This window comes from Nonomuraea sp. NPDC049684, assembly GCF_044465345.1.
GTDB lineage: Bacteria > Actinomycetota > Actinomycetes > Streptosporangiales > Streptosporangiaceae > Nonomuraea.
This window is the reverse complement of sequence record NZ_JBITLO010000001.1, coordinates 844808-902478: the sequence shown is the minus strand read 5'-3', so window position 1 is coordinate 902478 and position 57671 is coordinate 844808. Positions and strand designations below refer to the sequence as shown.

Sequence of the window (57671 nt, the reverse complement as noted above, 5' to 3'; positions counted from 1 at the left end):
CGCGGTCGAGTTCGAAGGCGGTCTGCGCCTCGACGGCCGCGCGGTGGGCGTGCCCGGCGCGCTCGTCCTCGGGCAGGCCGGACAGGTCGACGTGGCGCAGCACCCGGGCGGGCTCGGCGGCGGCGTTGTGCTGCCGCCAGCCGTCGCCGTCCCGCTCCAGCCGCAGGCGCAGCGCGTCGTGCCGCTCGATCAGGGCCGCCAGCGCCGCCTCGATGGCGTCCTCGCCTGCCTCCTCGGGCGGTTCCAGCGCGACCGCCTGGTTGAAGCGGGGCAGGCTGTCGGCCAGGTTCTCCAGGAACCAGTGCTGGATCGGCGTGAGCGGCACCTCGCCGCTCACCGGGCCGTCGTCGGCGTCCCGGTCGCCCGGCAGACCGCCCGGCAGGTCGTCGGGCAGCTCGGCGGCCAGGTCGGCGACGGTCTGGCGGAGGAACATCAGGCGCGGCGTCAGCGCCAGCCCGGCCGCCTGCGCCCCGGCGACGACCTGGAGCCCGAGGATGGAGTCGCCGCCCAGGTCGAAGAAGTTGTCGTGCACGCCCACGCGCTCGACGCCGAGGACCCGCGCCCACACCTCGGCCAGCGCGCGCTCGGCCGGGGTGCGCGGCTCGGCGTACTCCTCGCCGCTGTGGCGGGCGCCGGTCGGCGCGGGCAGGGCCCGCCGGTCCACCTTGCCGCTGTGGGTGAGCGGCAGGGCGGGCAGCAGCATGAACGCCGTCGGCACCATGTGCTCGGGCAGCCGCCGCCGCAGCGCCTCGCGCAGCCCGGCGGGGTCCGCGCCGCCCTCGGCCGGTACGACGTAGCCCACCAGCCGCCTGGTCCCGTTCGCGTCCTCCTTGACCGCGACGGCGGCGGCGACCACGGACGGCTGCCCGGCCAGCGCGGCCTCGACCTCGCCCGGCTCGATCCGGAACCCGCGCAGCTTGACCTGGTCGTCGGTGCGGCCGGCGTGCTCCAGCCGCCCGTTCGCCAGCCAGCGCGCCCGGTCCCCGGTGCGGTACATGCGGCTGCCCGGCGGCCCGTACGGGTCGGCCACGAACCGCCCGCCGGTCAGGCCGGGCCGGTTCAGGTACCCCCTGGCCAGGCGCGTGCCGCCGAGGTACAGCTCGCCCGGCACGCCGATGGGCGCGGGCCTGAGCCGCTCGTCCAGCACGTACGCCCGGATGCTCGGGAAGGGCCGCCCGATGGGGACCGGGCCCGGGTCGGCGTCCGCCGGGGTCAGCGGCTCGCTCAGCGTGGCGCCGACCATGGTCTCCGTGGGCCCGTACCCGTTGAACACGCGCCGCCCCGGCGACCAGGCGCGCACCAGCTCCGGCGGGCACGTCTCGCCCGCCACCACCACGACCGCGCCGCGCGGCACGCCGTCCTCGGGCAGCGTCGCCAGCGCGGTGGGCGGCAGCGTGAGGTGGGTGACCCGCTCGCGGGCGATCAGCCCGGCCAGCGGCGCGCCCGGCGGGCGCTCGTCGTCGGCGGCGACCACGAGCGTGCCCCCGGACAGCAGGGCGAGCACCAGCTCCCAGAAGGCGCCGTCGAAGGAGAGCGAGGCGAACTGCAGGACCCGCGCGCCCGGTCCGGCGTCCATGCGCTCGCGCTGGAGGCGCACCATGTCGTGCACGCCTTCGTGCGTGACCACCACGGCCTTGGGCCGGCCGGTGGAGCCGGAGGTGTAGATCACGTAGGCCGGGTTCTCCGGCCGCGCGGCCGGGACCGGGACGCCGGTGGGCGGCCCGGCCGGCGCGGGGTCGTCCGGCTCGACGTACGGCAGGCCGGCGGGCAGCGCGGACGCGCTCTCGCCGGTGGCCACCGCCAGCACCGGACGGGTGTCGCCGACCATGGCCGCGATCCGCGCCGCCGGCTGCCCGACGTCCACCGGCAGGTACGCGGCCCCCGCCTTGAGCACCGCCAGCACCGCCACCACCATGTCGAGCGACCGGGGCAGCGCCACCGCGACGTACCGCTCGGGCCCCGCGCCCCTGGCGGCCAGCAGCCGGGCCAGCCGGTCGGCGCGCTCGTCCAGCTCGCCGTAGCTGAGCGAGCGGCCGGCGCACACCACGGCCTCGGCTTCCGGCCGGGCCGCCACCTGCTCGGCGAACAGCCGGGTCACCGTCAGCGGTTCCGGCCCGGCGCCGGTCCCCGGCCACAACGAGGTCAGCAGCCGCTGCTCGGCGCGGCCGAGCAGCGGGACGCCGGCCAGCGGCCGTCCGGGGGCCGCCGCGATCCCGGCGAGCAGGCGCACCAGGTGGGCGGTCATCCGCTCGGCGGTGTCCGGCCCGTACAGGCTCGTGTTGTAGGCCAGGCTCCCGGCCAGGCCGCCGTCCCGCTCGGTGAAGTCGAACGACAGGTCCATGCTCGCGGCCAGCACGGGCGGCGGTAGCTCGGTGACCCGCAGGCCGGGGAAGGCGGCCGTGCCGGGCGGCAGGTTGCGCAGGTTGACCGCCACCTCCGTCAGCGGCGGGCGGCTCGGATCGCGTTCCGGGCGCAGCGCCTCCACCAGCCGCTGGAACGGCACCCGGTCGTGGGCGAACGCGTCCAGCACCGTCGTGCGGGTGCGGTCCAGCAGCTCCTCGAACGGGCGCGACTCGTCCACCTCGCCGCGCAGCACCAGCGTGTTGACGAAGAAGCCGACCAGGTTCTCCGTCTCGACCCGGTCCCGGCCGGACACGACGGTGGCCACGGCCACGTCCGGACGGCCGGTGTAGCGGGCCAGCAGCGCGTGCACGGCGGCGACCAGCGTCATGAAGAGCGTGGCGCCGGCCCGCTCGCCGATCTCCCGCAGCCGCCCGGTGACGTCCGCCGGCACCTCGAACGCGCACGCAGCCCCGGCCGAGCTCCTGACCGGCGGGCGCGGCCGGTCCGTCGGCAGGTCCATGGGGGCCAGCCGGTCCAGCCTGCGCCGCCAGTACGCGAGCTGCTCGGCGGCCTGCGGCCCCGAGGCCCGCTCCCGCTGCCAGGCGCTGACGTCGGCGTAGCTCACCGGCAGCGGCGGCAGGCCGGCGGGCGGGCCGCCGGCGGCCTCGGCGTACAGGGCGGCCAGGTCGTCGAGCAGCACCCGCGAGGACCAGCCGTCGGTGACGATGTGGTGGGCGTGGGCGGTCAGCACGTGCTCGCGCGGGCCGAGCCGGATCAGCCGGGCCCGGAACACCGGCCCCACGCGCAGGTCCACGGGCCGGCGGGCCTCCTCCTCCAGCAGGCGGTCCAGCTCGCCGGGACGCTCCGACAGGTCCGTCACCGGCAGCGGCACCGGGGCGGCGGGCATGACCCGCTGCGTGCCGCGCCCGTCCACGGACCCGAACGTGGTGCGCAGGGTCTCGTGCCGGGCCACCACCCGGGTGAGCGCGGTCCGCAGCGCGGGCACGTCCAGCTCGCCCCTCAGCCGTACGGCCAGCGGCACCAGGTAGTCCACGGCGTCCGGGTCCAGCTCGTACATGAACCAGAGCCGCTCCTGGGCGGGGGAGAGCGGGACCGGGCCGGTGGTGTCCGTGCGCGGGATCGGCTCGGCGGCCGACCGGCCGGCCAGCCTGCGCAGCATCTGGTCACGGAGGTGTTCCGGCAGTGCCGCGATCCGCTCGTCCCGCTGGGAAGAGATATGCATCGGGGTGTCTCCAAGCCCTCCGGTCGACGGTCGGCCGCCCGCGCCTGGATAACGTTTCGATGAACTGCGGTAAGCGCGCGGCCCGGCCCTCGCGGGCGTCGTCCGAGGCCGCCCGCCGCCTCACCTTGATGGTGTCAACGGCCGCCCGGACGCTCCAGAGCATTGAACCGACGGCTAAAGAACCAGGTCACAGGCGGGTGCGGGGGGCGGGTGCGGAGTTGGTTAAGCCGGCCGTCCAAGGGGCAGAGCAAGCACGACGTTGTCATGGTCGAAGCGGATGCGACACGATCGTGATCGGATGTCGATGCTGAATTGTTAGCCCTGGAGAGGTATGACTCCCGCCGGCAAGAAGTTCAGGCTCATGCGACGTCGCTGCGCGGAGATCGCCCGCCGATTACCCATGCCGCGGCCCTATCGCGTCAGAACGCTCTGCGACCTGGTCGCCGCCGAGCGGGGGCGGCCCATCAGGCTCCTGGAGCTGCCCGGCGACGACGAGATGCTGGGCGCCTGGCTGGCCACCGAGGCGACCGACCTGATCTTCTACAAGCCCGACACGACGCCGCCGCACCAGGACCACATCATCCTGCACGAGCTGAGCCACGTGATCTGCGGCCACTACCCCGAGGCCGATCCGCGGGCCCAGCGGCACGTGCTGTTCCCCAGCCTCAACCCCGCGCTCGTCCGCCGCGTGCTCAGGCGTTCGATCTACGGGTCGGAGGAGGAGCAGGAGGCCGAGCTGCTCGCCTCGCTCATCTGGCAGCGGGCCTGCCGGGAGTCGCGCCCGCGGGCGTCGGACGTCCGGCGCGTGGACGCCGTGCTCACCGGGACCGTGGACGCGCTCCGCGGCGGGGTGTCCGGCCTCGGCCGTGGGTGAGTGGCTGCGGCTCTACGGCCCCGCGGTGCTGGCCAGCGCGCTGACCGCGTACCGGCTGGCGGCCGTGCGGTCCTGGGTGCGGGACCCGGCCGGGCGGGCGGTGTTCGTCATCCTGGCCGCGATCGCCGCCTCGACGGCGGTCAACACGCCGTGGGCCTACGACGCCGTCTGGCGGCTGACCGGCGTGCCGAACCTGGCCAGGCTGGTGTCGCACGCGTTCATGCTGGCCGTCGCCTGGTCGATCGGGACGTTCGTGCGGCAGGTCGGCCCGCCGCCGGAAGGGCCGCGCCGGCGTACGTGGGGTGAGGCGGCCTGGCCGGCGCTTGTGCTGCTCGGCATGTGCCTGACCTTCGCCCTGGCCCGTACGCCGGTCAACAGCCCGCGCTTCGCCGTCCGCTACGGGGGCACGCCGGGCGTGCTCGAATACTGGCTGGTCTTCCTGTGCTACCTCGTGCCCGTGTTGTGCCACGTCACCTGGTTCGCCCTGCGGGAGGCCCGCCAGACGGGGAACCGGGCGGTGAGCGCGGGGCTGCGCCTGATCGCCGTGGGCGCGTCGCTGACCGTGCTCTACCACCTGCACAAGGCGGCCTACTTCGCCTGCCGGCGGATCGGCGCGGACTATCCCGACCTGCTGCGGGCGCCGCTGGACATGTTGCTGGTGCCGCTCGGCGTGCTGGCGGTGCTGGCCGGACTGGCCCTGCCGTCGTGGTGGCCCGCGCGGTCGCGCTGGCTCCGCGACTTCCGGCTGCACCTGCGGCTGCGTCCGCTGTGGCGGGCGCTCTACCGGGCCAGCCCGGACATCGCGCTGCTGGACCCGGCGCCGCTGCTGACCGAGCTGGTCACCTTCCGCGACCTGGACCTGCGGCTGTACCGGCGGTTCGTGGAGATCCGGGACGGCCGGATCGCGCTGGAGCCGTACCTCGACCCGCGCGTGGCGGACGCGGCCCGGCGGGAGGGCGCGCGGTCCGGCCTGCGCGGCCAGCGGCTGGAGGCGTTCGCCGAGGCCGCCGCGGTGGACGCGGCCATCCGCGCCCGCGCCAGCGGCCTGCCGCCCGACGGCGGCGCCGGACCGGCGGCCGTGCCCGGCGGCGTCGACCTGAGCAGCGACGCCGCCTTCCTCGGCCTCGTCTCACGCGCCTACCGGCGGCTGAGCGCGCGCTGAGCCGCCGTCACGACCCGTCAGGACCCGTCAGGACCGGTGGACGGCCTCCTCCAGGGAGTCCAGGATCCGGTCCTGCACGACCTCCGACAGCCCGGCGACGGTCGGCGTCAGGAACAGGTCGCGCGGCGACAGCTCGACGCCGAAGGCCGGTCCCACCCGCGACGTCACCCGCAGGCTGGTGATCGAGTCGCCGCCGAGCGCGAAGAAGTCGTCGTGCACGCCCACCCGGTCCAGGCCGAGCACCTGCGCCCAGATGCGGCCTAGCGCCTCCTCGGTCGGGTTGCGCGGCGCGACGTACGACCGGGCCCGCTCCCGCGGCGGGGCGGGCTCGGGCAGGGCGGCGCGGTCCACCTTGCCGTTGGCGTTCAGCGGCAGCCGGTCCAGGGACACGAACGCCGCGGGCACCATGTACGCGGGCAGCCGCGCGCCCAAACCCGCGGCCAGCTCCTCGGGCGAGGGCGCGGGCCCGCCGGCCGCCGGCACCACGTACGCCGCCAGCGTCCGGCGTCCGGCGGCGTCCTGCCGGGCCACCGCGACGGCCTCGGCGACACCGGGCTGCGCCAGGAGCGCGGCCTCCACCTCGCCCGTCTCGATCCGGAAGCCCCGGATCTTCACCTGGCCGTCCACCCGGCCGAGGAACTCCAGGTCGCCCTCGGGCGTCCAGCGGGCCCGGTCCCCGGTGCGGTAGAGCCGCCCGCCGCCGCCGAACGGGTCGGCCACGAAGCGTTCGGCGGTCAGGCCCGGCCTGCCGAGATAGCCCCTGGCCAGGCCGGCGCCCGCCAGGTACAGCTCGCCCGGCGCGCCGACGGGGACGGGCGACAGGGCGGCGTCCAGCACGTAGGCGCGGGTGTTGTCCATGGGCCGGCCGATCGGCGCCCGTCCCGCCCGGACGAGCTCGGCGGTCATCTGCCGGGTCGTGGCGAACGTGGTGGTCTCGGTGGGGCCGTACCCGTTGTGGAACGTGGTTCCGGGGCACCGGCCGATCACCCGGGCGAGCGCCTGCGGCGAGGCCGCCTCGCCGCCCGTCCACACCTCGCGCAGCCCGGCGAAGCACTCGGGCAGCTCCTCGGCGAACAGGTTGAACAGCGCGGACGTGACGAACATCCCCGTGACGCCGTGCTCGGCCGTCAGCGCCCGCAGCCGCCGCGCGTCCAGGTCGCCGGGCGCGACCACCACCTCGCCGCCGGCCAGCAGCGGCACCCACATCTCGTAGGTGGCCGCGTCGAAGGCGTGCGGGGAGTGGAACAGCACCCGGTCGTGGCCGCCGCCGCGCCAGCGGTGGTCCCAGGCCAGGCTCACCACGTCCTCGTGGGTGACCGCGACGCCCTTGGGCGACCCGGTCGAGCCCGAGGTGTACATGACGTACGCCAGCGACCCGGGCGGCACGGTCGGCAGGGGGCCGGGCACGGGGGCGGGGGCGGGCAGGTCGCCGTCCACCTCGACGGCGGGCAGGCCCAGGCCGGCGGCGCGCCCGGCCAGCGACCGGTCGGTGAGCACCGCGACCGCGCCGGTGTCCCGCAGGATCCACCGCATGCGCCCGGCCGGGAAGTCCGGATGGAGCGGGACGTACGCGCCGCCCGCCCTGAGCACGGCCAGCATCGAGACCAGCGCGTCCGGCGAGCGTCCCTGCAACACCGCCACCCGGGACTCGGCGCGCACGCCGAGCGCGGCCAGCACCTCGGCCAGCTCCCCGGAACGGCGGTCGAGCTCCCCGTACGTCAGCTCCGCCCCGCCGCCGCGCACCGCCACCGCGCCGGGCCTCTCCCGCGCCCGCTCGGCGAACAGCTCGTGGACGGTCCGGCGCGGGTAGGCGCGGGCGGTGTCGTTCCACTCCGTCAGCGTCAGCCGCCGCTCCCGCGCGCTCACCGCGCTGAGCGACCCCACGGTCCCGCCGGGGTCGGCGGCGAGCTGCCCGAGCAGCGCCGACAGGCCCTCGCCGAGCCGCCGCACGGTCGCCGCGTCGAAGAGCTCCTCGTCGTGGAGCAGCACGAACGACAGCTCCTCGCCCGGGTAGACGACCAGGCCGAGCGGGTAGCCGTTCGCCTCGGCGGCGTCCACCTCGCGCAGGCGCGGGCCGGGTGCGGCGTAGTCGATGGGGTAGTTCTCGAAGACCACGATGCTGTCGAACAGCGCCGTCCCCGGCGGCACGTCGCTCCACGCGCGGATCCTGGTGAGCGAGGCCGCCTCGTGCTCCCGGGCCCCGGCCTGCGACTCCTGGAGCTCGCGCAGCCAGGGCAGCAGCGGGCGGGCGCCGTCCACGTGGACGTGGACGGGCAGCGTCTGGATGAAGATGCCGATCATGGACTCGGCGCCGTCCAGGTCCTCGGGGCGGCCCGACACCGTGGCGCCGAAGCACACCCGCGGCTCGCCGCTGTGCCGGGACAGCAGGACCGACCACGCGCCCTGGACCATCGTGTTGAGCGTCAGGCCGGCCGCCGCGGCCCGGTCGGCCAGCCGCCGGGTCAGGCCGGGCGGCAGGGCGGCGCGGACCCGTCCGGCGGCCTTGGGCCGGTGCTCCCTGCCGGGCGGCCGGTCGTAGGGCAGCGGCGTGGGGGCGGTGAGCCCGGCCAGCGCCTGCCGCCAGTAGGTCTCGTCGGCGCCGAGGTCGCGGCCCGCCAGCCACTCCACGTAGTCGCGGAAGGGGCGGCGCGGCTCGGGCGCGCCGCCGTCGCCCTCCCCGGACAGGTGGGCGTACGCGGCCAGGACGTCGCGCAGCAGCCGGTGGACGCTCCAGCCGTCCAGCAGGATGTGGTGCAGGGTCCACACGACGCGGACGGTGTCGTCGTCCAGCCGGATGACCGCCAGCCTGGACGGCGGCGCGGCCGTCAGGTCCAGGCCCGCGGCCCGGTCCGCGGCGAGCAGGGCGGCCAGCGCGGCCCGCCGCTCGTCCTCGGGCAGGCGGCGCCAGTCGTGCCGGACGACCGGCAGGCGGGCCCGCTCGTGCACGATCTGCACGGGATGATCCAGGCCGTCCCAGGCCAGGGACGTGCGCAGCACGGGCGTCCGGTCCACGACCGACTGCCACGCCCGCGCCAGCCTCCCGGGGTCGCCGACGCCGTCGAGCAGCATGCCGAACTGGGCGACGTACAGGTCGTCGCCGGCCGCCAGGCACTCGTAGAGCATGCCGGCCTGGCCTGGGGTGAGCGGGTAGACGTCGGCCACGTCGCGTCCGTCGCCGACCAGCCGGTCCAGGCTCGCCTGGTCCAGGCCGGCCAGCGGGAAGTCCGACGGGGTGCGGCCGCCCGCGCCCGGCCCGGCGCAGTGGCGCACCAGCCGGGTCACGTCGGCGGCGAACCCGTCCGCGAGCCGGGCGACGGTGGCCTCGTCGTGCAGGTCGGCCGAGTACTCCCAGGTCATCTCCAGCCGGCCGGCGCGGACCGCGGCGACGACGTCGAGCAGGTGCGGCCGGACGTCGCCGGGGTCCTGGAACAGGCCGATGGGCGCGACGTCCCGGTAGAGGCCGCCCAGCGGGGGGTCGAACCGGCCGAGGTAGTTGAAGCAGACGGCGGGGTGGCATTCGGGCGCGGTGCCGCGCAGGTACCGCAGCACGCCGTACCCGAAGCCGCGGCCCGGGACGGCCCTGACCTGCTCCTTGACGCTCTTCAGCAGCTCGCCCCAGCCGCCGCCGGGCAGGCGCAGGGCCAGCGGGAAGTAGGTGGTGAACCAGCCGGCCGTGCGGGACAGGTCGGCGCCGGGGAAGATCTCCTCGCGGCCGTGGCCCTCGGTGGCCAGCAGCAGGTCCGTACGCCCGGTCCAGTCACCCAGGGTGCGGGCCAGCGCGGCCAGCAGCACCTCGTTGACCTCCGTGCGGTAGACGCCGGGGACGTCGCGCAGCAGGGCGCGGGTGGTCTCCTCGTCCAGCGCCACCGTCGTACGCCGCCCCGACGCCACCAGGTTGGCCCCTTCGCGGTCCAGCGGGACGTCCGCCGCGCCCGGGGCGTCGGCCGTCCGGGTCCAGTGGGGGAGCTCGCCGTCGAACGCGCCGGCGGCGGCGTGCGCGGCCAGGTCGCGGGCCCAGCTCGCGAAGGAGGCGGTCTCCGCGCCCAGGTCGACGGGCTCGCCGCGGACGGCCTGACCGTACGCGGTGTGCAGGTCCTCCAGCAGCACCCGCCAGGACACGCCGTCCACGACGAGATGGTGCGCGGTGAGCAGCAGGCGCGGCGCGCCGGCGCCGGTGAACAGCACCGCCGCGAACACGGGCCCGCGCTCGGCGTCGATGCCGCGCTGCACGGCCTCGCCCGCGCGCGCGATCGCGTCCCCCGCGTCCCCCGCGTCCCCCTCAGCGGTCTCGCCGTCGAGGCGGACGTGGCGCAGGACGTCCCCGGCCGGTGGCGGGGTGACGTGCTGGGATCGTCCGCCGTCGTGCCGGGGGAACCGGGTGCGCAGCGCGGCGTGCCGGGTGACCAGGGCGGACACCGCCACGCCCAGCGCCCGTGCGTCCACGTCGTGCGCCAGCTCGGCCTCGACGTACTGGTGGAACGTCCCGGGCACGGTGAACCGGTCGAACAGGAAACGCTGGATCGGCGTCAGGGGAGCGGGCCCGCCGTCGTCGGCTCGTTCGCCGGCGGCGGCCGCGGGCTGCCCGGCCCGCAGCACGTACGGCGCCAGGGCCGCCACGGTCTGCCGCCGGAACAGGTCGCGCGCGGTGAGCCGCAGCCCGGCGCGCTGCGCCCTGGACACGACCTGGATGGCCAGGATCGAGTCGCCGCCCAGCGCGAAGAAGGAGTCCTCGGCCCCCACGCGCTCGACGCCCAGCACCTCGCCCCAGATCGCGGCCAGCTCCCGCTGCACGGGCCCCGAGGGCGCGACGTAGGCCGCCGCCCCCGCCCGCGCGCCGGGCACCGGCAGCGCCGCCCGGTCCACCTTGCCCCGCTCGGTCAGCGGGAACGCGGGCAGCACCATGATCACCGCGGGGATCATGTGGCCGGGCAGCGATCCGGCCAGGAAGGCGCGCAGCGCGGCGGGGTCGGGTTCGGCGCCGCCCGCCGGGGTGACGTACCCGTGGAGGCGGTCGCGTCCCGGGGAGGCCAGCACGACCGCGCCACCCACCGAGGGATGGCGCTGGAGTGCGGCCTCGATCTCGCCGGGCTCCACCCGGAAGCCGCGGATCTTCACCTGGTCGTCGCCGCGGCCCAGGTACTCCAGCTCGCCGCCGGGCAGCAGGCGGACCAGGTCGCCGGTCCGGTACATCCGCCCGCCGGGCGGGCCGAACGGGTCGGCGACGAAGCGCTCGGCGGTCAGGCCGGGCCGGTTCAGGTACCCCCGGGCCAGGCCGGGCCCCGACAGGTACAGCTCGCCGGGCACGCCCGCCGGGACCGGGTTGGCGTAGGCGTCCAGGACGTACCCGGCGCTGCCGGTCACCGGGCGGCCGATCGGCGGCAGCCCGTCGCCCTCCCTGTTCACGTCCCCGGCGGTGGCCACGACGGTGGCCTCGGTGGGCCCGTAGTTGTTGACCAGCCGGAACGGGACGCCGGGCCGCGGCCGGCGGCGCAGCACGTCGCCGCCCGTCAGGACGGTGCGCAGCGCCGTCCCGTCGATCGCGGGCAGGTCGAGGACGGTCTCCAGCCGGGGCGTCGGCAGGAAGCAGATCGTGGTGCCCATGGCGGTGAACCAGGCCACCAGCTCCTCCGGGTCGTCCAGCGCGTCCTGGCCGGGGAAGGCGACGCGGGCGCCCGCGCACAGGTACGGCCAGACCTCCCACACGGCGGCGTCGAACCCGAGCGAGGCCACCTGGGACGCCCGGTCCCGGGGCACCACCCCGAACGCCGCCACGTGCCAGGCGCACAGGTCGGCCAGGCCGCGGTGCTCGATCATGACGCCCTTGGGACGGCCCGTGGAGCCGGAGGTGTAGATGACGTACGCCAGGTCGCCCGGCTCGGTCGCGCACTCGGCTCCGGCGCCGGGACGGTCGGCCGTCTCCGTGCCGCCGGGACGGTCGCCCGTCCAGGCGTCGCCGGGGCGCACGACGGGCAGCCCCTCGTGGTCGTCGTCGGCCAGCAGGATCGGCGCGCCGGTGTCGGCCATCACGTACGCCAGCCGCTCGGCCGGGATGCCGGGGTCGAGCGGCACGTACGCGCCCCCCGCCTTGAGCACGCCGAGGGCGGCGGTGACCATGTCCGGGCCGCGTTCCATGCACACCGCCACGGGGACGCCCCGGCCCACGCCGAGGCCGCGCAGCCGGTGCGCCAGCCGGTCGGCGCGCCGGTCGAGGTCGGCGTAGGTGCGGGTGCCGCCGTCCCACTCCAGCGCGACGGCGTCGGGCGCGACCCGGGCCCATTCGCTCACCTGCACATGCACGGGCCGCTCGCCCCGCTCGCCCCGCGCAGCCCGCACGGCGCCGGTCGGCACGGCGTCGGCCGGTGTGGTGTCAGCGGGGGCGGTCCGGGGGGCGGCGGGCAGGGGAAGGCGGGCCAGGGGGCGATCCGGGGCCGCGGTCACCGCTTCCAGCAGCGCGATCAGGTGCGCGGCCATCCGCTCGGCGGTCGCGGCCTCGAACAGGTCCGTGCTGTACTCGATCATCGCGTCGAGCGCGCCGCCGTCCTCGCGCTCGACGAACTCCAGCGTGAGGTCGAAGATCGAGGACACGTGCGGCAGCCGGTACGGCCCGGTGCGCGCCCCGGCGAAGCGCGGCGTCTTCGGCGGCGCGTTCTGCAGCGCCACCATGGCCTGCACCAGGGGCGTCCTGCTGGGGTCGCGCTCGGCGTCCAGCTCGCGCACCAGGCGGTCGAAGGGCACGTCCCGGTTGGCGAAGGCGTTCAGCACGGTCTCCCGCACCGCGTCCAGGAACTCGGCGAACGTGGCGCGCTCGTCCACGGTGGAGCGCAGCACCAGGGTGTTGACGAAGCAGCCGATGAGCGGTTCGAGCTCGGGCAGGTCGCGTCCGGAGACGGGGGTGCCGACCGAGACGTCCCGCTGGCCGGCGTACCTGGACAGGAGCACCTGGCAGGCCGCGACCAGCACCATGAACGGCGTCGCCCCGGTGCGCGCGGCGAGGTCCCCGAGCGCGGAGGCCAGCTCCGCCGGGACGGTGAAGCGGTGCGCGGCCCCCGCCGAGCCGCGTACGGCCGGACGCGGGCGGTCGGTGGGCAGGTCGAGCGGGGTGATCCCGTCGAGCCGGCGACGCCAGTGATCGAGCTGGTCCGCCAGGCTGTCGTCGGTCCAGCGGCGGCGCTGCCAGGCGGCGTAGTCGGCGTACCGGACGGGCAACGGCGCGAGCGACGCCCGGTGGCCGTGGCGGGCGGCGTCGTAGAGCAGGCCCAGCTCGTCGGCCAGGACGCGCATCGACACGGCGTCGATCACCGAGTGGTGCAGGCTCAGCACCAGCAGGTGGTCCTCGGCCGAGCGGCGCAGCACGGCCAGGCGCAGCACTGGGCCGCGGGCCAGGTCGAAGGGCCGGGTCACCTCCTGCCGCACCAGGCGGTCCAGCTCCTCGCCGGGCAGTCCGGCGACGTCGGTGACGGTCAGCGGGACCTCGACGGCCGCGTGCACCTTCTGCACGGGTTCGGCCCCCGCGACGCCGTCCTCGATCGTCGTGCGCAGCGGCTCGTGCCGGGCGATGAGCTCGCCGAGCGCGGTGCGCAGCGCCTCGGGGTCGAACGGCCCGCTCACCCGGTAGCCGAACCGCACGTTGTACTCGGTGCCGCCGGGGTCGTGGGCGTGGAAGAACCAGAAGCGCCGCTGGGCGTAGGACAGCGGCGCGTCGCGTCCGGGCGGGAGCGGGGTGACGACGTCCACGCCCGCCTCGGGCGATTCGTCCTGGTTCCTGGTGCTGGTCCCGTCCGGTTTCAGGGACGCGGCCAGGGCGGCGACCGTGCGCTCGCGGAAGATCGCCCGGGGGGACAGGCTCGTGCCGAGCGCGGCCCGGATGCGCGGCGCCACGCGGAAGGCCAGCAGGGAGTTGCCGCCGATGGCGAAGAAGTCGTCGGTCACGCCCACCCGGTCCAGGCCCAGCACCTCGGCCCACAGCTCGGCGATCACCCGTTCCTCGTGGCCGCCGGGAGGCGTGTAGCCGGTGACGCCCTGGGGGCCCGCGGCGGGCAGGGCGGCGCGGTCCACCTTGCCGCTGGCCGCGAGGGGGAGCCGGTCGAGCTGCTGGAACACCGAAGGGATCAGGTAGTCGGGCAGGTCCCGCGCGAGGAAGGCCCGCAACTGCTCGGGCGACGGCCCGGCGGACGCGTGGTCCGGGCCGCCGGGACGGGCGACGGGGACGACGTGGGCCACCAGGCGGTCGCCGTCGGCGACGACCGCGGCGGCGGCGACCCGCGGATGCCGGGACAGGGCGGCCTCGATCTCGCCGGGCTCGATCCGGTGCCCGCCCACCTTGACCTGGTCGTCCGCCCGGCCGAGGTATTCGAGCTCCCCGTCCGGCAGGAGGCGCACCACGTCCCCGGTGCGGTACATGCGCTCGCCGTCCGTCCCGTACGGGTCGGCGACGAACCGTTCCGCGGTGCCGCCGGGCCGCCCCCGGTACCCGCGGGCCACCCCGGCGCCCGCGACGTACAACTCGCCCCGCTCGCCCGGCGGGACGGGCCGCAGCCGGGCGTCGAGGACGTAGGCCCGCGACCCGGACATCGGCCGGCCGATCGGCACCGCGCCGCCGGGCGTGCCGTCGCCGGGTCCGAGGCGGAAGGCCACGCAGCCGACCGTCGTCTCCGTGGGGCCGTACTCGTTGACCACCGTCACGCCGGGATGGGCCGCGCGCCAGCGGCCGAGCGCGTCGCCGTGCAGCGCCTCGCCGCCGATCACCAGCTCGCCGCGCTCCGGGCAGGCGTCCGGCGCCCCGCCCTCCAGCAGCGGCAGGTGGCTCGGGGTGATCTTCAGGAAGGACGGCCGGACGCCGCCCGGCTCGTCGAGCGTCCCCGCGTGGACGCGCCCGCCCGCGACCAGCGGCCCCCACAGCGTGGTGACCGACAGGTCGAACGAGACCGACGAGTGCAGCAGCGCCGTGCCCGCCAGCCCCGGGTAGTCCCGCAGGCAGCAGGCCAGGTACGCGGCGAGCTGCCGGCGCTCGACGAGCACCCCCTTGGGACGGCCGGTGGAGCCGGAGGTGTAGATCGCGTACGCCAGGTCCGCCGGACGGCCCGGCGCGGCGGGCGGCGCGTCGGCGACCGGCGCGGGATCGTCGTCCACGCACACCACCCGCGCCGCCGTCACCGGCAGCCGCCCGCGCAGCGCCCGCTGGGTGACGACGACGGGCGCGCCCGCGTCGTCGATCACGACGGCCAGGCGGCTCGCCGGCACGCCGGGATCCAGCGGCAGGTACGCCGCGCCCGCCTTGAGCACGCCGAGCAGCGCCACGACCAGGTCGAGGCCGCGTTCGGCGTAGACGGCGACCAGCGTGTCCGGGCCCGCCCCGAGCCCGCGCAGGCGATGGGCGAACCCGTTCGCGCGCGCGTCGAGCTCCCGGTAGGCGAGCGAGCCCGCGGCCGAGGACACGGCGGTCGCGCCGGGAGCCAGCCGGACCCGCTCGGCGAACAGATCGAGGACGTCACGTGTCGAGTTGTCCATCACCCGGTGCTCCTAGCCTCAGTAGATGACGCGGGACCGCGCGTCCAGCCGGAACTCGCGCGACTTGCGAAGATCCCTGGCCACGTTCAGCCGGCGCAGCCACCGGTCCGTCCCGTCGAAGCGGGCGCGGAAGGGCTTGCGCCCGTGCACGGCCTTGTAGTTGTCGATGACGCAGATGTCGCCGGGTTCGAGCACGATCCCGGTCATGGCCGCGTCCACGGTCGCGGCGAGGACGGCGAGCGCTTTCTCCTCGTCCTCTCCCTGTATTCCTTGCATATAGTGCGGATCGACGCAGAGATACGGGTCGTCCGGGGCGCCGAAAAGCACCGGCATCGGCTCCGGATCGGTCAGCGCCCTTTCGACCTGGCGATAACTGCGGCGTTTCAGGTCGGCCACCCTCGGGTCGTCGTCGCGATCCGGGGCGCGATTCTCCGGGCGGTGCGAGTCGTCCGGGAGAATGAGAAATCGGTGCTCCCGGAGCAAGGCTTCCGTGGCCTCGTCGAGATGTATCGAACCGACCTCGGCGAAGGTCGTCTCCACCTTGTCGGGATTACGCAGGCAGAACAGCCCGAGATAATCCGTGCGGAGCGGGTGGAAGGCGTCCTCGGTGTGCCAGACCAGCGTTTCGGCGCTGCTCCAGCCGATTTGCTCGCGTTCGAAGCCGGGCATCGGGAAAACGTCGTGCATGATACGCCCGTCCTGCTGCGTGACCCAGCCGATCGGCTCCCCCAACAGGCTCATGACCAGGTAGAACGCGATGTCCAGCGACAGTGTCGGCGACGGTTCTGGACGTGATTTCCAGTCCTTCGGAGTGGGGCCGAGCGCGGCGTCGTCCACCGGCAGCCCGGAGATCACCAGCAGGCCCGACGGCTCGGCCAGCCGGAAATCGTGCAACTCCGCGCGGAGGCGTCTCGGCAGCTCGTCGGCATAAACCCGGCCGATTTTCTGGAATTGCGCGGACTCGACCCCCGGATGCTGCCGGGCGAGCTCGTCCGCCAGCTCCGTGATCGCCGTCGCCTCGTCTTTCCGCAGTTCGAAAGTCGACACAACTCGCTCCCTTCCTCGGCGACACCCGTCCGGTCAAGGTTCGGTCGCCGGGGGGCCGGTGCTCAATGTGTTTGAGCCTCAAGCTAAACAGGGCAGTCACGAAGCCGGTGTGCTAGCGTCGAAAAGGTGTCAGCGAGCGTCCCGCGCCGGTGTCGATCCCCGGGCGGAAGCGCCGCGCAAGTGAAATTCGCCGACGACCCGGCTCCTGGTCGGCGCTTCCCACGACGTCATTGACAGCGGAGGAGGACCCGGTGCGCCGATCACGACTGGCAAGGATCACCAGTGCGGCGGCTCATCTGCAGGTGTTCGCCATCGCGGGGATCAGCGCGGTGCTGCTGATCAGGACCTGGCTGGCGAGCACGGGATACCCGAAGCTCGGCGGCGGCGACCTGCACATCGCGCACGTCCTGTGGGGCGGCCTGCTGATGGCGGCCGGGCTCGGCCTCACCCTCGCCTTCCTCGGCGAGCGGGCCAGGACCTGGGGCGCGCTGCTCGGCGGCGCCGGTTTCGGCACGTTCCTCGACGAGGTCGGCAAGTTCGTCACCGAGCGCAACGACTACTTCTACCGGCCCGCCGCCGGCATCATCTACCTGGTCTTCGCCGCCCTCGTCGTGCTGGCCCAGTGGCTGAAGGGCCGCACCGGCTACACCTGCGCCGAGCGGACCGCCAACGCGCTGCACGCCGCCCTCGTCGGCGTCACCTCCGGGCTGACGGTCGAGCAGCGGCGCGGCGCGATCCGCCTGGTCCAGGACTCCGGCGACCCGCTCGACGCGGCCGCGGTCCGGCTGCTCGGCATGGTGCCCTCCAGCGAGCCGCCGCGCCTTCCCGCCGTGCGCGCCGCCCTGGCCTGGCTGGAGCGGCTGTGCCGGCGGCCGGTCGTGGTGGTGCTCGCGGTGGCCTGCCTCGTCGTACGGGCCCCGCTGCCCCTGGTCGGCCTGGCCCTGGAGAGCTCCTACGACTCCCTCGGCCAGGAACGGGAGTGGGGGGCGGTGATCGGCCTGGCGGCGTCCGCGGCGGTGACGGTGCTGCTCAGCCTGTGGGGCGCGGCCCGGTTACGGTGGAACCGGCCGGCCGCCTTCCAGGCGCTCTACCTCGCGCTCCTGGTCGACATCCTGTTCGGGCAGGTGTTCGCGTTCATCGTGAACCAGTTCTCGGCGGTGCCGGGGCTGGTCGCGGACCTGCTGCTGCTGGCCGTGCTCGGCACGACGAACCGGCGCCTGCGCGCAACCGCCCCGGCCCGCGACCCCGGCGACGAGCCGGGGGCGCGGGCCGGGAACGAGGACCGGGACGGCTGAGGCACCGCCGAGCTACGCCCGCGACGGCTCGGCCATGGCGACCGCGATCCTCCGCGGCCCCGTGTACGGCTCGCGCCCGTGCGAGGTGAGCATGTTGTCGATGACGAGCAGGTCGTCGGCCGCGTAGTCGAAGCGGCGCGAGGCCGCCCGGTAGCACTTGCGCAGGTGGTCGGTGACCTCGTCGGGGATGGCGCCGCCGTCGCCGTAGTAGGTGTTGCTCGGCAGCCCCTCCTCCCCGCACATCTCCAGCAGCCCCTCGCGCACGGCCTCGGGCAGCGTCGTGACGTGGAAGAACGTGGCGTGGTTGAACCAGACCGGCTCGCCGGTCACCGGATGCCGGTGCACCGCCGCGCGTACGGCCTCGGTGCGCAGCCGCCCGTCGCCGAGCCAGGTCGCCCGTACGCCGTTGCGCTCGCAGTACGCGGTGACCTCGTCCCGGTCGGTGGTGCCGAACGCCTCCGACCACGGCATGCCGAGCTCGTCGTCGTAGGTGCGCCGGACCATCCAGCCGCGCCGCTCGAACTCCTCGCGCACCGCCGGGTCGATGGTGTCGTGCACCTCCCGCGTGGAGGCCAGCGGCGTGGCCCCCTGCGACTGCGGCGGCCGCAGGCAGTGGAAGAACAGCACCATGGGCCAGACGGCCTGGTAGGAGTTCTCGTTGTGGAGGAAGATCTCCTCCTCGGGCGGGTAGTCGGTCGAGGTGTAGACGTTGCCCTTGATCACGCTGCGCGGCGAGGACCGTTCGGTGTAGGCCAGCGGCGTCCCGGAGAACGCGCGCACGGCGGCGTCGAACCCCTCGACGCCGCCCACCTCGAAGCCGCGGAACAGCAGCGCCCCGTGGCTGGTCAGGCTCTCGCGCAGCGCCCGCTGCCCGGCCCTGATCCGCTCCTGGACGGGCTCGCCGCCGCCCTCGATGATCAGCACGGCTCACTCCTCCATCGCCGCGATGAGGCTCTTGGGCCGCATGTCGGTCCAGTTCTCCTCGATGTAGCCGAGCGCGCGCTCCCGGTCGGTCTCGGGCAGCGCGACCGCCCATCCGGCGGGCACGTCCACGAAGGCCGGCCACAGCGAGTGCTGTCCCTCGTCGTTGACGAGCACCAGGTACACGCCGTCGGGGTCCTCGAAGGGGTTCGTGCTCATGGTTCGTCCTCCAGGGAAGGTCAGTTGCGTTGTGAGATGAGGTGGCCGCCGCCGCGCAGCAGCGCCATGCCCAGCGACGTCAGCGTGTGCAGGGCCGTGTTGCGGTTGCGGGCGGTGGTGATGAGCCCGGCCTTGCGCAGCACGGTGGCGTGCTTGCTGGCGCCGGCCAGGGAGATGCCGAGGCGCTCGGACAGCGCGCCGGTGGTGCAGCTGTCCATGAGCGCCTGCATGGCCGCCGCCCGGGTGTGCCCGACGAGCGCGCCGAGGGCCTCGTCGTCGGCCGTCGGTTCGGCCACCAGGTCCGACAGCACGGCCGGCGTCCAGGGGACCGAGACCACCAGCGCGGGCAGTCCCGTCTCGTGCTCCCTGTCCAGGAACAGGCAGTGCCTGACCTGGAGGAAGAACGAGGGGCTGAGCAGCAGGCCGTTGCCGTCGAGGTACACGTCGCGGTCCTCGTCGTGCGGGACCTCCAGGACCGGCGGGTTCCAGACCAGCTTCGGGTGCAGGGTGTCCAGCAGGCATTCGACGCCGTTGGTGATCGTGATGCGGCCGAACGTCTCCCGTTCCAGCTCCAGGTAGGCGCGCACCCGCCCCCAGTACGGCAGCACCGCCGCCCGGCAGAACGCCAGCACGGTGGCGGTCGCCCACGGGTCCGCGGCGTCCCCGGCACGGAAGCCGGATTCGCCGGGGGAGCGGTCGAGCAGTCCGAGCAGCTCGCCGAGCGGCCGGCGCTGGCGGGCCAGCCGATCCACCTGGCCGGCCGCGCCGTTCATGCGCTCGCGCACGTCCCTGCGCCATTCGCCGTGGACGGCGCCGCCGCTCCTGGCGAACAGGTCGAGGGCGAACACGCTCTCCGTCACCGGGCCGAGGGTCGCCGCCATGCGCAGGCGTGCCAGGTCTTCGACCGTGAAATGAATCCGCAGCACCGCGGCTCCCATTTCGCATTTTGCGGGTTCGTCGATCACGCCGCGGCGCGGGGAAAAATGCGCACGACGCGGTGGCCGCGTGGATCAGGGCGGCCCGGGCGATGAGGGCGTCCGTGGTGGGAGCCCCCAGTTTTGCTCAAGCTAACTCGGCGGCAGTTGGGAAGTCAACTGGTGTTGGTGGATCAAGAATTTGTCATCTACGCCAGTTGATGACGGCCTGTGGGCGGCCGTGAACGCCCTGCACAGGGGCGCTTGCCCGGCCGCCCGCGCCACCCCACCACCGCCCGTCTGACCGCCCTGTTTAGCTCCGGCGTCAATGAGCTGGAAAACGTCCGGGGCCGTCCGGCACGCTCGAAATAGGGCGGCCGGAGCACTGCCCCGTCCTATTCCCGGTTCTTCCGACGCGCGTTTCCCGACGCATGGACAAGGGCTCAAGAATGGTAAAGAACGTCGTCATCGTGGGCGGCGGCACCTCGGGCTGGATGACCGCCGCATATCTCCGCGCGGCATTCGGCGACCGAATCGCCGTCACTCTGGTGGAATCGAAGAACATCGCGACCATCGGCGTGGGAGAGGCCACGTTCAGCACGATCCGCCACTTCTTCGACTATCTCGGGCTGGACGAGCGGGAGTGGATGCCCGAGTGTCACGCCACGTACAAGCTGGGGATCCGCTTCGAGAACTGGCGCGCCCCCGGCCACCACTTCTACCACCCGTTCGAGCGCCTGCGCGTCGTGGACGGCTTCCCGCTCACCGACTGGTGGCTCGACGCCCGCCCCGGCGGCAGCTTCGACCGCGACTGCTTCGTCATCAGCTGGCTGTGCGAGGCCAAGCGCTCGCCCCGCTACCTGTCGGGCGAGCTGTTCGAGCAGGACTTCAGCGAGAACCCCGACGAGCGCGCCTACCGCACCACCCTGACCGAGCAGAACACCCAGTTCCCCTACGCCTACCACTTCGACGCCGCGCTGCTGGCCTCCTACCTCACCCGGTTCGGCACCGAACGCGGCGTCCGGCACGTCCTGGACGACGTCGTGGACGTCCGCCTGGACGAGCGCGGCTGGATCGACCACGTCCTCACCAAGGAGCACGGCGAGCTGGCCGGCGACCTGTTCATCGACTGCACCGGCTTCCGCGGCATGCTGCTGAACAAGGCGCTGTCCGTCCCGTTCGTCTCCTACCAGGAGAGCCTGCCCAACGACCGGGCGGTGGCGCTGCGCGTGCCCGCGGACATGGCCGCGCGCGGCCTGCGTCCCTGCACCACCGCCACCGCCATGGACGCCGGCTGGATCTGGACCATCCCCCTGTACGGCCGCATCGGCACCGGCTACGTCTACGCCGGCGACTACTGCACCCCCGAGGAGGCCGAGCGCACCCTGCGCGAGTTCGTCGGCCCCGAGGCGGACGAGCTGGAGGCCAACCACATCCGCATGCGGATCGGCCGCAGCGAGCGCTCCTGGGTGAACAACTGCGTGGCCGTCGGCCTGTCCAGCGGCTTCGTCGAGCCCCTGGAGTCGACCGGGCTGTTCTTCATCCAGAACGCCATCGAGCAACTGGTCAAGCACTTCCCCGGCGAGCGCTGGGACGAGCGGCTGCGCGAGTCCTACAACCGGCAGGTCGCCAACGTCATGGACGGCGTCCGCGAGTTCCTCGCGCTGCACTACCACGCCGCCGCCCGCTCCGACAACGACTACTGGAAGGACGCGGCCACCCGGCCCGTCCCCGACGGGCTGGCCGAGCGCCTGGAGCTGTGGCAGGCGCGCCTGCCCGACAACGAGACGGTCTTCCCGCACTACCACGGCTTCGAGTCCTACTCCTACATCGCCATGCTGCTCGGGCTCGGCGGCGTCCCGGTGCAGGCCCCGCCCGCCCTGCGGTACTTCGACCACGGGCGCGCGGAGCGCGAGCTGGGGCTCGTCCGCCGGCAGGCCGAGACGCTGGTCGCCGGACTGCCCAGCCAGTACGAGTACATCGCCGCGCTCAACGGCGACGCGCTGCCCGGACGGCGACCCGAGCCGAGCCGGACACGATGATTGCGGCCGAGGAACCGGCGCGGGCCGCCCTGTTCGGCGTCGTGCTCGCGGCGGTCCTCCTCCTCGCCTGGGCCGGGCGGCTGCTGGCCGGGGCGCTGCGCCAGCCGGCCGTGATCGGCGAGGTGGCGCTCGGGATGGCGGCGGGCCCGCTGGCGGTGGCCGTGGCCGGTCCCGGCGCCGCGCGGGCGCTGCCCCTGGACTGGCTGAGCTGGTGCGGGCACGCCGGTCTGGTGCTCTACCTGGTCGGCGTGCTCCACGAGCTGCGCCGTGCCGCGCCGCTCGTGCGCGGCCGGGCCGTGGGCTGGACCGCGGCGGGCGCGCTCGCCGTCCCGATGCTGGCCGGGGCCGGCGTGGCCGCGTGGGCGCTGGCCGGGGACGAACCGGGCCTGCGCGGCACGGCCCCCGCTCCCGCGCTGGTCGTCTTCCTGGCCGTGGCGCTGTCGGTCACCGCCGTCCCCGTCCTGGCGCGGATCCTGACCGAACGCGGCCTGGTCGGCACCCGGCCGGGCGTGCTGTCGATGACGGTCGCCACGGTCACCGACGCGGTCGCGTGGCTGCTGGTCGCGCTGGCGGTGAGCCTGGCGAGCGGCGGCCTCGGGAACGTGGCCGTGCTCACCGGCGTCACCGCCGCCGCCCTGGCCGGAGCGCTCGCGGTACGGCGGGTGCTCGGCACGGTCCCGCTGCTGCGCCTGCCGGCGCGCGGCCCGCGGGCCGCGGCGCTGCTCCTCGCCGTCTGGGCGCTGGCCGCCGCGGCGGCGATGCGCTCCTGGGGGCTGACCGAGATCCTGGCCGCGGCCCTCGCCGCCCTCGCCCTGCCCCTCGCGGCCCCGGCCCCCTCCCGGACGCCCGCGGCCGCCGCGTCCGCGGCGCCGGGCGGCGGCGAGGATCCCTGGGAGCGGCCCGTGCGGCTCGTCTCGGCCGCCGGACGGCTGCTCGTCCCGGTGTTCTTCGTGGTCACCGGCTTCACCGTGTTCGCCGAGCCGTTCGCGGCGGCCCCGTGGACCGCGATCGTCCTGGTCACGCTGCTCGGCACGGCGGGCAAGGTCGGCGGCGCGTACGCGGGGGCCCGCCTGGGCGGCGAGCCGCGTGGGACGGCGCTGCGCCTGGGCGTGCTGCTCAACACCCGGGGCCTGACCGAGCTGGTCGTGCTGCAGATCGGCCACGAGGCCGGGATCCTCACCCCGGCCATGTTCCTCGCGCTCGCCGTCATGGCGCTGGTGACCACGGCGGCGACCGGCCCGTCCTACGCCCTGCTCCAGCGGCCGCCGCGGCCGCGCGGGACGGCCCCGGTACCCGTCGCACAGAACGGAGGCTTGCGATGACGGATCTCCCCCTGGTGGAGGCCCTGCCCATGACGCCGACGGTCGATCCCGACCGCTTCCGGTCGCTGATGTCCACCTTCCCGAGCGGCGTCGCCGTCGTGACCGTGACCGGCCCCGACGGCCGCCCGCGCGGTATGACCTGCTCGTCGGTGTGCAGCGTCACCCTCGACCCGCCGACGCTGCTGGTGTGCGCCCGCAGCCTCAGCCCCACGCTGCACGCCATGCTCAAGACGGCGCAGTTCACCGTGAACCTGCTGCACGCCCGCGCCCGCGACACCGCCGAACTGTTCGCCTCCGGCGCCGACGACCGCTTCGACCGGGTCCGCTGGTCCGCCCGCCCCGCCTACGGCGGGCCGCACCTGGTGGAGCAGTCCCACTCCGTCGCCGACTGCCGGGTGGCCAGGACCGTCGAGGCCGGCGACCACGTCGTGGTCTTCGGCGAGGTGTACGGCATCGAGCGGTGCGCGCCGGCCGTACCCCTGCTGTACGGCCTGCGCGCCTACTCGTCCTGGCGTACGGGGACCGAGCCGTCATGAGCGGCTCAGAAGGTGCCCGTCCAGCGCAACCGCTCCCACATCGCCGCCCACGGCAGCCGCGGCCCCCGGCACACCAGCACCTCCTTGCCCTCCTCGAAGTGCGGGACGGCGAAGGCCAGCCGCCCGCGCGCCTCGCACCGGCCGAACAGCGCCGAGAACGACGCCCGCTCCACCCCGACCGCGACGACCACGTCCGCCCCGTCGGCCGGACGCCCGAAGTCGGCGTAGGAGTTGTGGGCGCTGTAGGGCGCGGGCAGCCCGTACGCGCCGCCGTACCGGGCCAGCGCGCCGGCCTCGCCGTAGTTCTGGGCGTACACGACGGCCCGGCGCCGCTCGTCCGCCGGCAGCGCGCGATGGACGGCCGACACCTGCGCGGCCAGGTCCGGCCAGCCGGTCTCCCCGAACTGCTCCTCGCCGAGCACGGCCAGCACCGGGTTCCCGGCGTACGTCACGACGGGCAGGACGGGCAGCACCATGAGCGCGGCGAGCACGCCGTTGAGCACCGCCGCCGCGCCCAGCCACAGGCGGCGGCCGAGCGTCGCCGCCCGCACGCAGCCGGCCGCCAGCAGCACGGTCAGCAGCCCCTCGGTGTAGCGGGGCTCGGCCCCGAGCAGCATCAGCAGCGGCGCCACGACGAGGTAGGCCGCCGCGATCAGCCGGTAGGGCCGCCACTCGGCCCGCCGGAGCAGGGCCACCAGCCCGATCACCCAGACCGGGGTCAGGAAGGGCCCGATCATGAGCACCTGGCCCACCAGGAAGTTGACGGCGCCCGCCGGCCCGGCCGACATCTCACCGGCCATCGTGAACTGCGGCCAGCCGTGCGCGGCCTGCCAGAGGAGTCCGGGCGAGGCGATCAGCAGCGCCACCCCGGCGCCGCCCAGGAGCCATCGGCTCCCCAGCACGCGCCTCGGCCCGGCGACGAGCACCCCCGCCGCGAGGGCCACGACCAGCAGCACGACCAGGTACTTGGCCAGCAGCCCCACGCCGACGACCGCGCCCACGGCGAGCCACAGCCGCTCGTCGCCGGTCCGCAGGATCCGGATCACCAGCCAGCACGCCGTGACCCACACCAGGTGGTCGACGGCCGTGGGGTGCAGCACGTGGCCGGCGGCGAGCGTGGCCAGACCGGCGGCGCAGACGCACGCGGTCAGCACCTGGAGCCGGCGTCCCGCGCCGAGCTCGCCCGCGATCAGCCCGGCGACCAGCACCGACCCGGCGGTCAGCAGCGCCGGCACGACCCGGATCGCGGTCAGCGAGTCGCCGAACAGCGCGATCTGCAGCCGCGCCAGCAGGGGGACGAGGAGCGGCTGATCGACGTACCCCCACGCGAGATGCTCGCCGGCGACCCGGAAATACAGCTCGTCGACGTAGTAGCCGGGGCCGCCGGAGAACGCCAGGAAAACCGCCAGAACGGCGACGGCGACCACGGACAGGCCGATCACGGCCCTTTTCTGCGGCGTTTCCGCGAGCGGTGGAACAATGGTTGCGACGGTATCCACGAAGACCCCTTCCAGCGATTGTGTGGAGGTGTAACCGCTGGTCGCAGCCTCTCATCGGGCCCATGAAGACACAACGGAATTGACTCGTCCGGAAAACACACAGCTCGTCGGCGGAGTCGTCCGCCATGCATTGACGGAAACGAATTGCGCGACTTATTTTGCGTCCGGGTATTCCACTCCAAAACGCACGTGAGGTGAAAGTGATGCAGGAACTCCAGACGATCAATCTCACCGAATTCGAATGTCTGGCGCTGAACAGCCCGCTGAACCTCGCCGACGGGCACGCCCGGCAGGCGCTCACCGCGAGCCAGGCGCGGATCATCGACGACCTGCCCAACCTGTTCGCCAAGGCCGCGGCGCGGGCCCCCGAGGAGGTGGAACTGGACGCCTGCCGCGCCTACCTGGGCCTGCTCGGCCAGCACAGCCACCCGGTCGGCGACGGCCGCGTGTTCGCCTGCTACTCCTCCTCGGTCGCCATGGAGATCTTCGCCAGGGCCCTGGCCCAGAAGGGCGAGGCGGTCGCGCTGATCCACCCGACGTTCGACAACATCCCCGACATCCTGCGCGGCGTGGGCCTGAACCTGCTGCCCCTGGAGGAGGACGTCCTGCACGGCGGCGACCTGCCCCGAGCCCTGCTCGACGCGGTGAGCTGCGTCTTCGTCACCACGCCCAACAACCCCACCGGGCGCGTGCTGCCGGAGGAGCGGCTGCGCGCCCTGGCCGCCCAGTGCGCCGAGCACGACGTCGTCCTGACGCTGGACACCTCGTTCCGCGGCTTCGACCCGCGGGCCCACTACGACCACTACCGGGTGCTGGAGGACAGCGGCTGCCGCTGGATCGTCATCGAGGACACCGGCAAGCTGTGGCCCACGCTGGAGCTGAAGATCGGCTGGCTGGTGACCTCGGCCGAGCCCGGGCTGCCCGTCGCCAAGGTCTACTCCGACATCCTGCTCGGCGCGTCCCCGCTCGTGCTGGCGCTGGTGCAGCGCTTCGCCGAGGACGCCGCCGACGGCGGCCTGCCCGACCTGCACCGCTTCATCGCCGGCAACCGCGCGCTGGTGCGGCGGTCACTCGCCGGCCTGCCGGACGTGGACTTCCCCGACCCCGGCAGCCGGGCCAGCGTCGAACGGGTCCGCCTCGGGCGGCGCTCGGCGCTGGAGGTGTGGTCGGCGCTGCGCGAGCACAACGTCTACATGCTGCCCTGCCAGAAGTTCCACTGGGCCGACCCGTCCGAGGGCGACCACATGCTCCGGGTGGCGCTCGCCCGTCCGGCCGCCTCACTCAGCGAAGCCGCCCGAGCCCTCCGCCTCGTCCTGTCCCCCCGATGACCCCCACCCCCACCACCCCCGGCCCCCGCCCACCCGGCACCCCCGCCCCGGCACATTCGGTCGGCGGCCCGGCCTCGGGATCCGCAGTCGGCGGCCCCGCGTCGGCGCACGCGGTCGGAGGCCCCGCCGCCTGGCTGGTGCGCACGGCTGGTTCCGGTGCCTCGCGGGCGGGCGCGGACGTCGCGGCCGTCGCGTCTCCGGCGGGTGGCCGGGCCGGGCCGGGGTCGCACGGGCTGCGGTGGGAGGCGGGCGTCGTGCAGTCGGTCGTGCCGCCCGGCACGACCGACCTCGGGCCCGGTTACCTCGGCCCCGGCCTGCTGCCCGTGGACCTGCTGGCGGAGGCGTACGCCGAGGCCATGGCCACCTACGGCGCGGCCGCCCTCGCGTACGGCGACGACCGCGGCGCCCTGGCCCTCCGCACAACGCTCGCCCGCCGCGCATGCGGTGCCCCGGAGCCTCGCGGTAGCTACGCACCTCGCGGTTCCTCTGCACCTGGCGGCTTCCCCGAGCCCGGCGGCTTCTCGGCACCTGGCGGCTTCCCCGCACCTGGCCGCTTCCCCGAGCAGGGCGGTTCCTCTGGGGGGAGCGGTTCTGCCGCAACCGTCGGCTCTTCGGGGCTCGGCGACAACCCGGGGCCCGGCGGTTCGTCCGGGGCCGGGGGATCTTGCGGGCCGGACGGCGTGCTGATCACCGCGGGCACCTCGCAGGCGCTTCACCTGCTCGCCACCACCCTGGCCCGGCCGGGTGACGCGGTGCTCGTCGAGGACTCCTGCTACGACCTGGGCAGGCTCATCCTCACCGACTGCGGCCTGCGCACGTACGGCGTGCCCGGGGACGCCTCCGGCATGGATCCGCAGGCCCTCGACGCGGCCCTGACCCGCACCCGTCCGGCCTTCGTCTACCTCAACCCCACCTTCCACAACCCGACCGGCCGGGTGGTGCCGCTCGCCCGCCGCCGCGAGCTGCTGGCCGTCGCCCGCCGCCACGCGACGACGATCGTCGAGGACGACGCCTACGCCGACCTGCGCCTCGACGGCGGCGCCGGACCGCCCGCCCTGGCCTGCCTGGACGGGCACCAGGGCGTGATCAGACTGGGCACCTTCTCCAAGTCGCTGGCGCCCGGGCTGCGCCTGGGCTGGCTGACGGCCGAGCCCGCCATGGCCGACCGGCTGGCCGTCCATGGCGTGTTGCAGAGCGGCGGCTGCCCGAACCACACCACCTCCCTCGCCGTGGCCACCCTCCTGGAGCGGGGCCACTACGACCGCCACCTGCTCTGGCTGCGCGAACGCCTGCGCGAACGGCGCGACGCCCTGGTGGACGCCTTCACGGCGCGGCTGGACGGCGGCTTCGCCCTCGACCGGCCCGCCGGCGGCCTGTTCGTGTGGGTGCGCGCCGACCGCCCGGAAGCCGGCCTGCTCGCCGCCGCCCGCCGCGCGGGCGTCCTGGTCGCCGCCGGCTCCCGCTTCACCTCCGCCTCCGGCTCGACGGCGTCCCGGGGGAGGGGAACGGCGGGCGCCGTACGGCTCGCGTACGGCCTCAACACCCCCGACCAGCTCGCCGCCGCCGCGAAACGGCTGGCCGCGGCCTGGAACGCGATCCCCCCGGAAACCTGAGAACCGGCCCCCAGATGATCCGAAACCGATCCCCTCACAGAAGAGGACCCGCCCGATGACCGCCCTCCCGCACACCGCACCCGAGCCGCCACCCACCGAGCCGCCACCCACCGAGCCCCCGCCCACCGAGCCCCCGCCCACCGAGCCCCCACCCACCGAGCCCCCACCCACCGAGCCCCCGCTCGCCCGGCCCCCGCACGGGTACACGCTTCCGCTCTCGCCCTCGGGCCGGGCGGCGATGGTCACGCCGCCGCCCTGGCACTTCTCGGGCGACGTCATCATGGCCGACTACCGCGTGGACCCCGAGGCCGCGGCCCGTTTCCTGCCGCCGGAGCTCACCCTCGGCCCCGATCCGGGAGCGGCCGCCGCGGTGTTCGCCGAGTGGCAGTGGTGCTCCGCCGACGGCGCCGAGCTGGCCGACCCCGCCCGCTGCCGGTTCACCGAGTTCCTGATCCTGCTCGCCTGCGAGTACCGCGGCCGCCCGCTGGCCCGCTGCCCGTACGCCTGGGTCGACGAGCCGGTGCCGCTGGTGCGCGGCTGGATCCAGGGCATGCCCAAGCAGTTCGGGCAGGTGCACCAGATCAGGCCGGCCCGGGTCGGCAGGGCGGGACCGAGGCTCGCGCCCGGAGGCCGCTTCGACGCCGCGCTGTCGGCGGGCGGCAGGCGCGTCGCCGAGGCGGCCGTGACCATCGAGGGCCGCGCCGAGGGGCCGCCCCGCCTGCACACCGTCCCGCTGGTGCACACGCGGCTGTTCCCGGCCTGGCTGCCGGGGGAGGAGCCGGTGACGCGGCTGGTGACCTCGCAGGTGAGCGACGTGGAGTTCTCGGACGTCTGGACGGGACGCGCCGAGCTGCGCTTCCCCGACGTGCCGGACGCCGACCTCGCCCAACTGGCGCCGGTCGAGGTGGGCCGGGGGTACGTGTTCTCGTACGCCGAGACGCTGCACCACGGCCGGGCGCTGGAGCCCGCGTAGACTGTCGTTAACGGAACGCCATTCGGTCGTCAACTGAAGTTAATTCCTCTGGTATGCTGGCGGCAGCATCCCCTTCTCCACCCAGCCGCCTGCGTCCATCCGGCAGAGGAAGCATGCCCGACACCCCATCCGATGGACGCCGTACTCTGGCGGCCAAGCTGGACCACCTGTTCCGCACGGTCCACCCGCGAGAGGGCGGCGAATACAGTTTCGAGGACGTCGCCGACGCGCTGCGGGCGGCGGGCGGGCCCACCATCTCGGGCACGTACATCTGGCAGCTCCGCAAGGGGCTGCGCGACAACCCCACCAAACGCCACCTCGAAGCGCTCGCGGGGTTCTTCGGCGTCCCGCCCGCCTACTTCTTCGACGACGAGGCCGCCGAGCGCATCGACGCCGAGCTGTCGCTGCTCGCCGCCATGCGCGACGCCTCCGTACGGGGCATCGCGCTGCGGGCGGCCGGCCTCTCGCCGAAGAGCCTGACCGCGATCAGGGAGATGATCGAGCGCGTACGCGAGCTCGAAGGACTGCCCAACGCCGCCGAGGGCGACACCCCGGACAAGTGACCCCTCCCTAGGAACGGCACCGGACCGGGCGTCGGCCTCCGATGACGGGGCACAGGCCGGTTCCGCCCGGCGGCGAGGGGTCAGAAGGACGGGTGCGTGTGCACCCGTCGTCCCTCCACGTAGGTGGCCAGGACGGTGATGCCGCCCAGGTCGCCGGGGGAGACGGCGAACGGGTCGGCGTCGGTGACGATGAGGTCGGCGAGCTTGCCCGGCTCGATGGTTCCCGTCCGGGTGTCGAGGTGGTTGATCCGGGCGGTGCCGATCGTGTACGCCGACAGGGCCGCCGCCACCGTGAGGCGCTGCGCGGGCAGGAACGGCTGTCCCGATCCGTCGGGCAGCATCCGGTTGACGGCGACGTGGATGCCGAGGAACGGATCCGGGCTGCTGACCGGCCAGTCGCTGCCCGCGGCCAGGGCGGCGCCCGAGCGCAGGAGGTCGCCGAAGGGGTACTGCCAGGCGGCGCGCCGGTCGCCGAGGAAGGGAATGGTCAGCTGGTCCATCTGCGGCTCGTGGGCCGCCCACAACGGCTGGATGTTGGCGGTGACCTCCAGGGCCGCGAAGCGCGGCACGTCGTCGGGATGGACCACCTGCAGGTGGGCGATGTGATGCCGGTTGCCCTTGCGCCCGTTGACCTTGAGCGCCGCATCGAACGCGTCCAGTGCCTCCCGGGCGGCCCGGTCGCCGACCGCGTGCACGTGGACCTGGACCCCGACGGCGTCCAGCCGGGTGACGTGGGCGCGCAGGTCCTCGGGGGCGACGAAGCTGATGCCGCTGTTGCCGGTCCGGCATCCGCAGCCGTCCAGGTAGGGGGAGGTCATGGCGGCGGTGTAGTTCTCCGCCACGCCGTCCTGCATGATCTTCACGCTGGTGGCCCTGAACCGCCCGGTGGTGGTACGGCGGGCCAGCAGTTCGGGGATCTGCTCCTCGCCCCGGTCCCGGTCCCACCACAGGGCGCCGACCACGCGCCCGGTGAGCAGCAAGGCTTCGGCGGCGGCCGCGTAGGCGCGCTGGACCTCCGGGCTGACCATCGCGTCCTGCCAGGCCGTCACTCCGGCCTGGTGCAGGCGTCGCTGGCCCGCCTGGAGGCCGCGGAGCAGGTCCTCGTCCGTGGGTTCCGGCACGTGCCTGCCCACCAGGGAGGCGGCGCCCTCGTGCAGGGTTCCCTGGGGGGTTCCGTCCGGTTCGCGCTCGATGCGCCCGTCGTTCGGGTCGGGGGTGCCGTCGTGGACGCCGCACAGCCGCAGGGCCTCGGTGTTGACCCACGCGCCGTGCCCGTCCCTGTTGGTGAGGTAGACCGGCCGGTCGGGGACGATCTCGTCGAGGGCGATCCGGCTCGGCGTGCCGCCGGGGAACCATTCCATCGACCATCCGCCGCCGGAGATCCAGCGCGCCTCGGGATTGGCCGCGGCGTACGCGCGGACCGCGGCGAGGGCGTCGGCGGCGTCGCCCGCCTCGTGCAGGTCGCACCGGGTCATGGTGAGCCCGGCCAGCACCGGGTGCACGTGGGCGTCCTGGAACCCGGGGAGCAGGGTCCGTCCGGCCAGGTCGACGACCTCGGTCCGCGGGCCCGCGAGGTCGCGGATCTCCTCGTCGTCGCCGAGGGCCAGGATCAGCCCCTCGCGCACGGCCACCGCACGGCTCGGAGCGCCGGCCATGGGACGCACCCGGCCGTTGACGAACAGGATGTCGGCAGAAGTCATGGAACTCTCCTCAGAGCTGCGGGCGGGTGGGCCACGGCAGGACGCGTTCGACGGCGGCGCCGATGTGGAAGACGGTCGCGTCGTCGTAGCTGCGGCCGACGATCTGCACCCCGGTCGGCACGCCGTACGACGACAGGCCGGACGGGACATTGAGCACCGGGCAGCGGCTGGCGACGTTGAACACGGTCGTCAGCGAATACTCCAGGTAGTGGTCGAGCTGGACGCCGTTGACCGTCAGCCCGGTGTGCACGTAGTCCTCGCCCGCGGGCAGGGCGGCGGCGCCGGCGGTGGGGCAGATCAGCGCGTCGTACCGGTCGAGCAGGTCGCCGATCACGGCGTAGATGCGGCCCTCCAGCTCCAGCCCGGCCAGGAAGCCGTCCCGGGCCAGCGCGGCGCGGGCGTCCTCGGCGAAGGCGAGGGCGTAGGGCGTGAGCTGGTCGCGGTGCTCGTCGGCCACGCCGGCGACCATGGGGCCGAAGATGGCGCCGAAGTGGATGAAGGCCGCGCGCATGACGTCGGCGCGGCGCAGCGGCACCTCCACCTGCTCCACGACGGCCCCGGCGGCGGCCAGCGCGTCGGCGACCGTGCGGGTGTTGGCCGCGACGTCCGGCTCGATCTCCCAGTTCCCCAGGTCGGGCGAGTACGCGATGCGCAGCCCCGCGACGTCGCCGAGGCGCTCGGGGACGTACACGGCCGGGCGGATGGAGACGACGTCGGCCGGGTGCGGCCCGACGATGACGTTCTGCAGGAGCGCGCAGTCGGCGACGGTGCGGGCCATCGGCCCGTCATGGCAGTAGTGGTCCAGGTTGTACGGGGGCATCGCGGGCACCCGCCCGTACGGGGGCTTGTACCCGACCGTGCCGGTGGCCGCGGCGGGCAGGCGGATCGAGCCGCCGATGTCGGAGCCCGTGGCGAGCGTCGCGGTCCCCGACGCCAGGGCCGCGCCCGAGCCGCCGGAGGAGCCGCCGGGCGAGTAGTCCAGGTTCCAGGGGTTGCGGGTGACGCCCCACAGCCGGGAGTGGGTGAAGGCGGCGCAGCAGAACTCCGGCGTGGTGGTGCGGGCGTGGACGATCCCGCCGGCGGCGACGACGCGCTCCACGACCGGATGGGTGGCGTCGGCGACGCGGCCGGCATGGGCCAGGGAGCCGTCGCTGGCCCGCCTTCCCGCGATCGGCTGCTCGTCCTTGGTGGCGACCGGCAGCCCTTCGAGCGGCCGCGGCGACCCGTGGAGGTAGGCGTGCTCGGCCTTCCTGGCCTGGTCGAGCGCCTCCTCGAACATCGTCTCGCTGAGCGCGTTGACCCGGGGCTCGACGGCCTCGGCCCGCTCGACGACCGCGGTCATGAGCTCGACGGGCGACAGGGCCCGGGTCCTGAACAGTTCCAGGGCCTGCGTGGCGGGCAGGTGCGCGAGGTCGCTCACATGAACTCCTGAAGGGCGCGCCGGTCGGCGGCGATCTGTACGGGGTCCCAGCCGGGCCGCGGCACGGAGTGCAGCAGCAGGCGGGTGTAGGGGTGCCGGGGGGCGGCCAGGACCTGCTCGGTCGGCCCGGCCTCGACGACCCTGCCGCGGTACAGCACGACGATGTCGTCGGCCGCGTGCCGTACCAGGGCCAGGTCGTGGGTGATGAACAGGTAGGCGATGTCGAGGTCGCGGCGGATCCGCGTCAGCAGGTCGAGGATCTGCGCCTGGATGGACACGTCGAGCGCAGAGGTGGCCTCGTCCAGGATGAGCACCTTCGGCTCGGTGGCGAGCGCGCGGGCGATGGCGACCCGCTGGCGCTGCCCGCCGGACAGCCGCCTGGGCAGCGCGGCCGCCTCGCGCTCGCCGAGCCCGACGCGTTCCAGCAGCTCGTCGCGGCGGGCTCGGCGGGCCTGCCGGTCCATGGCGAAATGCAGCCGCAGCGACTCCTCCACGCATTCGCTGACGCTGACGCGCGGATCCAGGGAGAGGTAGGGGTCCTGGAAGACCATCTGGATCTCCCGCGCCCGTGCCAGCCTGGCCCGGCGCCCCCTCGGGACGCGCGAGCGGTCGCGGCCCTCGACGCCGATCCGTCCCGCGTCGGGGATCTCCAGGCCGACGAGCATGCGCGCGGTCGTCGTCTTGCCCGATCCCGACTCGCCCACGACGGCGAGCGAGCCGCCCGCCCGCAGCGAGAAGGAGACGCCGTCCACGGCGGTCTTTCCGCCGAACGCCTTGCGCAGCCCCTCGACCTCCAGCACGTTCTCAGTCATGGACCGGCTCTCCCGCTCTCAGGCACGCCACCTGGGCGTGCTCCAGGGTCTCCAGCTCGGGCCGCCGCTCCCGGCACCGCTCGACGGCCAGGTGGCAGCGGGCCGCGAACGCGCACCCGTCCGGCGACTCGGCGAGCGACAGGGGCCTGCCCGGCACGCCGCGCGGGGGCTCGGGCGACTCCAGCCGGGGCGTGGCCGCCAGCAGCCCGGCCGTGTACGGGTGGCGGGGCCGGGCGAAGAGCTCGCCGGTGGCCTGCTCCTCGACGATGCGGCCCGCGTACATCACGTAGATGCGGTCGCAGATGGCCGCGGCCAGCTCCAGGTCGTGGGTGACGAACAGCATGCCCATCCCGCGCGTGCTTCGCAGATGCGACAGGATCGCGATGACCTCGGCCTGCGTGGTGACGTCCAGGGCGGTCGTCGGTTCGTCGGCGAGCAGCAGGTCGGGCTCGGCGGCGAGCGCCCCGGCGATCATCACCCGTTGCAGCATCCCGCCGGAGAACTCGTGCGGGTGGCGGCGCAGCGCGCCGCGCGGGTCCTCGATGCCCACCGCCTCCAGCAGCCCCTCCGCGCGATCGAGGGCCCGCCGGTACGGCAGGCCGCCCGCCCGCAGCCCCTCGGTGACGAAGTCGCCGATCCGCCGGACGGGATTGATCGACGCCCGCGGATCCTGGAAGATCATCGCCACTCGGCGGCGGCGCAGGACACGCAGCCCCGCGGCGTTCTGCGACAGCACGTCCTGGCCGTCGACCAGGACGCGCCCGCTCACGGCGGCCCGCGCGGGCAGCAGGCCGAGCACGGCCCGGCAGGTGACGGACTTGCCCGACCCGGACTCGCCGACGAGCCCGACGGCCTCGCCCTGGGCGACGCGCAGCGACACCGCGTCCAGGATGGGCCGTGCGGCCTGGCCGGGCGCCGGCCGTACGGTCAGGTCGTCGATCCGGAGCATCAGCGCTCCCTCCCGGAGACGCGGTCGGCGATGCCCTCGCCGACGATGCTGAAGGCGACCACCGTGACCACGACGGCGGCGCCGGGGACCAGCGCGGGCAGCATGGCGCCCTGGAGCAGCGCGGACGCGCCCTCGTTGATCATGGCGCCCCAGTCCGGGACGGGCGGCTGCGTGCCGAACCCGAGGAAGGAGAGCGCCGCGAGGTCCATGAGCGCGTAGCCGAAGTTGATCGCCGACTGCGCGAGGATCAGCGGCACGACGTTCGGGACCAGGTGTTTCAGGCAGATGACCCAGCCGGACCAGCCCTGCACCCGGTAGGCGTGGATGTAGGGACGCGACATCTCCCGCAGGGCGACGCCGCGCGCCAGCCGTCCGACGTAGGGGGTGTACGCGATGCTCATCGCCACGACGGGCGCGGTCAGGCCGGGCCCGAACATGGCCACCAGGCTGATCGCCAGCAGCAGCGCGGGGAAGGCGAAGACGAAGTCCATCGCGCGCGACAGGACCGCGTCGGCGACCCCGCCGGTCCAGGCGGCGAGGACGCCGAGCAGGGTGCCCGCCACCGTCGACAGGGTCACCACCAGGAGCGGGCCGAGCAGCCCCGCCCGCGCGCCGAAGATCAGGCGGGACAGGACGTCGCGGCCGGACTGGTCGGCCCCGAGCAGGTGATCGGCGCTCGGGCCGCTCAGCGCGGCGGAGAAGTCGACGGCGAGCGGGTCGTGCGGCGCCACGACCGGCGCGAGGATCGCCACCGCCACCAGGACGGCCAGGACGGCGAGGCCGGCGACGGTCGTCCTGTCCGCCGGGAGCCGGTATCGGCGGTGGAGGGTCACGGCTGTCAAGGGGACTCCTTCGCTACGCCCTGCGCAGGCGCGGATCAATGGCCGGTTGGACCAGGTCGACCAGCAGGTTGGCGCCCGCGAAGACGACGACGATCAAGGTGGTGACGGCCTGCACGACCGGGAAGTCCTTGACGGTGACCGAGCTGACCAGCAGTTGCCCGATCCCGGACAGGCCGAAGGCGGTCTCCACGATCGAGGTGGCGACGAGCAGCCCGGCGATCACCGTGCCGGTGACCGTGCTGATCGGCCCGAGCGAGTTGCGCAGGACGTGCCGCCGGATCACCGCGCTCTCCTGGACGCCCCGCGAACGCGCCACCTCGACGTGCTCGCGGGCCAGCTCCTCCAGCATGGACGCGCGGGTGACGCGGGCCAGCAGGCCGGCGAACGTCAGGGCGAGCGCGGCAGCGGGCAGGGTCAGATGCCAGAGCCGGTCGGCCGGCCCGTCCCCGTTGCCGAAGGCGGGGAACCAGCCGAGCTGGACGGAGAACAGCGAGATCAGGCCGATCGCCGCGACGAACGAGGGGGTCGCGGTGGCCACCCCGGTGCCGATGAGGACGACCCTGTCGAGCGGGCCCGGCCGCAGCGCGGCCAGGGCGCCGAGGATCAGCCCCGCGACCACGATGAGCAGCCCGGCGTAGCCGACCAGGAAGAGCGTCGTGGGCAGCCTGGCCAGCAGCAGGCCGGTCACGTCCTGCCGGAACTGCACCGAGCGGCCGAAGTCCCCGGTCACCGCGCCGCCGACCCATTTGAGGTACTGCGTGAGGAACGGGTCGTCCAGGTGGTACTGCGCCCTGATCGCCGCGATCGCCTCCGGGGACGCGGAACGCCCCTGGGTGAGGAACGAGGCCGGGTCGCCGGGAGCCAGGTAGACGGCCGAGAAGACCGCGAACGAGGCCCCCAGCAGGGTCGCGACCAGTCCGGCGAGCCTGCGGCCGAGGAAGGCGGCCATCAGCCGGCCGACCCGAGCGCCGCGGCCCAGGGGTAGACGAGCTGGGTGATGCCGGTGGGCGCGCCGGTGAGCCGCTTGTTGAGGAACATGCTGTGCGGCACCTCGTACAGCGGGATCCACACCAGGTCCCGGACGGCGATCTCCTGCAGCTCGGCGACCACGGCGGCGCGGGCCGCGGGGTCGGCCTCGGCGCTCGCCCGGTCGACGAGCCTGTCGTAGCCGGGGTTGGAGTAGCCGCCGTAGTTGGCGAAGTTGCCGGTCTGCAGGATCCCGTAGAACTCCAGCGGGTCGGGGGTGGAGTCGTACCAGATGGTCATGACCAGGTCGATGCCCTCGCGGGCCTTGGGGTCGGAGAACAGCGCGGAGTAGGCGTCGGGGGCCACCGCCTTCTGCTCGACGTCGAGCCCGATGGCCTGGCCCGCGGCCTGGACGGCGTTCGCGATGACGCCGATGTCGGGGGCCATCGTGCTCGTGGCGATCACGATCTTCCGGCCCGTGCCGCCGGCCTCCTTGACCAGCTTCCTGGCCGCTTCGAGGTCGGTGTCCAGCTCGGGGAGCTCGGCGTAGTACCGCTCGGCGGCCTCGGGGGCGATGCCCCACGCGCCGCGCGCCGCCGGCGCCTTGGCCGGGGTGGCCACCCCGGCCACGCTGGCCTTCAGGATGGCCTTGCGGTCGAGCGCCATGGACAGCGCCTTGCGCAGCCTCAGGTCGCCGAGGGTGCCCTTGAGGTCGAGCGGGATGAGGCTGACGGCGGCGGTGTTGGGGCCGAAGTACAGCTTGCCGCTGGAGGCGGCGCCCAGGCGGGTGAAGCCGGTGGTGGGGACCAGGTAGCTGCCGTCCGCCTCGCCCGAGAGCAGGGCGTTGACGCGGGCCACCGGGTCGGGGATGAAGACGTTCCGCACGGTCGCGGCCCTGGCCTTGAGCGCGGCGTCCCAGTAGCCGTCGAAGCGCTTGAGGGTGATCGCCTGGCCCTTGTCCCACTTGTCGAGCGAGTACGGCCCGGTGCAGTTCACGCCCTTGTCCGGGGTGCCGTACCCGGTGCCCTGGCGGGCCAGGAACGCGGCGCTCTCGATGGTCCCGGCCGACGTGCCCATCTGCTCGTTGAAGAGCTGGTCGGGCTTCTTCATGTGGACGGTGACCTCCATGGGGCCCGTCTTCTCCACCGACTTGACGTTCTGGTAGGACGAGACCCAGTACGACCCCACCTTCGGATCCATGTGCCGGCGCATGCTGGCGACCACGTCGTCGGCGGTGAGCGGCGAGCCGTCGTGGAAGCGGACGCCCTCGCGGATCGTGTACACCCAGCGCCCGGGGTCGGGGGACTCGGCCTTGCTCGCGAGCCCCGGCTGCACCTGGAAGCCGGGCGTGATCCGCATGAGCTGCTCGCACACGTTGGCGAGCACGGTGTTGGGCGGGTAATCGAAGGCGTAGGCGTAGTCGAGCGACTGCGGCTCCGCGTAGAGCGCCCAGGTCACGGCGTCCACCGGGCCCTTGGCCGGCGGGAGGTCCGCCGTGACGGTGAAGGCGCCGGCTCCGGCCGCCTTCGGCGCGGCCGGGCCGCCGCCGCAGGCAGCGGCCGCCAGCACGGTCAGCGCCGCGGCGGCGAGACGAGCGGTACGCATCGGACCACCTCTTCCTCGTGCGGGAAAGTGCCACGAGTATTGGTGAAGGAACGTTCCTGCACAAGACACTGAAGGAACGATTCAGCAACGGTGGGCGAGGTGGCGGAACGGCTGACATGCTGCAAAGATCGCACCCATGGAACAGCCAGAGCGTAAGGTCGGCGCGCGCGTGCGCCTGGTCGACGTCGCCCGCGCGGCGGGGGTGTCCAAGACCACCGTCTCGGACGCGCTCAACGGCGCGGGCCGCCTCCCCGACGCCACCCGCGAGCACGTCCGGCAGGTGGCGCGCCGGCTCGGATACCGGCCCAACGCCACGGCGCGGCGGCTGCGCGCCGGGCACTCACGCCTGCTCGGCCTCGCCGCCCGCGAGTTCGTCGAGCATCCGTGGTTCTACACCGAGCTCGCCTACTTCGCCCGGCTGACCGCCGCCACGACCCGCGCGGGCATGACCCACGGATACGGCGTGGTGCTGCTTCCCACCACCGGCCCCGACGACTACTGGACCGACCTGCCGCTCGACGGCGTGTTCGTGGTGGATCCGGTCGAGGGGGATCCGCTGGTCGGGGACTTCCTGGCCGCGGGGGTGGCCGTGGTCTCCGACCGCAGGGCCGTGGCGGGGACGCCGTGGCCATGGGTCGACTTCGACTACGGCGCGGCCCTGCGCGGCGTGCTCGACCACCTGGCGGCGGCGGGCGCCCGGCGGATCGCCGCGGTCGGCGCCCCGACCACGGCCTGCTACCACCGCGACTCCGTCCGGGCCTACCTCGACTGGAGTGCGGAGCGGGGCCGCGTCCCGTTGCTGGCCCAGCTCGCCGGGCCCGGCTTCGAGCCGACGCTGGCCGCGGTGGAGAGGCTGCTGAGCGATCCCGAGCCGCCGGACGCGCTGGTCGTGCTGGTCGAGGTCAGCCCGTCCCTGCTCCTGGACAGGATCCGCAAGCTCGGCAGGTCGGTGCCCGGCGACCTGCTGCTGGTCTGCGCGACGGAGGACCCCACGGCGCCGTTCACGGACCCGCCCGTCAGCACGCTCAGCTTCCTGCCGGTCGAGACGGCCGACATCGCGGTCGGGATGCTCGTCGACCTCATCGAGGGCCGCGAGGTCGCGGGCGGCCGGCTGCTCCAGGCGAGGTTCGACGTCCGCGCCTCCTCCGCTCCCCGCTCCCTGGCGGGAGGCTGATCACTTGCGGGCCGGGCGCAGGGTCGTCCAGGCCTGGGTGAGGGCGGCGCGGAAGGCGTCGGCCTGGTCGGGCGACAGGCCCGAGACCATGTGGTCCTCAAGGCCGGCGGCGGCCTCGGCGTAGGCGTCGAGGAGCGCCCGGCCCTCGTCGGTGAGGTAGAGCAGCAGTTCGCGCTTGTTGCCCGGGTTGGGGGAGCGGCGGATGAGGTGACGCCGGTCGAGCGCGCCGATCAGGTCGGCCATGGCCTGCGGGGTGACGAAGGAGTCGCGGGCGAGCTGGGCGGCGGTGATCCCGTCCTTGTGCTGCAGAACGGTGAGCGCCGTGTACTGCGGCGTGGTCACGCCCGAGTCGCGCAGCATCTCGTCCAGGCGCGACTTGATCGCCAGTTCGAGCCGTTTGACGGCGTACAGCAGCGACGGGGTGGGGCGGGGCGGGGCGCTGGCCATGGCGAACAGTATCCCAGCCAGGCATTGACAGGAAACCTGATGATACTTCAGCCTTCTTCATCAGGATTCCTGTCAATTGGAGAGCCTGTGACCCCTCCCTGCCCTGACCTGCCCCCATCACTGGCGCTGGAGCGCCGCGGGGACGTCGCGGTGCTGTCGCTGAACCGGCCGGCCAAACGCAACGCGCTGGACGAGGCCACGATCGCCGGGCTCGGCGCCTTCTTCGCCGCCCCGCCCGCGTGGGCCAAGGCCGCGGTGCTCGCCGCCGAGGGCGCGCACTTCTCCGCCGGGCTCGACCTGGGCGAGCTCACCGTGCGGGACGCCGTCGGCGGCCTGCACCACTCGCGCGGGTGGCACGAGGCGATGAGCCGCATCGACCACGGTGTCCTGCCGGTGATCGCGGTCCTGAAGGGCGCCGTCATCGGCGGCGGCCTGGAACTGGCGGCCGCCGCGCACCTGCGCGTCGCCGAGGAGTCGGCGTTCTTCGCCTTCCCCGAGGGCAGCCGGGGGCTCTTCGTGGGCGGCGGCGCCTCGGTCCGGGTCTCCCGGCTCATCGGAACCCAGCCGATGATCGACATGATGCTCACCGGAAGGGTCCTGACGGCCGCGGAGGGCGAGGCCCGCGGCCTGGTCGACTACCGGGTGGCCGAGGGCGGCGGGGTCACCGAGGCCCTCGCCCTGGCCGGGCGGGTCATCGGGAACTCGCCGATCGCCAACTACGCCGTCCTGCACGCCCTGCCGCGCATCGCCGACGCCGATCCCGAGACGGGGCTGCTGCTGGAATCCCTCATGTCGGCCGTGGCGCAGAGCAGCACGGAGGCCAAGGCCCGGATACAGGACTTCCTCGACGGCCGGGCCGCCAAGGTCGGCCGTCCGGGAGCCGCCCGATGAGCGCCGCCCTCCCCCCGGCGGAGCCGCTGTACGTCCCCGGCCCCGAGCAGATCGCCAGGGCGCACGCCACCGGCTTCATCGGCTGGCTCGCCCGCGAGCGCGGCGTGACCGTACCCACCTGGGACGAGCTGCGGCACTGGTCGGTCACCGGCGTCGAGGACTTCTGGGCGGCGGTGTGGGACTACTTCGAGATCAAGGCCCACACGCCCTACGACACCGTCCTGGCCGAACCGGGCATGCCCGGCGCCCGCTGGTTCCCTGGAGCGACCCTGAACTACGCCGAGCACTGCCTCGGCACGCCCCAGGACGCCGGCCAGGTCGCGGTCATCGGCCATTCCCAGACGCGGCCACGCGTCGAGCTCACCTTCGCCGAGCTCGCCGAGCAGGTCCGGCGCGTCCGGGCCGGCCTGCGGCGGCTCGGCGTGCGGCGCGGCACCCGGGTGGTCGCCTACCTGCCCAACTGCCCGGAGACGCTGATCGCGTTCCTGGCCACGGCGAGCCTCGGCGGCGTCTGGGCGAGCTGCGCCCCGGAGTTCGCCGCCCCCGCCGTGGTGGACCGGTTCGGCCAGATCGAGCCGGCCGTCCTGCTCGCGGTGGCGGGCTACACCTACGGGGACAAGCAGATCGACCGGCGCGAGCAGATCCAGGCCATCCGGGACGGCATCCCCTCGCTGGAGCACGTCGTGCACGTCCCGTACGGCGGGCTCGGCCTGCGCGACGCCCTTCCCTGGGCGGAGCTCGCCGCGCCCGGCGACGAGGCGCTGCGGTTCGAGCCCGTGCCGTTCGACCACCCGCTGTACGTGCTGTTCTCCTCCGGCACCACCGGCAAGCCGAAGGCCATCGTGCACGGCCACGGCGGCATCCTGCTGGAACACCTGAAGAACCACGCCTTCCACTGGGACCTGGGCCCCGGCGACCGGCTGCTGTGGTTCACCACGACGGCGTGGATGATGTGGAACACGCTGGTCTCGGCGCTTCTCGTGCGCTCGTCGATCGTGATGATCGACGGCAACCCGCTCCACCCCGACCTGCGCGCGCAGTGGCGGCTCGCGCAGGAGACCGGCGCCACCCTCATGGGCGCCAGCCCCGGCTACCTGATGGCCTGCCGCAAGGAGGGCGTGCGGCCGGGCGAGGAGTTCGACCTGTCCCGGCTGCGGCAGCTCGGCGTGGCCGGCAGCCCCTTCCCCGCCGAGGGCTTCCGGTGGGCGGCCGAGCAGCTCGGCCCCGCCGTCCTGCTGAACGTCGGCAGCGGCGGCACCGACGTGTGCACCGGTCTCGTCCAGGGATCGCCTCTGCAGCCCGTGTGGGAGGGGGAGATGTCCGGGCCGAGCCTCGGGGTGGACGCCAAGGCGTTCGACGAGCGCGGCGACGTGGTGGTCGGCGACGTCGGCGAGCTCGTCATCACCGCGCCGATGCCCTCGATGCCGGTACGCCTGTGGGGCGACGACGACGGCCGCCGGATGCGCGACACCTACTTCAGCCGCTACCCCGGCGCCTTCCGCTTCGGCGACTGGTGCCGTTTCTCCGCCCACGGCTCCTGCGTCATCACCGGCCGATCGGATGCCACGCTCAACCGCGGCGGCGTCCGGCTGGGCACCGCCGAGTTCTACCGGGCCCTGCAGGACGTCGAAGAGGTCACCGACAGCCTCGTCGTCCACCTGGAGAGCGACGACGGCGGCATGGGGGAGCTGATCCTGTTCGTCGTCCTCGCCGGCGGACTCGCCCTGGACGACGCGTTACGCACCCGCCTGCTCGCGCACATCCGCGCCACACTGTCCCCGCGGCACGTGCCCGACGCCGTCATGGCCGTCCCCTTGGTGCCCTACGGACGGACCGGCAAGAAGCTCGAAGTGCCCGTCAAGAAGATCCTGCTGGGCGCCGCGGCCGACGAGGTCGCCTCGGCCGGCTCCCTCATGGACCCGGCAGCGCTCGACGCGTTCACCGCCGTCGCCCGCGACCGCGCGAGGCGGGCGTGACCGGCCCGGCGGGCCAGCCGGTCGCCGTCATCGGCACGGGCGTCATCGGCGCCGGATGGGCGGCGCTGTTCCTGGCCCGCGGCCTCGACGTCACCGCCTTCGACCCCGCCCCGGACGCCGAAGAACGGCTGCGGGCCGCCATCGACCTGGCCTGGCCCGCGCTCACCCGGCTCGGCCTCGCAGACGGCGCCTCCCGCGACCGGCTGACCTTCACCGCGACCGCCGGTGACGCCGTCGCCGGAGCGCGGTTCGTCCAGGAGAGCGGGCCCGAACGCGCCGACCTCAAGCACGCGCTGCTGGCCACGCTGGACGAGGCGGCCCCGGCCGGCACACCGATCGCCAGCAGCTCCTCGGGCCTGGTGCCCAGCCGCCTGCAGGAGATGTGCCCCGCGCATCCCGAAAGGGTGCTCGTCGGACATCCCTTCAACCCCGCCCACCTGATCCCGCTGGTGGAGGTCGTGCCCGGCGAGCGCACCGGCCCCGCCGCCACCCAGCAGACGATGGACTTCTACCGCGCCGTCGGCAAGCGGCCGGTGCTCGTGCGGCGCGAGGTTCCCGGGCACCTCGCCAACCGGCTCCAGGCCGCCCTGTGGCGGGAGGCGTACTCGCTGGTGGAGCGGGGGGTCGCGAGCGTCGCCGACATCGACGCCATCATCGCGCACGGCCCCGGCCTGCGGTGGGCGCTGCTCGGCCCGCTGGTCAACCAGCACCTTTCGGGCGGGCCCGGCGGGATGGCGCACACCCTGCGCCACCTCGGGCCGCCCGCCCAGACCTGGATGGACGACCTCGGCACGCCGCGGCTCACGCCCGAACTCGCCGCCCTGCTCGTCGACGGCGTGCGCGCCGAGCTCGACGGCATCGACCAGGCAGCCATGGCGGCCGACCGCGACGCGCTGCTCGTCGCCCTGCTGCAGGCCAAGCGCCGGCACCACGCCCTTCCCTGACCCGCCGAGAAGGAGAAATGATCTACACCCCGCGCATCGACCCGGACGCCATCGCGGCCCTGGACGTCCACGTCCACATCGAGGCCGACCACCACGGCCGCCTCTCCCTCGACGCCGAGCTGATGGAGGCGTCGGCCAGATACTTCAAGGCCGGCCAGGACCGCACCCCGACGATCGACCGCGTCGCCGCCTACTACCGGCGGCGGAACATGGCCGCGGTGGTCTTCACCGTCGACGCCTCCACCGAGCTCGGCCACCCGGCCCTGTCCAGCGAGGAGATCGCCCGGCAGGCGGCCGAGCACGCCGACGTCCTCATCCCCTTCGGCTCCGTGGACCCGCGCCGCGGCCCGGCCGCCGTCGTCCAGGCCCGGCGGCTCGCACAGGATTTCGGCGTGCTCGGCTTCAAGTTCCACCCGAGCCTGCAGGGCTTCGCCCCCAACGACCCCGCCTGCTACCTGCTCTGGCGGGCGCTGGAGGAGCTGGGAAGCGTCGCGCTGTTCCACACCGGCCAGACCGGCATCGGGGCCGGCCTGCCCGGCGGGCGCGGCATCAAGCTCCGCCACTCCGATCCGATGCTGCTCGACGACGTCGCCGCCGACTTCCCCGGGCTCACCATGATCCTCGCGCACCCGTCCGTCCCCTGGGTGGACGCCTCCCTGTCCATCGCCGGGCACAAGTCCAACGTCTACCTCGACCTGTCCGGCTGGTCGCCGAAGTACTTCCCGCCGCAGCTCGTCCGCCAGGCCGGCGGGCCGCTGCGGCACAAGGTCCTGTTCGGCTCCGACTACCCCGTCCTCACCCCCGACCGCTGGATGGCCGACTTCGCCGCCCTGGACGTCAAGGACGAGGCCAAGCCGCTCATCTACAAGGAGAACGCCCTGCGCGTCCTCGGCCTTGCCGAGGGCCCGTCCCGCCTTGATGCCGCCGTCACGGGCTGAGACTATCGAGGCGATGGACGACGCCGAACGTCTCGCGCTGACCGTGTTGTGCGGCGAACTGCCGGAGTTGCGTGCCGAATGCGCGCGCCAGTCCGAGCGCCACCGGCGGCTGCTCGCAGCCATCGAGGCCGCGGCCCGCGCGCGGCGGCCGATCATCCCCATGCTGGGGCAACTGCTCGGCGGCGACGGCTCCGGCGCCCTGCGCGCCCTCGGCAGCGCGTTGCCGGGCGGCGGCGACGGCCGGGCGCACGAGGAGCGGTTCGGCTGCCCGGACGGCGCGTGCGACCGGCTGGAGATCCCCCTGCCCGGCGGGCCGATCCCGGTGTGCCGGGTGACCGGCACGCCGATGCGGCCCGGGTAGCGGTCGTGGGGGACTTCTTCGCCGAGCTGGCCAAGAAGCTCGCCGAGCGCTGGGTCTCGCTGCTGCTGCTTCCCGGCGTGCTGTTCGTCGCCGTCGCGGCGCTCGGCGTCCGGCTGGGGCATGCCCACGCCCTCGACGTGGAGCTGGCGGCGAGGGAGATGGTCGCGTTCTCCGAATGGTTCGCCCGGCGGCCCGCGGGCGGTCAGGTGGGCCTGCTGGTCGCGGTCCTGGTGGCGACCGGCGCGGCCGGGCTGCTGGTGCAGGCGATGGCCGGGGTGACGCGGACGGTGTGGCTGGGCCGGTGGCCGTGGCCGTTCGGCGGCCTGCGGACCACGCTCGTACGGCGAAGGCGCGACCGCTGGCACGCGCTGCTGACACGACGCCGCACGCTCACCCGGGCCCATCCCGCCGAGACCAGGACCCCTGATCAGCAGGAGCGGATCGACCAGGCGGCGGCCAGGGTCAACCGGCTGGCCCTGGCCGAGCCGGGGCGGCCGACCTGGCTGGGAGACCGGATCCACGGTGCGGAGGCGGTCGCACGCGACCGCTACGGCCTCGACCTGCCCTTCGTCTGGCCGAGGCTCTGGATGGTGCTGCCGGAGGCCGCGCGTGCCGATCTCGGGAACGCCGGCACCGCGCTGGCCACGGCGGTCGCCGTCGCGAGCTGGTCGTGGCCCCTGGCCGCCCTCGCCTTCGTGTGGTGGCCGGCCGCCCTGGTCGCGATCGTGGTCGGCGCCGCCGGCTGGGTACGCGCCCGCGCCGCCGTGGCCGAACTGGCGTCGCTCGTCGAGTCCGTCGTTGACCTGCACGGCCGTACGCTCGCGGTGGCCCTGGGCGTGGCCGAGGAGGGCCGGGCCGGGCCGCTCACCGTCGAGGAGGGCAGCCGGGTCACCGCTGTGGCACGGAAAGGACGCTGAGGTGGGGATCTTCGGTGCGCCGCACGGCTTCCGGCTCTATCTGATCGCCCGCCGGATCCGCCGCCGCCTGGCGGCCTGCGAACGTACCGGTGACGGGCGGACCGTGCTCGGCGAGGACGCTCTCGCGGACGCGCTGCGGCTGTGGCACGGCGCGGTGCGGCGGCCGCCCTCGGAGATGACCGGCTCGGAGCGCAAGCGGCTGTTCAAGGCGCATATCGCCATCGGATGGCTCTTCCACGCCCGCTGGGTGGCCACCGAGTCGAACTTCGAGCTGTCCCAGGCCGTCTTCCACCTGACACCGGTCGCGCACATCCCCCGCGCGGTCCCCGAGCTGCTGCGGACGCTGATCGGGCCCGGCGCCGACCCCGACGTCCAGGCCGGGACGGCGGCGGCCATGCTCGCCGAGGCGCACACCACGTCCGAACCGTCGTACCTGACCGTCGTCATCACGCTGCTCGCCCAGGCGGCGGCCGGGACGCCGTCCGGCAGCCCGGGGCTGCCGCTGCTGCTGATGAACCTCGGCGTCGCCTGCCGCGAGCGCTACCAGCGCCAGGGCGATCCCGGCGATCTCGATGCCGCGGCCTCGGCCACGGAGGAGGCGCTGAGCCTGGTGAGCGAGCAGAGCGGCGAGTGGTTCGCGGCGGCCGCCAATCTGGTCGCGGTCTATGAGCAGCGGTACGAGCTGCGTGGCGAGGTGGCGGATCTGGACGAGGCGATCCGGCTGGGGGATCACGTCGTGGACACCGCGCCGAAGGATCATCCGGTGCTGCCGGTCGCGGTCTCCTACCTGGGCATCGGGTACCAGCTGCGGTACCTGAGGGACGGCGGGCTGACCGACCTGCTCCGGATGATCACGCTGAGCGAGGCGTCGGTCGAGGCCACCCGGCCGGACGACCCCGACCGGCCGGGACGGCTGAACAACCTCAGCATCGCGTTGCTCCAGCGCCACCGGCGGCTGGGTGACGTGGCGAGCCTCGACCGGGCCATCGAGCTGTCGGAGGAGAGCCTGGCGTCGGTGCCCGCCGATCACCCCGAGCGGGTGATCTACCTCAGGCAGCTCGCCGCCGTACTGGCCCGGCGTCACGAGCACGGCGGGGATCCGGGGATGCTGGATCGCGCGATCGAGGCCGGCGAACAGGCGCTCGCGCTGGCGTCCGGCGGCGCGGACCTGGCCAAGCAACTGGCGGACCTCGCCCACGGCTACTTGTGGCGGTACGAGCGCGACGGCGACGCCGCGGACCTCGAACATGCGGGAGAACTCGCCCGCAACGCCCTCCAGCGGCTGCCGGACGGCCACCCCGCCACCGCCGGGATCATCTCCGTGACCACCGACGTCCACTCGGCACGCCGCGCCGCCGGCTCACCCCCGATGACGGTGGACGAGCTGCGGCGCCTCGCCGAGCGGGCCCGCGCCGCCGTCCGCTCGGTGCCCGGCCACAACGTCCACGCCTTCACCCGGCTGGCCGCACTGGCCGCCGACCTCGGCGAGCCGTCGCTCGCCGCCGATCTGTACGACGCGGCGATCGCGCTGCTGCCCGCCGCGGTCTCCAGGCGCAACTCCCGCGTCGACCAGGAAGAACGGGCCGGCGAGTACACGCACCTGGTGGGCGAGGCCGTCGCCGCCCACCTGGCCGCGGGCGACCCGGCGGGGGCCGTCGCCGTGGCGGAACAGGGCAGAGGCGTCCTGCTGGCCGAAGAGGCCGACCTGCACGCCGACCTCGCCGAACTGGAGGCCCGCGAACCCGGGCTCGCCGCGCGATTCCGGGACGTCCGCGACAGGCTTCGCACGACGTCACAGGTGCATCCAGGCGGCGTGATGGTGCTCACCACCGAACTGGTCGACGACCGCACGCGGCTGTGGGCCGAGTACGACGACCTGATCGAGGAGATCCGGCGCGGGTCACCCCGCTTCCTCGCCCTCCCGGACCTGGACGAACTGCGCGCCGCGACGGAGGGCGGCGCGGCGGTGCTGGTCAACGCGGCACGCACCCGCAGCGATGCGATCATCATCACCGCCGACGACCTCGTCCCGGTCACGCTGCCCGGCCTCACCTGGGACGACGTGGCGCGGCACGTGGCCGAACTGGTCATCGCCATGCAGGCGTCCGCGGACGGCACGCTGACCGGCGCGCTGCGCATGCAGAGGGTGGTCAAGGAGACCCTGGAGTGGCTGTCGGCCACCATCGCCGGGCCGATCGCAGCGGCCCTGCCCGGCGTGGACCGGGTCTGGTGGCTGCCCGTCGGCATGCTCGGCGTCCTCCCCCTGCACGCGGCCCTACCCGGCCACGTGGTGTCCTCCTACGCGCCGACGCTCCGCGCGCTCGCCCTGGCCAGGTCGCGCACGCCGGCCACGGTACGCCGCCAGCTCACCGTCGCGGTCACCCGATCACTTGAGCTGCCCGCCCTCAGCGGTACGGCCGAGGAGGCGAAGGCCCTGCACCGGCGCCACCCCGGCGTCCTTCTCGTGGACGAGCACGCCACGACCGGCCGGGTGCTGGCCGAGCTGCCCGGCCGCACCTGGGCCCATTTCGCCTGCCACGCGGCCACCGACGTCGAGAAGCCGTCGTTCGGCGGCCTCGTCCTGCACGACGACCTGCTGCCCGTCGGGGCCATCGCCGCACTGGCCCTGGACCAGGCCGAACTGGCCTACCTGTCGGCCTGTTCGACCGCCTTCAGCGGGATCTTCCACGCCAACGAGTCGATCCATCTCGCGTCCGCGTTCCAGCTGGTCGGCTTCCGCCATGTCGTCGGCAGTCTGTGGCTGCTCGACGACGCGACGGCCGCGGCGGTGGCCCGCGCGTTCTACCGCGAGCTGCCCGGACCGGCCGCGGACGACGCCGCCCGCGTGCTGCACCGCGTCATGCGCGACCTGCGCCGTACCCACCCGGACAGGCCGGACCTGTGGGCGGCACTCGTCCACCACGGCCCGTAGCCATCCGCGCAGGCCGGCGGGCGTGCTCTCAGGCGGCCGGTGATCGCGCGCCCGGCGTCACGGACGCGTCAGGTCAGCGGCTTCCAGAAGTCGCAGCGGTGCTCGCGGCCGAGGTTCACCTCGGCGATCCCGCCCGGGCCCGGGGCGAGCGACAGCACCTGGCCTCCGGACGGGTCGTAGGGCGGCCAGCGGGTCGCCCGGTCGCCGTTGGGGTCGCCGGTGCGGGCGAAGCGGGTCCAGTAGCCGATCATGTCGTCGGAGAGCCGCCGCTGCTCCGGCGACAGGTCACGGCCGGCGTACGCGCGGGAGAACAGGTACTGGAGCTCCCCGGCGTGGTAGGCGCCCGTCGGATAGCGCTGCGGGGGAGCCTCCTTGAACCAGGGGGCCGTCCGGTCCGAGAATTCGTAGGCGTAGGTGGGCACGTGCCGGCCGAGCAGCCGGTTCGTCTCGACCGCGGGGCAGGCCCAGGCCCAGTCGGTGAGCGTGCTCGCCATCGCCCAGCTCGTCGAGCCCTTGTAGTCGCTCAGCGGGTAGCGGCGGATCACCTTGGCGGTCCGCTTGCCGTCCAGGCCCAGGAACGTGCCGAGCACGCCGGGGTAGTCCTTGGCGGCGATCGGGCCGCCCGCCTCGGCGTCGAAGCCGACCTGGAAGGTGACGTGCTCGTCCCGGATGATGCCGTGCATGACCGGCACCTTCGCGAACTCGCCGGACCTGAGCAGGCGTACCGGATCCTGGGGGAGCACCCCGGCGCCGTAGGCCGGCGCGAGCCCGCGCGGGCCGACTGCCTTCAGCAGGACGGACACCGGCTTGGCCCGCAGGCAGGCGGCCGCCGTGCGCGGGTCGGCGCAGCCGGCCGCGGCGGCGAGCTCGACGGCCTGCCGCTCGGCCTGCGCCCGCGGCTTGGGACGCCAGGTCTCCGCGTCCGGTCCGGCCGTGCTGGGCGCCCACGGCCAGCGCAGGGTGCACGGCCCGCTCTGCAGGATGACGCGCTGGAACAGCCCCCGCGATCCCGGGGCGGTCAGGTGGACGCAGCTCGACATCCCGCCGGCGGACTCCCCGAACAGGGTGACGTTGCGCGGATCGCCGCCGAACGACGCCGCGTTCGCCCGCACCCAGCGCAGCACCGCCTGCTGGTCCTCGATCCCGAAGTTGCCGGACCCGTGCCGGGCCGGACCGCCGTTCAGCGCGGGGTGCGCCAGGAAGCCGAGCGCGTTGAGGCGGTAGTTGAACGTCACCACCATGACGTCGCCCTCGGCGGCCAGCCGTTCGGCGCCGTAGATCGCTCCGGAGCCGCCCAGGAAGCCGCCACCGTGGATCCACACCATGACGGGCAGCTTCGCGGCGGCGTGCCGCGGCGTGGTGACGTTGAGGTACAGGCAGTCCTCGGCGGTGCTCGGCTTGTCGCCGATGAAGTCCATGACCTGGGCGCACGCGGGGCCGGGGCGGGTCGCGGCGCGCACCCCCGTCCACGCGGCGGCGGGTCGCGGCGATCCCCATCTCAGCGCGCCCACAGGCGGCGCCGCGTACGGGATGCCCTGAAAGAGGCGGTATTTCGCGTGCAGCGCGCCCCGGACGAGGCCCGTCTCGATGCGGACCACCGCCGGATCCGCACCGGCCCGGCGGTGGCTCGCGGCCGTCGCGGGTGGAGCTGTGGCGAGCGCGGTGACCAGGCAGGCGAGCACGGTCACGGGCGCTCCAAGGACGTTTCTCATGGAATTCCTCGAAGTGGGGGGATGGGGGGAGTCCCGGCTCAGGAGGCCGGAGAGCCGATCGCACCGGCCGCGACGGCCGGCCCGCGGTCGTGTGCGGGGTCAGCAGCGCGGCGGGCGCTGCGCAGGAGGCTGATGCTGACGGCGAGGGTCCACACGCTCCACAGGGCGCCCATGCTGGCGGTGGTGCCCCAGCCCTGCGCGCTGTAGAAGTCGGCGGCGTCGTCGCCGAAGTACACGGCGGGCAGGAAGGCGAGGTTGATCGCGGCGAGGACGTGGGCCGAGCGCGCCACCCAGCGCGGCAGCAGGCCGAGCCGGGACACCGCGATCCCCAGGGCGATCAGGAAGAGGCCCATGAGGAGCCTGGAGACGGCCCCCTGCATGAGGTACTGGGCGCCGGCGAAGGGTCCTTCGGTGGTGGTGTCGATGTCGTGGCCCACCGTGATCGCCGCGCCCACCTCCATGGACTGCGGGACGAACACCATGGCCACCCACAGCAGGCCGGCGCTCTGGACGACGCCGGCGAGCCAGCGGTAGGACGGGCCGACGTGGCGGATGAGCTCGCCGAGCCCGAGGAAGTGGACGACGTAGACCGTGCAGCCGGTGATGCCGAGCAGGCTGCGGGTCAGGACGTCCCAGTCGGGCGGGGTCTCGTAGATGAAGTACAGCGGGACCTGGACGACGATCAGGATGCTTGCGACCAGGCCGAACAGGCCGGTGTACCTGCGGATGGCGGTCTGGGACACGATGGGTGCCCTCCTCACGAGAGGCGACATAAACAAAACTGGGATCTCGTTAACTCGCTCTCAAAGTAGCCGCGCGAGCGCACTAATACAACCCCAGTTTTCTTAGTTGCTCATTTCAACGGTTAAAGGAAACCATGGTTGCGTTAGACTTGCTTCCCGGAGGACGGCAATCACGCGAGCAGAGGAGCCTGCCTTGTCCGAGGACCGCCCGGCACCGGGGACGATGCGACCGCGCGGGCGTACCGAACGGGTGCGCGCCGCCGTCCTGGCCGCCACCCGCGCCGAACTGGAGGCCCACGGGTACGCGGACCTGAGCATGGAACGCGTGGCCGACATCGCGGGCGTCGCCAAGAGCACCGTGTACCGGCGCTGGCGCGATCCGGTGGGCCTGCTGGTCGAGCTCATCGCCGACCTGACCGTCTCCGAGGTGCCGCTCCTGGACACCGGGTCGCTGGAGGTGGACCTGCGCGGGCTCGCGGTCGGCATCCACCGCTTCTACAGCGACCCGGTCTGGCGTCCGGCGATGCTCGGGCTGATCAGCGCGGCCGTGCTCGACCCGCGGGCTGCGCAGGCCCTGCACGACTTCTTCGAGACCCGCAACGACATGGCCGCCGAGTCGGTGCGGCACGCCATCGAACGCGGCGACCTCCCGCCCGACACCGACCCGGTCCAGGTGATCCGATCGGTCGGCGCGCCGTTCTACTACCGGATGCTCGTCAGCCACGAACCCATCGACGAGACCGTCGCCGAACAGGCCGCGGCGGCCGCCATCGCCGCCGCGAAGGCCGGAGCGCATCCGATCAGGCCGCCCCGGGGGGCCTGACGGGCGAGGCCGGCGCCCGTACGGACCCGCGAGATGCGCGGCCGCAGGGAGCGGGCGCCGTCAGAGGGGGCCGGCGCGTCCGGGTCGTACGCCGTGACGGCGTAGCTCTTCGTCCCCTCGGGAGCGCCGCTCCGCGACAGGTGCGGCGAGACGTCCTTGCCTCCCGGGAGGCCGGCGGACATCTCCTCGGCCGGCCGGCGGGCGCCGTCGGCGAGCGTGGTGCTGGTGACGGTGAAGGGCGGCACGTGGGGGAGGCGGGCAAAGGGGTTGTTCACGTCTGTTCCTTCATGGAGGTGGCGGGATCCGGCCCAGCGGCACGAGGTGAGCCTGGCCGTCGTGCGCGAGGCCCTGGTGCAGCTGGTGGGCGAGGGCATCGCGGTGCGGCTGCCCAACCGCGGGTTCGCCGTCCCCGACTTCTCCGACCGGCGGTGGCAGCAGATCGCGGAGGCCCGCCGGACGGTCGAGCCGGTCATGCTGCGCCTGGCGATCGAGCGCGGTGACCTCGACCGGGAGGCGCGGGTGCGGGCGGCCCACCGCCGCCTGGCCCGCCCGTCGCCGTACGTGCCCGAGGAGGGCGAGTACTACACCGGCGCGTGGTCGGAGGCGCACCGCGTCTTCCACCGGACGCTGCTGGACGGGTGCGGCAACCCCGTGCCGCTGGACGCGTTCGACCGGCTGTGGACGGCAGGTGAGCCGGCCCGCCGCTGGTCGGCGCGGCGCACGCCCGGCCGCGACGGCGCCGCGGAGCACCGCCGCCCGGAGGAGGCGGCGCTGTCCCGTGATGCCGACACCGCCACCGAGGTGCTGACCCGGCGCCTGACGCTGACCGTCGACGCCCTCACGTCCGCACCTGATAAGGGCAGGTGACCGGCGGGTCGGCGACGGGTTCCGTTGACGCCTCGAAACCTCCGTTATAGCCTCTAACTAACAAGAGTCTATGTAACTGCCTTGTGGAGGCGTCATGTTCCTCGGTCGTTCGATCTCTCGCCGCCGGGTCGGTGCGCGCGCTGTCATGGTTGCGCTCCCGCTGGCCATCGCCGCCTTACCGGCGCAAGCCGCCGCCATCGCCCATGGCTTGCCCGGGGCCTCGCTGACCTGCCAGGGGAAGGGCGTAGACCCGGCTGCCGAGGCCCGCCACCGGAGTGAGATCTTCATCCAGGCGCCGCTGCGCACGATCTGGAACCTCCAGGCCGATGTCGAAGCCTGGCCCTCATGGCAGAAGCCTGCCGCTCCCATGACCGTGAAGCGCCTGGACGCCGGCCCGCTGCGCAGGAACTCCCGGTTCCAGGCGACCGTCCACCTGCCCGCCGACCCGCCGGCCCCACCCGGCACGGTGGTCATCACCTCCGTGGTCCGGCAGCTCCAGTACGGCACGTGCATGCGCTGGACCGGACCGGCCGACGGTCCCGGCTTCCACATCGACGGCGTCCACGTCTGGAACTTCGTCAAGGTCCGCGGCGGCGTCCTCGTACGGACCGAGGAAAGCCACACCGGCCCGCAAGCCGACCCCAAGTCCGACATGGGCCTTGAAACCTGGCTCAATGACCTGAAAACCGCCGCCGAGGCAGCTCTGCGGTGACGCGGCAGAGCGCGCCTGATCGGCCAGGAAGAGAGTTCGTCTTCCTGGCACGGGTCAGCCGTTCATGAGCTGGGTGAGGCGGTCCCAGGCGGGGGACGAGGCGCCGGGCTGGGATTGCGCGGCCAGCCGGGCGATGGCGGGGTCGGGGACGCGGCTGGTCTCCGAGCAGCTGTGGTGGCCGGCGAACCACTTCCGGGTCCGGTCCGCGAGGACGGGAAGGCGGGGATCGTCCGCGGCCCAGTCGTAGGCGGCGTCGTGTTCGAGGTAGAGGGCGCGGAACTCGGGATCAGCCATGAGCTCGCGCTTTTCGGCGATCCACAAGGAGGCGTCCTCGGGGGAGGCGGTCTGCATGAGGATCCAGCCGCCGCGCTCCAGGCTTGTCTGGCGCTCGCTCACGCCGAGCCGGCGCAGATCGTCGAGGTGGTCGGCGACCTCCGGGGAGACGAAGAGCCGGTCGCCGCCGCGCAGCTGGGCGAGTTGATCGCGGGTTCGCAGCAGCTGCGCGATGCGGTCTTCGAGGTCGTGGTCGATCTCGGCGATGGCCGCCGCGAGCGCGTCCGGGTCGGCGTCGAGAAGATCCTTGACGCGGGCCAGCGGCACGCCCGCATGGGCCAGGGTCCGGATCTTGACGAGATCGATGGCGTCTTCGGCGGTGTAGCGCCGATAACCGGAGGAGTCGCGGTCCGGCTCGGCGAGCAGACCGCGCTCGTGGTAGTGCCGGATGGCTTTGACGGTCACTCCGGCGTAGTCCGCGAGCTGGCCGATCGTGAGCATGCTGGACATCCTTCCACTTCGGCGGGCAGTGATCAGACCCGGCGGGTCAGGCGGCCGCCGCCGTTGCGGAAGCGCGCCTGGCCGTCGCGGACGTCGTGGTAGGAGACGAGCAGCAGCCGCAGGTATCCGTCGAACGTCTCCAGTGGGTAACCGGCGGGCGCGAAGAGGCCCGGACGGATGGGCACGTAGCGCTGCGGCGGGGCCGAGGTCGTGCCGCCGGCGAACTCGGTGAAGATGCGCTCCTGCGTCTCGTCCGCGGGTTCGTAGGTCGTCCGCTCCTCCAACTGGCCGTCGGCGATGCTGACCTCGATGCGGAGCTGGTTGGAGCGGTACGTGCCCACGTACGGGGTGAGGTCCACCTCCTCCGCCCCGGTGATCAGAGCCGGGATCCGGACGCCGAGATGCTCGCTCAGCAGCCACTGCAGGAGCTGGTCCTGCAGCATGATCGCCCCCGGGCTGTTGCCGAAGGCCGTGAAGACCAGGTCGTGCTCGGGCAGGATGCACAGGATGAACACGCCGCCGGGCGACGCGCCGGACATGGCCAGGACGGTGGTCTCGCCGAACGGGTACAGCACCCAGCCCAGGCCCATCGGCGGGGTGTTCGGGGACGCCATGTCGTACGAGACCTGCTGCATGAGCGCGGTCGACTCGGCCGACAGCACGCGCGCGCCGGAAGGCGACACCCCACCCGCGAGGTGGGTGCGCCCGAAGGCGAGCAGGTCGGCGACGGTGCCGATCGGCGTGCCGCCGGCCGGTCCCCAGGTGTCGGGCAGCGTGAACATGGTCGTGGGCTCGGCCGTCATGGTCTCGGGGTTCAGGAAGTGGCCGACCGCCGTGCTGCGCAGGATGGCCTGCGCGGCGGAGGCGCAGGAGTCGTTCATGCGAATGTAGCATGCGCTACGTGCGCAGGGCAGGCTGCTACGGTCGAGCCATGGATCGTCGGGCCGAACTGGCCGAGCAGGTGCTGGACTACGTGCTCGAACACGGTCTCATCGGGTTGTCGCTGCGTCCGCTGGCCAACGCCCTCAACACCAGCGACCGCATGCTGATCTACCACTTCGGCAGCAAGGAACGGCTCGTCGGCGCCGCCCTCGAACTCGCGCAGCAGCGGCTGGCCGCGGCGGCCGAACCGCCCGGCGAGGCGGTGCGCAGCGTCGCCGACCTCGTCAGGCATGTGTGGTCCAGCCTCGCGCACCCGAGCGGCACGCGGACCACCCGGCTCTATCTCGACCTTTCCGTCCTCGCCGCCAAGGAACCCGAACGCTGGAGGGCCGCCGTCGAACAGCTGCGCGGGCCGTGGCGCGAGCCGCTGCGGAGCGGCCTCCTCGCCCTGGGCATCCCGGCGGACGAGGCCGAGCCGCTCGCCGACCTCATCCTCGCCACACTCGACGGCCTGGCACTCGACCGCATGGTGGCCGCGGACCCGGCCCGCGCCGACAACGCGGCAGCCGCCTTCGCCGGCCTGCTGGACCGCCACCCCGGCTGACCGCCGAAGCCCCGGCCGGCAGGCGGATTCCATCCTGACGGGCGGTACCTGGTTCACCCCTGGGGGTGAGGCCGGACGATTCCGCCCGCCCTACCTTCGAGTTCGTGCGTTTCCTACGTCTCATACCTCCCAACGTCGTCATGCTCGCCGGCCGGACAGCCCCGGCCTGTGCCGGGACCACTCGGCGAGCTGCATCCTCGCGCCCGCACGAAGCGAGGTCATCATGACCGCGTCCGCCACGCGCTCCAGATCAGCTGCTGTCGACGTCACGTGGTTCTTCACGATCGCCGTCCTGCTGTGTTTCGCGCTGTCCGTCCCGATGGTCTTCCGGCTCGTCCCGACGGACGTCTACAACCTGATCACGCCGATCCTGCAACTGACCCCGCTGCTCGCGGCGATCATCATGTGGCTCGCCCGACGACCCGGAACGTTCCGGGAGACGTTCGCCGTCAGGTGGCGCGGCACCCCCAAGTGGGCCGGCGTCGGCATCGGCCTCATCGCCGCCATCGCCGCGATCCAGACCGCCATCGCACTGGCATTCGGGATCTGGCAGCTCAACCCGCTGGACGAGATCTCCGCGGCGACCATCTGGATCGCTCCGGTCTTCCTCATGCAGTCGGCCTTCGCCATCGGCGAGGAGTTCGGCTGGCGCGGCTGGCTGGCGACGCGCGCCGCGGCATGGGGATTCTGGCGGCTGGCCCTGGTCAGCGGTCTGGTCTGGATCGTCTGGCACCTGCCGGTCCTCGCCGTCATCGGCGATCGGTCGACCTGGGACATCGTCGTCTACTTCGCGGGCATGCTGCCATGGGCGCCGCTGTTGCTCGCACTTCGGTGGCGGTCGGGGAGTGTCTGGCCCGCGGTCCTGACGCACGGCGCGATCAACAGCGTCCGGGTGTACCTGCTGCAGTCCGTCCCCGCCGCAACGGATCACCTGCTCATCGAAGTGACCGGCTGGGTGCTCACGCTCGCCGCCGCCGTGTGGCTGATGCGTCCGAGCCGGACGCAGCTCGTCCGCGGGTCTGTCGAAGGTTAGGCCGAGGCTAAGCCGGCCACTCACGCCCGCCTGACCGGGCGCGGCCCATGCCACCGGTGGCGATCCGCCGCAGCGGCCGGCATGGGCCAGCAGGGTGCGGGGAAGGTCAGGGAGCTGTCGATGTGGCGCCGCCATTCGTCGGCCGTGGGGGTGTTCCAGGTGACGGCGCAGATGCGCTTGATGTCCTGGCCCAGGTCCATGTTCCACAGTCTGATCACCTGGTCGCCTCCGCCGCTGGCCAAGGTCTGGCCGTCCGGGCTGGAAAGAGCGCGGCGAGGGAGTCCGCGAGTGGATCAACGAGATCCCCGCGGTGGGGAGGGGGCTGTCGCCGCCCGCTCCGCGCGCCGTCGCCTCGATCCACGTCAGCACCAACCCGCCTGTCTGCGCAGTTCCGTCGCACGTCACGCGGCGACGTGCGAGGTGTCGTTCCGGGGGCGAACTGCGGCGCGGTCCAAGGTGTCGCGCCGCGCACGGCCGACAGTCCGCGCTCCCACCATCCCCATGCGGCCACGGTTTGTTCGAAGAATCCGACAGTCTTCCGCCGGCGGGCCGCCGGTGTCCGCGGCTCGGTCCTCGCAGCCCGCTCGACGCCGCTCTCCGCGATGGGCTGTGGAAGCGTTGAACGTAGTGCATCCGCCGCGTGTCGGTGCGATGCTTCGAGCATGGACGCGTTTGACCAGACGGCCGACGATGTCCCGGCGCTGGACGCCGAGGCGGTGGCGGATGCCCTTGACGTTCTGGACGATCTGCTGGAATGGCGGCTCGCATCCGCACGGTGGGAACGCGTGCGGGACCTCCTCGACGCCCTCGCGGCCGCACTGCGCTCGCACGACCCGGAAGCGGCTCAGGAGGCCGTGGCCGAGCTGGAGCTCGCGGGCCCGGTACGGGTCACCCGCATCGGCACCAAGCCACTGCTCCCCCCTTCCGAGGATGTGCGGGATCGCCGCAACCGGCTGGTGCACGCGCTGGGGGAGGTTCGCTCCGGTCAGCGGAGGGACGGTGAGAAGCCCGGCACGCGGGGGAGGGACGATGAAGAGCCCGGCGCTGACTGATCAGGAACTGATCGTCCACGTCTTCGCCCCGGTCGAGGGACCGCTCGCCGCCGAGGGCTACGAGCAGGTGCGCGAGATCTGGTCGAGGTGCCGCCGGCGGCTGGGCACCACGCTCCCCGTCGCCGGGACCGGCCTGCTCACGACCCTGCCTCGCACGCTGCGGCCCCACGCGCCGGATCGCGCCCTCGCGGCGC

General features: G+C 73.9%; 45 protein-coding genes and 1 pseudogene (2 of these 46 running past the window's edge). 25 read left to right on the top strand and 21 right to left on the bottom strand.

All coding sequences use genetic code 11. The features are described 5' to 3' along the window. A protein-coding gene (locus tag ACIBST_RS03965; protein WP_397168879.1) for an amino acid adenylation domain-containing protein crosses the window boundary here: on the bottom strand, positions 1-3586 show its 5' end (the start). The gene continues 8708 nt to the left of window position 1, outside the view; the window shows 3586 of its 12294 coding nt (coding positions 1-3586); its start codon is at positions 3584-3586; its stop codon lies beyond the left edge, outside the window. A 361-nt stretch (positions 3587-3947) separates the two neighbouring features. Between ACIBST_RS03965 and ACIBST_RS03960 the strand changes: the two genes are divergently transcribed. Both ACIBST_RS03960 and ACIBST_RS03955 read left to right on the top strand, forming a co-directional pair. Beyond that, positions 3948-4460, top strand: a complete 513-nt coding sequence (locus tag ACIBST_RS03960; protein WP_397168877.1) for a hypothetical protein — start codon at positions 3948-3950, stop codon at positions 4458-4460. Continuing rightward, positions 4453-5622 (top strand): MAB_1171c family putative transporter, encoded by a 1170-nt coding sequence (locus ACIBST_RS03955; protein WP_397168875.1) that lies wholly within the window; start codon positions 4453-4455, stop codon positions 5620-5622. Before ACIBST_RS03960 ends, ACIBST_RS03955 begins: the two co-directional genes overlap by 8 nt. A gap of 27 nt (positions 5623-5649) precedes the next feature. Here ACIBST_RS03955 and ACIBST_RS03950 read toward each other — a convergent pair whose 3' ends face one another. Beyond that, a complete protein-coding gene (locus ACIBST_RS03950; RefSeq protein ID WP_397168873.1) occupies positions 5650-15129 on the bottom strand; it encodes an amino acid adenylation domain-containing protein in 9480 nt (3159 codons plus the stop codon). An 18-nt stretch (positions 15130-15147) separates the two neighbouring features. Next, positions 15148-16176 carry a guanitoxin biosynthesis L-enduracididine beta-hydroxylase GntD gene (gene gntD, locus ACIBST_RS03945; RefSeq protein ID WP_397168871.1) on the bottom strand — a complete coding sequence of 343 codons (1029 nt, stop codon included), beginning with the start codon at positions 16174-16176 and terminating at the stop codon, positions 15148-15150. A gap of 251 nt (positions 16177-16427) precedes the next feature. Here gntD and ACIBST_RS03940 point away from each other — a divergent pair, with 251 nt between their 5' ends. Further along, positions 16428-17471 (top strand): hypothetical protein, encoded by a 1044-nt coding sequence (locus tag ACIBST_RS03940; RefSeq protein ID WP_397168869.1) that lies wholly within the window; start codon positions 16428-16430, stop codon positions 17469-17471. 12 nt (positions 17472-17483) lie between these two features. Here ACIBST_RS03940 and ACIBST_RS03935 read toward each other — a convergent pair whose 3' ends face one another. Genes ACIBST_RS03935 through ACIBST_RS03925 form a run of 3 tightly spaced genes read right to left on the bottom strand, consistent with a single transcriptional unit; the run spans position 17484 to position 19537 of the window. After that, positions 17484-18395 (bottom strand): TauD/TfdA family dioxygenase, encoded by a 912-nt coding sequence (locus ACIBST_RS03935; protein ID WP_397168867.1) that lies wholly within the window; start codon positions 18393-18395, stop codon positions 17484-17486. A 3-nt stretch (positions 18396-18398) separates the two neighbouring features. Then, positions 18399-18611: an MbtH family protein gene (locus ACIBST_RS03930; RefSeq protein WP_397168866.1), complete on the bottom strand. Its 213-nt coding sequence runs from the start codon at positions 18609-18611 to the stop codon at positions 18399-18401. A 20-nt stretch (positions 18612-18631) separates the two neighbouring features. Then, positions 18632-19537, bottom strand: a complete 906-nt coding sequence (locus ACIBST_RS03925) for an ArsR/SmtB family transcription factor (RefSeq protein WP_397168864.1) — start codon at positions 19535-19537, stop codon at positions 18632-18634. A 437-nt stretch (positions 19538-19974) separates the two neighbouring features. Between ACIBST_RS03925 and ACIBST_RS03920 the strand changes: the two genes are divergently transcribed. Genes ACIBST_RS03920 through ACIBST_RS03910 form a run of 3 tightly spaced genes read left to right on the top strand, consistent with a single transcriptional unit; the run spans position 19975 to position 23425 of the window. Beyond that, on the top strand, positions 19975-21567 hold the full coding sequence (locus ACIBST_RS03920) for a tryptophan halogenase family protein (protein WP_397168862.1): 1593 nt from the start codon (positions 19975-19977) through the stop codon (positions 21565-21567). Continuing rightward, complete coding sequence (locus ACIBST_RS03915; protein ID WP_397168860.1) at positions 21564-22889, top strand: cation:proton antiporter; 1326 nt, start codon at positions 21564-21566, stop codon at positions 22887-22889. The genes ACIBST_RS03920 and ACIBST_RS03915 overlap by 4 nt, the downstream gene beginning before the upstream one ends. Beyond that, positions 22886-23425, top strand: a complete 540-nt coding sequence (locus ACIBST_RS03910; RefSeq protein WP_397168859.1) for a flavin reductase family protein — start codon at positions 22886-22888, stop codon at positions 23423-23425. Before ACIBST_RS03915 ends, ACIBST_RS03910 begins: the two co-directional genes overlap by 4 nt. 5 nt (positions 23426-23430) lie before the next feature. Here the strand turns inward: ACIBST_RS03910 and ACIBST_RS03905 are convergent, their stop codons facing one another. After that, on the bottom strand, positions 23431-24867 hold the full coding sequence (locus ACIBST_RS03905; protein WP_397168857.1) for a glycosyltransferase family 39 protein: 1437 nt from the start codon (positions 24865-24867) through the stop codon (positions 23431-23433). A gap of 260 nt (positions 24868-25127) precedes the next feature. Between ACIBST_RS03905 and mppP the strand changes: the two genes are divergently transcribed. The 4 genes from mppP (at position 25128) to ACIBST_RS03885 (ending at position 29401) form a co-directional block, all read left to right on the top strand. Further along, the gene (mppP, locus tag ACIBST_RS03900; protein WP_397168856.1) at positions 25128-26252 is read left to right on the top strand and encodes an enduracididine biosynthesis enzyme MppP; all 1125 of its coding nucleotides are present in this window, start codon (positions 25128-25130) and stop codon (positions 26250-26252) included. Further along, positions 26249-27865: an aminotransferase class I/II-fold pyridoxal phosphate-dependent enzyme gene (locus ACIBST_RS03895; protein ID WP_397168854.1), complete on the top strand. Its 1617-nt coding sequence runs from the start codon at positions 26249-26251 to the stop codon at positions 27863-27865. The genes mppP and ACIBST_RS03895 overlap by 4 nt, the downstream gene beginning before the upstream one ends. A gap of 55 nt (positions 27866-27920) precedes the next feature. Further along, positions 27921-28838 carry an enduracididine biosynthesis enzyme MppR gene (gene mppR / locus ACIBST_RS03890; RefSeq protein WP_397168853.1) on the top strand — a complete coding sequence of 306 codons (918 nt, stop codon included), beginning with the start codon at positions 27921-27923 and terminating at the stop codon, positions 28836-28838. Positions 28839-28951: 113 nt separating this feature from the next. Further along, complete coding sequence (locus ACIBST_RS03885) at positions 28952-29401, top strand: helix-turn-helix domain-containing protein (protein ID WP_397168851.1); 450 nt, start codon at positions 28952-28954, stop codon at positions 29399-29401. 80 nt (positions 29402-29481) lie between these two features. Here ACIBST_RS03885 and ACIBST_RS03880 read toward each other — a convergent pair whose 3' ends face one another. Genes ACIBST_RS03880 through ACIBST_RS03850 form a run of 7 tightly spaced genes read right to left on the bottom strand, consistent with a single transcriptional unit; the run spans position 29482 to position 37695 of the window. Then, positions 29482-31101 carry an amidohydrolase gene (locus ACIBST_RS03880; RefSeq protein WP_397168849.1) on the bottom strand — a complete coding sequence of 540 codons (1620 nt, stop codon included), beginning with the start codon at positions 31099-31101 and terminating at the stop codon, positions 29482-29484. A gap of 10 nt (positions 31102-31111) precedes the next feature. After that, the gene (locus tag ACIBST_RS03875) at positions 31112-32521 is read right to left on the bottom strand and encodes an amidase (RefSeq protein WP_397168847.1); all 1410 of its coding nucleotides are present in this window, start codon (positions 32519-32521) and stop codon (positions 31112-31114) included. Further along, positions 32518-33333 (bottom strand): ABC transporter ATP-binding protein, encoded by an 816-nt coding sequence (locus ACIBST_RS03870; RefSeq protein WP_397168845.1) that lies wholly within the window; start codon positions 33331-33333, stop codon positions 32518-32520. The genes ACIBST_RS03875 and ACIBST_RS03870 overlap by 4 nt, the downstream gene beginning before the upstream one ends. Next, positions 33326-34282 carry an ABC transporter ATP-binding protein gene (locus tag ACIBST_RS03865; protein WP_397168844.1) on the bottom strand — a complete coding sequence of 319 codons (957 nt, stop codon included), beginning with the start codon at positions 34280-34282 and terminating at the stop codon, positions 33326-33328. The genes ACIBST_RS03870 and ACIBST_RS03865 overlap by 8 nt, the downstream gene beginning before the upstream one ends. After that, a complete protein-coding gene (locus tag ACIBST_RS03860) occupies positions 34282-35115 on the bottom strand; it encodes an ABC transporter permease (protein WP_397169423.1) in 834 nt (277 codons plus the stop codon). Before ACIBST_RS03860 ends, ACIBST_RS03865 begins: the two co-directional genes overlap by 1 nt. Positions 35116-35137: 22 nt before the next feature. Further along, complete coding sequence (locus tag ACIBST_RS03855) at positions 35138-36073, bottom strand: ABC transporter permease (RefSeq protein ID WP_397168842.1); 936 nt, start codon at positions 36071-36073, stop codon at positions 35138-35140. Next, positions 36073-37695: an ABC transporter substrate-binding protein gene (locus tag ACIBST_RS03850; protein WP_397168840.1), complete on the bottom strand. Its 1623-nt coding sequence runs from the start codon at positions 37693-37695 to the stop codon at positions 36073-36075. Before ACIBST_RS03850 ends, ACIBST_RS03855 begins: the two co-directional genes overlap by 1 nt. A gap of 136 nt (positions 37696-37831) precedes the next feature. Here ACIBST_RS03850 and ACIBST_RS03845 point away from each other — a divergent pair, with 136 nt between their 5' ends. Next, positions 37832-38869 carry a LacI family DNA-binding transcriptional regulator gene (locus tag ACIBST_RS03845; protein ID WP_397168838.1) on the top strand — a complete coding sequence of 346 codons (1038 nt, stop codon included), beginning with the start codon at positions 37832-37834 and terminating at the stop codon, positions 38867-38869. On the opposite strand, the gene ACIBST_RS03840 is transcribed toward ACIBST_RS03845, so the two are convergent. Next, positions 38870-39316 (bottom strand): MarR family winged helix-turn-helix transcriptional regulator, encoded by a 447-nt coding sequence (locus tag ACIBST_RS03840; RefSeq protein WP_397168837.1) that lies wholly within the window; start codon positions 39314-39316, stop codon positions 38870-38872. Positions 39317-39403: 87 nt separating this feature from the next. Here ACIBST_RS03840 and ACIBST_RS03835 point away from each other — a divergent pair, with 87 nt between their 5' ends. The 7 genes from ACIBST_RS03835 to ACIBST_RS03805 are packed head-to-tail and all read left to right on the top strand — an operon-like array spanning position 39404 to position 48275. Beyond that, a complete protein-coding gene (locus ACIBST_RS03835) occupies positions 39404-40207 on the top strand; it encodes a crotonase/enoyl-CoA hydratase family protein (RefSeq protein WP_397168835.1) in 804 nt (267 codons plus the stop codon). Further along, positions 40204-42183, top strand: coding sequence for an acetoacetate--CoA ligase (locus ACIBST_RS03830; protein ID WP_397168833.1), 1980 nt, complete (start codon positions 40204-40206; stop codon positions 42181-42183). The genes ACIBST_RS03835 and ACIBST_RS03830 overlap by 4 nt, the downstream gene beginning before the upstream one ends. Beyond that, a complete protein-coding gene (locus ACIBST_RS03825) occupies positions 42180-43127 on the top strand; it encodes a 3-hydroxyacyl-CoA dehydrogenase NAD-binding domain-containing protein (protein WP_397168831.1) in 948 nt (315 codons plus the stop codon). Before ACIBST_RS03830 ends, ACIBST_RS03825 begins: the two co-directional genes overlap by 4 nt. Positions 43128-43144: 17 nt before the next feature. Next, the gene (locus ACIBST_RS03820; RefSeq protein WP_397168829.1) at positions 43145-44065 is read left to right on the top strand and encodes an amidohydrolase family protein; all 921 of its coding nucleotides are present in this window, start codon (positions 43145-43147) and stop codon (positions 44063-44065) included. 13 nt (positions 44066-44078) lie between these two features. Then, positions 44079-44426, top strand: a complete 348-nt coding sequence (locus ACIBST_RS03815; RefSeq protein WP_397168827.1) for a hypothetical protein — start codon at positions 44079-44081, stop codon at positions 44424-44426. 5 nt (positions 44427-44431) lie between these two features. Then, complete coding sequence (locus tag ACIBST_RS03810) at positions 44432-45343, top strand: hypothetical protein (RefSeq protein ID WP_397168826.1); 912 nt, start codon at positions 44432-44434, stop codon at positions 45341-45343. 1 nt (position 45344) lies between these two features. Beyond that, complete coding sequence (locus ACIBST_RS03805) at positions 45345-48275, top strand: CHAT domain-containing protein (protein ID WP_397168825.1); 2931 nt, start codon at positions 45345-45347, stop codon at positions 48273-48275. 68 nt (positions 48276-48343) lie between these two features. Here the strand turns inward: ACIBST_RS03805 and ACIBST_RS03800 are convergent, their stop codons facing one another. Together ACIBST_RS03800 and ACIBST_RS03795 are read right to left on the bottom strand one after the other, a co-directional pair. Further along, positions 48344-49987 (bottom strand): carboxylesterase/lipase family protein, encoded by a 1644-nt coding sequence (locus ACIBST_RS03800; RefSeq protein ID WP_397168823.1) that lies wholly within the window; start codon positions 49985-49987, stop codon positions 48344-48346. Between the two features lie 38 nt (positions 49988-50025). Further along, positions 50026-50730, bottom strand: coding sequence for a hypothetical protein (locus tag ACIBST_RS03795; protein WP_397168821.1), 705 nt, complete (start codon positions 50728-50730; stop codon positions 50026-50028). A 193-nt stretch (positions 50731-50923) separates the two neighbouring features. On the opposite strand from ACIBST_RS03795, the gene ACIBST_RS03790 reads away from it, so the two are divergent. Continuing rightward, positions 50924-51553 (top strand): TetR/AcrR family transcriptional regulator, encoded by a 630-nt coding sequence (locus ACIBST_RS03790; RefSeq protein WP_397168820.1) that lies wholly within the window; start codon positions 50924-50926, stop codon positions 51551-51553. 74 nt (positions 51554-51627) lie between these two features. On the opposite strand, the pseudogene ACIBST_RS03785 reads toward ACIBST_RS03790, so the two are convergent. Next, positions 51628-51735, bottom strand: a pseudogene (locus ACIBST_RS03785) (hypothetical protein); the annotation flags it as partial. Positions 51736-51874: 139 nt separating this feature from the next. On the opposite strand from ACIBST_RS03785, the gene ACIBST_RS03780 reads away from it, so the two are divergent. Both ACIBST_RS03780 and ACIBST_RS03775 read left to right on the top strand, forming a co-directional pair. Next, complete coding sequence (locus tag ACIBST_RS03780; RefSeq protein ID WP_397168818.1) at positions 51875-52420, top strand: GntR family transcriptional regulator; 546 nt, start codon at positions 51875-51877, stop codon at positions 52418-52420. Between the two features lie 94 nt (positions 52421-52514). Beyond that, positions 52515-53132 (top strand): polyketide cyclase /reductase, encoded by a 618-nt coding sequence (locus ACIBST_RS03775; RefSeq protein WP_397168816.1) that lies wholly within the window; start codon positions 52515-52517, stop codon positions 53130-53132. A gap of 54 nt (positions 53133-53186) precedes the next feature. Here the strand turns inward: ACIBST_RS03775 and ACIBST_RS03770 are convergent, their stop codons facing one another. Together ACIBST_RS03770 and ACIBST_RS03765 are read right to left on the bottom strand one after the other, a co-directional pair. Beyond that, the gene (locus ACIBST_RS03770; RefSeq protein ID WP_397168814.1) at positions 53187-53906 is read right to left on the bottom strand and encodes a MerR family transcriptional regulator; all 720 of its coding nucleotides are present in this window, start codon (positions 53904-53906) and stop codon (positions 53187-53189) included. Between the two features lie 32 nt (positions 53907-53938). After that, the gene (locus ACIBST_RS03765; protein WP_397168812.1) at positions 53939-54787 is read right to left on the bottom strand and encodes a hypothetical protein; all 849 of its coding nucleotides are present in this window, start codon (positions 54785-54787) and stop codon (positions 53939-53941) included. 50 nt (positions 54788-54837) lie between these two features. Between ACIBST_RS03765 and ACIBST_RS03760 the strand changes: the two genes are divergently transcribed. Together ACIBST_RS03760 and ACIBST_RS03755 are read left to right on the top strand one after the other, a co-directional pair. Further along, a complete protein-coding gene (locus ACIBST_RS03760) occupies positions 54838-55392 on the top strand; it encodes a hypothetical protein (RefSeq protein WP_397168810.1) in 555 nt (184 codons plus the stop codon). A gap of 223 nt (positions 55393-55615) precedes the next feature. Next, complete coding sequence (locus tag ACIBST_RS03755) at positions 55616-56425, top strand: lysostaphin resistance A-like protein (protein ID WP_397168809.1); 810 nt, start codon at positions 55616-55618, stop codon at positions 56423-56425. A 20-nt stretch (positions 56426-56445) separates the two neighbouring features. Here the strand turns inward: ACIBST_RS03755 and ACIBST_RS03750 are convergent, their stop codons facing one another. Next, positions 56446-56643 (bottom strand): hypothetical protein, encoded by a 198-nt coding sequence (locus tag ACIBST_RS03750; RefSeq protein ID WP_397168808.1) that lies wholly within the window; start codon positions 56641-56643, stop codon positions 56446-56448. Positions 56644-57087: 444 nt separating this feature from the next. Between ACIBST_RS03750 and ACIBST_RS03745 the strand changes: the two genes are divergently transcribed. Beyond that, the gene (locus ACIBST_RS03745) at positions 57088-57477 is read left to right on the top strand and encodes a CATRA system-associated protein (RefSeq protein WP_397168806.1); all 390 of its coding nucleotides are present in this window, start codon (positions 57088-57090) and stop codon (positions 57475-57477) included. After that, positions 57455-57671, top strand: the 5' portion of a protein-coding gene (locus tag ACIBST_RS03740) for a CATRA conflict system CASPASE/TPR repeat-associated protein (RefSeq protein ID WP_397168804.1). 1469 nt of this gene lie beyond the right edge of the window; only the first 217 of its 1686 coding nucleotides appear in the window; its start codon is at positions 57455-57457; the stop codon falls past the right edge of the window. Before ACIBST_RS03745 ends, ACIBST_RS03740 begins: the two co-directional genes overlap by 23 nt.

What these genes read in the sequence shown, in the direction of transcription:
- ACIBST_RS03960 (WP_397168877.1), top strand. Translation starts at nt 3,948, where the DNA reads ATGCGACGTCGCTGCGCGGAGATCGCCCGCCGATTACCCATGCCGCGG.
- ACIBST_RS03950 (WP_397168873.1), bottom strand. Translation starts at nt 15,129, where the DNA reads ATGGACAACTCGACACGTGACGTCCTCGATCTGTTCGCCGAGCGGGTC.
- ACIBST_RS03930 (WP_397168866.1), bottom strand. Translation starts at nt 18,611, where the DNA reads ATGAGCACGAACCCCTTCGAGGACCCCGACGGCGTGTACCTGGTGCTC.
- ACIBST_RS03920 (WP_397168862.1), top strand. Translation starts at nt 19,975, where the DNA reads ATGGTAAAGAACGTCGTCATCGTGGGCGGCGGCACCTCGGGCTGGATG.
- ACIBST_RS03915 (WP_397168860.1), top strand. Translation starts at nt 21,564, where the DNA reads ATGATTGCGGCCGAGGAACCGGCGCGGGCCGCCCTGTTCGGCGTCGTG.
- ACIBST_RS03910 (WP_397168859.1), top strand. Translation starts at nt 22,886, where the DNA reads ATGACGGATCTCCCCCTGGTGGAGGCCCTGCCCATGACGCCGACGGTC.
- mppP (WP_397168856.1), top strand. Translation starts at nt 25,128, where the DNA reads ATGCAGGAACTCCAGACGATCAATCTCACCGAATTCGAATGTCTGGCG.
- ACIBST_RS03895 (WP_397168854.1), top strand. Translation starts at nt 26,249, where the DNA reads ATGACCCCCACCCCCACCACCCCCGGCCCCCGCCCACCCGGCACCCCC.
- mppR (WP_397168853.1), top strand. Translation starts at nt 27,921, where the DNA reads ATGACCGCCCTCCCGCACACCGCACCCGAGCCGCCACCCACCGAGCCG.
- ACIBST_RS03885 (WP_397168851.1), top strand. Translation starts at nt 28,952, where the DNA reads ATGCCCGACACCCCATCCGATGGACGCCGTACTCTGGCGGCCAAGCTG.
- ACIBST_RS03880 (WP_397168849.1), bottom strand. Translation starts at nt 31,101, where the DNA reads ATGACTTCTGCCGACATCCTGTTCGTCAACGGCCGGGTGCGTCCCATG.
- ACIBST_RS03870 (WP_397168845.1), bottom strand. Translation starts at nt 33,333, where the DNA reads ATGACTGAGAACGTGCTGGAGGTCGAGGGGCTGCGCAAGGCGTTCGGC.
- ACIBST_RS03865 (WP_397168844.1), bottom strand. Translation starts at nt 34,282, where the DNA reads ATGCTCCGGATCGACGACCTGACCGTACGGCCGGCGCCCGGCCAGGCC.
- ACIBST_RS03855 (WP_397168842.1), bottom strand. Translation starts at nt 36,073, where the DNA reads ATGGCCGCCTTCCTCGGCCGCAGGCTCGCCGGACTGGTCGCGACCCTG.
- ACIBST_RS03850 (WP_397168840.1), bottom strand. Translation starts at nt 37,695, where the DNA reads ATGCGTACCGCTCGTCTCGCCGCCGCGGCGCTGACCGTGCTGGCGGCC.
- ACIBST_RS03845 (WP_397168838.1), top strand. Translation starts at nt 37,832, where the DNA reads ATGGAACAGCCAGAGCGTAAGGTCGGCGCGCGCGTGCGCCTGGTCGAC.
- ACIBST_RS03840 (WP_397168837.1), bottom strand. Translation starts at nt 39,316, where the DNA reads ATGGCCAGCGCCCCGCCCCGCCCCACCCCGTCGCTGCTGTACGCCGTC.
- ACIBST_RS03830 (WP_397168833.1), top strand. Translation starts at nt 40,204, where the DNA reads ATGAGCGCCGCCCTCCCCCCGGCGGAGCCGCTGTACGTCCCCGGCCCC.
- ACIBST_RS03820 (WP_397168829.1), top strand. Translation starts at nt 43,145, where the DNA reads ATGATCTACACCCCGCGCATCGACCCGGACGCCATCGCGGCCCTGGAC.
- ACIBST_RS03815 (WP_397168827.1), top strand. Translation starts at nt 44,079, where the DNA reads ATGGACGACGCCGAACGTCTCGCGCTGACCGTGTTGTGCGGCGAACTG.
- ACIBST_RS03800 (WP_397168823.1), bottom strand. Translation starts at nt 49,987, where the DNA reads ATGAGAAACGTCCTTGGAGCGCCCGTGACCGTGCTCGCCTGCCTGGTC.
- ACIBST_RS03775 (WP_397168816.1), top strand. Translation starts at nt 52,515, where the DNA reads ATGTTCCTCGGTCGTTCGATCTCTCGCCGCCGGGTCGGTGCGCGCGCT.
- ACIBST_RS03770 (WP_397168814.1), bottom strand. Translation starts at nt 53,906, where the DNA reads ATGCTCACGATCGGCCAGCTCGCGGACTACGCCGGAGTGACCGTCAAA.
- ACIBST_RS03765 (WP_397168812.1), bottom strand. Translation starts at nt 54,787, where the DNA reads ATGAACGACTCCTGCGCCTCCGCCGCGCAGGCCATCCTGCGCAGCACG.
- ACIBST_RS03760 (WP_397168810.1), top strand. Translation starts at nt 54,838, where the DNA reads ATGGATCGTCGGGCCGAACTGGCCGAGCAGGTGCTGGACTACGTGCTC.
- ACIBST_RS03755 (WP_397168809.1), top strand. Translation starts at nt 55,616, where the DNA reads ATGACCGCGTCCGCCACGCGCTCCAGATCAGCTGCTGTCGACGTCACG.
- ACIBST_RS03745 (WP_397168806.1), top strand. Translation starts at nt 57,088, where the DNA reads ATGGACGCGTTTGACCAGACGGCCGACGATGTCCCGGCGCTGGACGCC.